General features: G+C 58.0%; 55 protein-coding genes and 1 riboswitch (2 of these 56 running past the window's edge). Of the genes, 34 read left to right on the top strand and 21 right to left on the bottom strand.

Annotated elements, in window-relative coordinates; all coding sequences use genetic code 11:
• From ACQZ6F_RS08640 to ACQZ6F_RS08605, 8 genes are all read left to right on the top strand, one after another.
• Positions 1-2204, top strand: the 3' end of a protein-coding gene (locus ACQZ6F_RS08640; protein ID WP_449092104.1) for a phage tail protein. The gene continues 3682 nt to the left of window position 1, outside the view; only the last 2204 of its 5886 coding nucleotides appear in the window; its start codon lies beyond the left edge, outside the window; the stop codon is at positions 2202-2204.
• A 2-nt stretch (positions 2205-2206) separates the two neighbouring features.
• Positions 2207-2650 (top strand): hypothetical protein, encoded by a 444-nt coding sequence (locus tag ACQZ6F_RS08635; protein WP_449092105.1) that lies wholly within the window; start codon positions 2207-2209, stop codon positions 2648-2650.
• On the top strand, positions 2640-3059 hold the full coding sequence (locus ACQZ6F_RS08630; protein WP_449092106.1) for a hypothetical protein: 420 nt from the start codon (positions 2640-2642) through the stop codon (positions 3057-3059). The genes ACQZ6F_RS08635 and ACQZ6F_RS08630 overlap by 11 nt, the downstream gene beginning before the upstream one ends.
• Positions 3060-3075: 16 nt before the next feature.
• Positions 3076-3732, top strand: a complete 657-nt coding sequence (locus ACQZ6F_RS08625; protein ID WP_449092107.1) for a DUF4376 domain-containing protein — start codon at positions 3076-3078, stop codon at positions 3730-3732.
• Positions 3733-4025: 293 nt separating this feature from the next.
• Positions 4026-4658, top strand: coding sequence for a hypothetical protein (locus ACQZ6F_RS08620; RefSeq protein WP_449092108.1), 633 nt, complete (start codon positions 4026-4028; stop codon positions 4656-4658).
• Between the two features lie 209 nt (positions 4659-4867).
• Positions 4868-5119 carry a hypothetical protein gene (locus ACQZ6F_RS08615; RefSeq protein WP_449092109.1) on the top strand — a complete coding sequence of 84 codons (252 nt, stop codon included), beginning with the start codon at positions 4868-4870 and terminating at the stop codon, positions 5117-5119.
• A gap of 75 nt (positions 5120-5194) precedes the next feature.
• Positions 5195-5524, top strand: a complete 330-nt coding sequence (locus ACQZ6F_RS08610) for a hypothetical protein (protein WP_449092110.1) — start codon at positions 5195-5197, stop codon at positions 5522-5524.
• Positions 5525-5673: 149 nt separating this feature from the next.
• Complete coding sequence (locus ACQZ6F_RS08605) at positions 5674-6552, top strand: sugar phosphate isomerase/epimerase family protein (protein WP_449092111.1); 879 nt, start codon at positions 5674-5676, stop codon at positions 6550-6552.
• A 62-nt stretch (positions 6553-6614) separates the two neighbouring features.
• On the opposite strand, the gene ACQZ6F_RS08600 is transcribed toward ACQZ6F_RS08605, so the two are convergent.
• The 3 genes from ACQZ6F_RS08600 to ACQZ6F_RS08590 all read right to left on the bottom strand — a co-directional run bounded on the left by ACQZ6F_RS08600 (position 6615) and on the right by ACQZ6F_RS08590 (position 8530).
• Positions 6615-6821 (bottom strand): hypothetical protein, encoded by a 207-nt coding sequence (locus ACQZ6F_RS08600; RefSeq protein ID WP_449092112.1) that lies wholly within the window; start codon positions 6819-6821, stop codon positions 6615-6617.
• Between the two features lie 311 nt (positions 6822-7132).
• Positions 7133-7429 (bottom strand): hypothetical protein, encoded by a 297-nt coding sequence (locus ACQZ6F_RS08595; RefSeq protein ID WP_068398236.1) that lies wholly within the window; start codon positions 7427-7429, stop codon positions 7133-7135.
• 135 nt (positions 7430-7564) lie between these two features.
• Entirely contained in the window at positions 7565-8530 is a 966-nt protein-coding gene (locus ACQZ6F_RS08590; protein ID WP_449092113.1) for a polysaccharide lyase, read from the bottom strand.
• Between the two features lie 332 nt (positions 8531-8862).
• Between ACQZ6F_RS08590 and ACQZ6F_RS08585 the strand changes: the two genes are divergently transcribed.
• Complete coding sequence (locus ACQZ6F_RS08585; protein ID WP_267550100.1) at positions 8863-10023, top strand: GumK N-terminal domain-containing glycosyltransferase; 1161 nt, start codon at positions 8863-8865, stop codon at positions 10021-10023.
• Between the two features lie 5 nt (positions 10024-10028).
• Here the strand turns inward: ACQZ6F_RS08585 and ACQZ6F_RS08580 are convergent, their stop codons facing one another.
• On the bottom strand, positions 10029-11537 hold the full coding sequence (locus ACQZ6F_RS08580; protein WP_449092114.1) for an oligosaccharide flippase family protein: 1509 nt from the start codon (positions 11535-11537) through the stop codon (positions 10029-10031).
• Positions 11538-11629: 92 nt separating this feature from the next.
• On the opposite strand from ACQZ6F_RS08580, the gene ACQZ6F_RS08575 reads away from it, so the two are divergent.
• Together ACQZ6F_RS08575 and ACQZ6F_RS08570 are read left to right on the top strand one after the other, a co-directional pair.
• Positions 11630-12568, top strand: a complete 939-nt coding sequence (locus ACQZ6F_RS08575; RefSeq protein WP_449092115.1) for an ATP-grasp fold amidoligase family protein — start codon at positions 11630-11632, stop codon at positions 12566-12568.
• A gap of 59 nt (positions 12569-12627) precedes the next feature.
• A complete protein-coding gene (locus tag ACQZ6F_RS08570; RefSeq protein WP_449092116.1) occupies positions 12628-13116 on the top strand; it encodes a heme-degrading domain-containing protein in 489 nt (162 codons plus the stop codon).
• A gap of 49 nt (positions 13117-13165) precedes the next feature.
• Here ACQZ6F_RS08570 and ACQZ6F_RS08565 read toward each other — a convergent pair whose 3' ends face one another.
• On the bottom strand, positions 13166-14422 hold the full coding sequence (locus ACQZ6F_RS08565; RefSeq protein ID WP_449092117.1) for an AGE family epimerase/isomerase: 1257 nt from the start codon (positions 14420-14422) through the stop codon (positions 13166-13168).
• 263 nt (positions 14423-14685) lie between these two features.
• On the opposite strand from ACQZ6F_RS08565, the gene metH reads away from it, so the two are divergent.
• Positions 14686-18462 (top strand): methionine synthase, encoded by a 3777-nt coding sequence (gene metH, locus ACQZ6F_RS08560; protein ID WP_449092118.1) that lies wholly within the window; start codon positions 14686-14688, stop codon positions 18460-18462.
• Positions 18463-18597: 135 nt separating this feature from the next.
• Here metH and ACQZ6F_RS08555 read toward each other — a convergent pair whose 3' ends face one another.
• Both ACQZ6F_RS08555 and ACQZ6F_RS08550 read right to left on the bottom strand, forming a co-directional pair.
• A complete protein-coding gene (locus ACQZ6F_RS08555; RefSeq protein ID WP_077469148.1) occupies positions 18598-19362 on the bottom strand; it encodes a GntR family transcriptional regulator in 765 nt (254 codons plus the stop codon).
• Entirely contained in the window at positions 19359-20243 is an 885-nt protein-coding gene (locus ACQZ6F_RS08550) for a BadF/BadG/BcrA/BcrD ATPase family protein (protein ID WP_449092119.1), read from the bottom strand. The genes ACQZ6F_RS08555 and ACQZ6F_RS08550 overlap by 4 nt, the downstream gene beginning before the upstream one ends.
• 547 nt (positions 20244-20790) lie before the next feature.
• Here ACQZ6F_RS08550 and ACQZ6F_RS08545 point away from each other — a divergent pair.
• From ACQZ6F_RS08545 to ACQZ6F_RS08525, 5 genes are all read left to right on the top strand, one after another.
• Positions 20791-22050 (top strand): ABC transporter substrate-binding protein, encoded by a 1260-nt coding sequence (locus tag ACQZ6F_RS08545; protein ID WP_449092120.1) that lies wholly within the window; start codon positions 20791-20793, stop codon positions 22048-22050.
• Between the two features lie 201 nt (positions 22051-22251).
• Positions 22252-23205 (top strand): carbohydrate ABC transporter permease, encoded by a 954-nt coding sequence (locus ACQZ6F_RS08540; protein WP_077469142.1) that lies wholly within the window; start codon positions 22252-22254, stop codon positions 23203-23205.
• A gap of 12 nt (positions 23206-23217) precedes the next feature.
• Positions 23218-24057 (top strand): carbohydrate ABC transporter permease, encoded by an 840-nt coding sequence (locus ACQZ6F_RS08535; RefSeq protein ID WP_449092121.1) that lies wholly within the window; start codon positions 23218-23220, stop codon positions 24055-24057.
• Positions 24054-25118 carry a Gfo/Idh/MocA family protein gene (locus tag ACQZ6F_RS08530; RefSeq protein WP_068398261.1) on the top strand — a complete coding sequence of 355 codons (1065 nt, stop codon included), beginning with the start codon at positions 24054-24056 and terminating at the stop codon, positions 25116-25118. Before ACQZ6F_RS08535 ends, ACQZ6F_RS08530 begins: the two co-directional genes overlap by 4 nt.
• A gap of 12 nt (positions 25119-25130) precedes the next feature.
• Positions 25131-26135, top strand: a complete 1005-nt coding sequence (locus ACQZ6F_RS08525) for an ABC transporter ATP-binding protein (protein ID WP_068398264.1) — start codon at positions 25131-25133, stop codon at positions 26133-26135.
• A 66-nt stretch (positions 26136-26201) separates the two neighbouring features.
• On the opposite strand, the gene ACQZ6F_RS08520 is transcribed toward ACQZ6F_RS08525, so the two are convergent.
• The gene (locus tag ACQZ6F_RS08520) at positions 26202-26807 is read right to left on the bottom strand and encodes a TetR/AcrR family transcriptional regulator (RefSeq protein WP_449092122.1); all 606 of its coding nucleotides are present in this window, start codon (positions 26805-26807) and stop codon (positions 26202-26204) included.
• Positions 26808-26927: 120 nt separating this feature from the next.
• Between ACQZ6F_RS08520 and ACQZ6F_RS08515 the strand changes: the two genes are divergently transcribed.
• The 4 genes from ACQZ6F_RS08515 to phnF all read left to right on the top strand — a co-directional run bounded on the left by ACQZ6F_RS08515 (position 26928) and on the right by phnF (position 29379).
• Positions 26928-27353, top strand: a complete 426-nt coding sequence (locus ACQZ6F_RS08515) for a tautomerase family protein (RefSeq protein WP_077469135.1) — start codon at positions 26928-26930, stop codon at positions 27351-27353.
• Positions 27354-27453: 100 nt separating this feature from the next.
• Entirely contained in the window at positions 27454-27849 is a 396-nt protein-coding gene (locus tag ACQZ6F_RS08510; RefSeq protein WP_077469133.1) for a VOC family protein, read from the top strand.
• A gap of 113 nt (positions 27850-27962) precedes the next feature.
• On the top strand, positions 27963-28649 hold the full coding sequence (locus ACQZ6F_RS08505; RefSeq protein ID WP_449092123.1) for a class I SAM-dependent methyltransferase: 687 nt from the start codon (positions 27963-27965) through the stop codon (positions 28647-28649).
• Position 28650: 1 nt separating this feature from the next.
• Positions 28651-29379 (top strand): phosphonate metabolism transcriptional regulator PhnF, encoded by a 729-nt coding sequence (gene phnF / locus ACQZ6F_RS08500; protein WP_449092124.1) that lies wholly within the window; start codon positions 28651-28653, stop codon positions 29377-29379.
• A gap of 5 nt (positions 29380-29384) precedes the next feature.
• Here phnF and ACQZ6F_RS08495 read toward each other — a convergent pair whose 3' ends face one another.
• The 7 genes from ACQZ6F_RS08495 to ACQZ6F_RS08465 form a co-directional block, all read right to left on the bottom strand.
• Positions 29385-29735, bottom strand: coding sequence for a VOC family protein (locus tag ACQZ6F_RS08495; RefSeq protein ID WP_449092125.1), 351 nt, complete (start codon positions 29733-29735; stop codon positions 29385-29387).
• A 57-nt stretch (positions 29736-29792) separates the two neighbouring features.
• A complete protein-coding gene (locus tag ACQZ6F_RS08490) occupies positions 29793-30269 on the bottom strand; it encodes a 6,7-dimethyl-8-ribityllumazine synthase (RefSeq protein WP_449092126.1) in 477 nt (158 codons plus the stop codon).
• 89 nt (positions 30270-30358) lie between these two features.
• Positions 30359-30503, bottom strand: a riboswitch (FMN riboswitch).
• A 106-nt stretch (positions 30504-30609) separates the two neighbouring features.
• The gene (locus ACQZ6F_RS08485; protein WP_077469123.1) at positions 30610-31671 is read right to left on the bottom strand and encodes an ABC transporter ATP-binding protein; all 1062 of its coding nucleotides are present in this window, start codon (positions 31669-31671) and stop codon (positions 30610-30612) included.
• 11 nt (positions 31672-31682) lie between these two features.
• The gene (locus ACQZ6F_RS08480) at positions 31683-32471 is read right to left on the bottom strand and encodes an ABC transporter permease (protein ID WP_068398287.1); all 789 of its coding nucleotides are present in this window, start codon (positions 32469-32471) and stop codon (positions 31683-31685) included.
• Positions 32468-33358, bottom strand: a complete 891-nt coding sequence (locus ACQZ6F_RS08475; protein ID WP_449092127.1) for an ABC transporter permease — start codon at positions 33356-33358, stop codon at positions 32468-32470. The genes ACQZ6F_RS08480 and ACQZ6F_RS08475 overlap by 4 nt, the downstream gene beginning before the upstream one ends.
• Before the next feature lie 73 nt (positions 33359-33431).
• The gene (locus ACQZ6F_RS08470) at positions 33432-34535 is read right to left on the bottom strand and encodes an ABC transporter substrate-binding protein (RefSeq protein WP_077469119.1); all 1104 of its coding nucleotides are present in this window, start codon (positions 34533-34535) and stop codon (positions 33432-33434) included.
• A 187-nt stretch (positions 34536-34722) separates the two neighbouring features.
• Entirely contained in the window at positions 34723-35595 is an 873-nt protein-coding gene (locus tag ACQZ6F_RS08465) for a MurR/RpiR family transcriptional regulator (RefSeq protein WP_449092128.1), read from the bottom strand.
• Positions 35596-35775: 180 nt separating this feature from the next.
• Between ACQZ6F_RS08465 and ACQZ6F_RS08460 the strand changes: the two genes are divergently transcribed.
• From ACQZ6F_RS08460 to ACQZ6F_RS08440, 5 genes are all read left to right on the top strand, one after another.
• Positions 35776-36543 carry an N-formylglutamate amidohydrolase gene (locus ACQZ6F_RS08460; protein WP_449092129.1) on the top strand — a complete coding sequence of 256 codons (768 nt, stop codon included), beginning with the start codon at positions 35776-35778 and terminating at the stop codon, positions 36541-36543.
• 125 nt (positions 36544-36668) lie between these two features.
• Positions 36669-38240 carry an amino acid permease gene (locus ACQZ6F_RS08455; RefSeq protein ID WP_077469113.1) on the top strand — a complete coding sequence of 524 codons (1572 nt, stop codon included), beginning with the start codon at positions 36669-36671 and terminating at the stop codon, positions 38238-38240.
• Between the two features lie 126 nt (positions 38241-38366).
• Positions 38367-39737 (top strand): glutamine synthetase family protein, encoded by a 1371-nt coding sequence (locus ACQZ6F_RS08450; RefSeq protein ID WP_174071678.1) that lies wholly within the window; start codon positions 38367-38369, stop codon positions 39735-39737.
• A gap of 162 nt (positions 39738-39899) precedes the next feature.
• Positions 39900-41285: an aldehyde dehydrogenase family protein gene (locus ACQZ6F_RS08445; RefSeq protein ID WP_136687100.1), complete on the top strand. Its 1386-nt coding sequence runs from the start codon at positions 39900-39902 to the stop codon at positions 41283-41285.
• On the top strand, positions 41282-42430 hold the full coding sequence (locus tag ACQZ6F_RS08440) for an iron-containing alcohol dehydrogenase (RefSeq protein ID WP_449092130.1): 1149 nt from the start codon (positions 41282-41284) through the stop codon (positions 42428-42430). Before ACQZ6F_RS08445 ends, ACQZ6F_RS08440 begins: the two co-directional genes overlap by 4 nt.
• Positions 42431-42536: 106 nt before the next feature.
• Here the strand turns inward: ACQZ6F_RS08440 and ACQZ6F_RS08435 are convergent, their stop codons facing one another.
• Complete coding sequence (locus ACQZ6F_RS08435) at positions 42537-43973, bottom strand: L,D-transpeptidase (RefSeq protein ID WP_449092402.1); 1437 nt, start codon at positions 43971-43973, stop codon at positions 42537-42539.
• Positions 43974-44225: 252 nt separating this feature from the next.
• On the opposite strand from ACQZ6F_RS08435, the gene ACQZ6F_RS08430 reads away from it, so the two are divergent.
• The 3 genes from ACQZ6F_RS08430 to ACQZ6F_RS08420 all read left to right on the top strand — a co-directional run bounded on the left by ACQZ6F_RS08430 (position 44226) and on the right by ACQZ6F_RS08420 (position 45911).
• Positions 44226-45065, top strand: a complete 840-nt coding sequence (locus ACQZ6F_RS08430; protein WP_449092131.1) for a DUF4432 family protein — start codon at positions 44226-44228, stop codon at positions 45063-45065.
• A gap of 73 nt (positions 45066-45138) precedes the next feature.
• Positions 45139-45477, top strand: coding sequence for a TIGR01244 family sulfur transferase (locus ACQZ6F_RS08425; RefSeq protein ID WP_449092132.1), 339 nt, complete (start codon positions 45139-45141; stop codon positions 45475-45477).
• An 89-nt stretch (positions 45478-45566) separates the two neighbouring features.
• Positions 45567-45911: a RidA family protein gene (locus ACQZ6F_RS08420; protein WP_449092133.1), complete on the top strand. Its 345-nt coding sequence runs from the start codon at positions 45567-45569 to the stop codon at positions 45909-45911.
• Positions 45912-45952: 41 nt separating this feature from the next.
• Here ACQZ6F_RS08420 and ACQZ6F_RS08415 read toward each other — a convergent pair whose 3' ends face one another.
• Genes ACQZ6F_RS08415 through ACQZ6F_RS08400 form a run of 4 tightly spaced genes read right to left on the bottom strand, consistent with a single transcriptional unit; the run spans position 45953 to position 50740 of the window.
• Complete coding sequence (locus tag ACQZ6F_RS08415; RefSeq protein WP_449092134.1) at positions 45953-47611, bottom strand: thiamine pyrophosphate-binding protein; 1659 nt, start codon at positions 47609-47611, stop codon at positions 45953-45955.
• Entirely contained in the window at positions 47608-48810 is a 1203-nt protein-coding gene (gene caiB, locus ACQZ6F_RS08410) for a succinate--glutarate CoA-transferase (RefSeq protein ID WP_077469097.1), read from the bottom strand. The genes ACQZ6F_RS08415 and caiB overlap by 4 nt, the downstream gene beginning before the upstream one ends.
• 18 nt (positions 48811-48828) lie before the next feature.
• Positions 48829-49788 (bottom strand): DMT family transporter, encoded by a 960-nt coding sequence (locus ACQZ6F_RS08405; protein ID WP_449092135.1) that lies wholly within the window; start codon positions 49786-49788, stop codon positions 48829-48831.
• 19 nt (positions 49789-49807) lie between these two features.
• Positions 49808-50740 carry an alpha/beta hydrolase gene (locus ACQZ6F_RS08400; RefSeq protein ID WP_449092136.1) on the bottom strand — a complete coding sequence of 311 codons (933 nt, stop codon included), beginning with the start codon at positions 50738-50740 and terminating at the stop codon, positions 49808-49810.
• Positions 50741-50904: 164 nt separating this feature from the next.
• Between ACQZ6F_RS08400 and ACQZ6F_RS08395 the strand changes: the two genes are divergently transcribed.
• The 5 genes from ACQZ6F_RS08395 (at position 50905) to ACQZ6F_RS08375 (ending at position 55868) form a co-directional block, all read left to right on the top strand.
• Entirely contained in the window at positions 50905-51651 is a 747-nt protein-coding gene (locus ACQZ6F_RS08395) for a ribonuclease T2 family protein (RefSeq protein WP_077469091.1), read from the top strand.
• A 126-nt stretch (positions 51652-51777) separates the two neighbouring features.
• Positions 51778-53427, top strand: a complete 1650-nt coding sequence (ettA, locus tag ACQZ6F_RS08390) for an energy-dependent translational throttle protein EttA (RefSeq protein ID WP_068398331.1) — start codon at positions 51778-51780, stop codon at positions 53425-53427.
• A gap of 190 nt (positions 53428-53617) precedes the next feature.
• Positions 53618-54643, top strand: a complete 1026-nt coding sequence (locus ACQZ6F_RS08385; protein WP_077469089.1) for an ArsR/SmtB family transcription factor — start codon at positions 53618-53620, stop codon at positions 54641-54643.
• Position 54644: 1 nt separating this feature from the next.
• Positions 54645-55547, top strand: a complete 903-nt coding sequence (metF, locus tag ACQZ6F_RS08380; RefSeq protein ID WP_449092137.1) for a methylenetetrahydrofolate reductase [NAD(P)H] — start codon at positions 54645-54647, stop codon at positions 55545-55547.
• 21 nt (positions 55548-55568) lie between these two features.
• A complete protein-coding gene (locus ACQZ6F_RS08375) occupies positions 55569-55868 on the top strand; it encodes a hypothetical protein (protein WP_449092138.1) in 300 nt (99 codons plus the stop codon).
• Positions 55869-56091: 223 nt separating this feature from the next.
• Here ACQZ6F_RS08375 and ACQZ6F_RS08370 read toward each other — a convergent pair whose 3' ends face one another.
• Positions 56092-56712, bottom strand: partial view of a lytic murein transglycosylase gene (locus tag ACQZ6F_RS08370; RefSeq protein WP_449092139.1) — the 3' portion only. Its footprint extends 624 nt past the window's final position; only the last 621 of its 1245 coding nucleotides appear in the window; the start codon falls outside the window, past its right edge; the stop codon is at positions 56092-56094.

Below are 56712 nucleotides of genomic sequence, written 5' to 3'. Positions count from 1 at the left end.
GATCAGATAAGATCACGTTTCTGACCGCGATCGGCGTTGTAGTCCCGACGACAACACCAACGACCTATACAGAGTATAACACCAGCGTCACCGTCCCCGTGGGGGCTGTGTGGGCATGGGTCGACCTCGTTCCTACCAGCACGCTTACGGGTGCCGGTAGTTACCAGATCGGGTTCGTTTCCTGCCAGCGTAAAAGCGGCGGCAACCTCATTGTTGATGGCGCAGTCACGGCCGGCAAGATCGCTGCCAACGCCATCACGGTCGGCACGATCGCGGCCGGCGCTGTGTCGGCGGCGCAAATCGCAGCGGGCGCAATTACGGCTGATAAGCTGGCGGCTGGATCTATCTCGACGCAAACTCTCGCGATCGGTAATGGCGGCAACTATCTTTCTAACTCAGATCTGTCTGCCGGCCTCACGGGATGGGGGCCTGAATGGTCGAATTTTGCCTCCAAGTTCGCCCTCTCGCTGCGCACGGACAACTATGCTCCCATTCCGGGCGCTATCGAAATTCGACAGCTCAACGGTGATCAGGGCTTTGAATATGGCGTGACCTCTTACAAAGCCGATGGGACTGGTCAGCAGTTCGCTGTCAGGCCAAATGGATGGTACGAGCTGTCAGTTTACTATCTCGGCCATCGCTGCAACGGGGTCCAACCTTACCTCGGGGTGTATGACTCCAACGGCGGTCTTCTCGCCTATCCCAGTTGGGGAGTTTTCCCTGCGGCCCAGAACATTGATCCGCAGCGAAACCTCGCGAACTACCAGCGCTTCTGGGGCAAGATCCAGATGCCAGCGAACGCAGCCAGAGCCATTGTCTTCTTCCGAATGAAGGGGACGGTTGCCGGTCAAAACGACAGTTTTCTGTGGCTGACCCGCATGTACTTTGGTGAGGCAAATCCCAATCAAACCGAGCCTAGTCCATGGAGCGATGGCGGCGTCACGATGATGGCTGGTGGCAATATCGTCACGAATGCTGTGACAGCCGACAAGATCGCCGCTAACGCCGTGACAGCAGGCAAGATCGCTGCGAACGCCGTAACGGCCGGCACGATCGCCGCGGGCACTGTCACTGCGACGACGATTGCGGGTGGCACGATCACCGGCGACAAGCTTGCCGCCAACACGATCGGCGCGGGGCAGATCGCCGCGAATGCGATCACGGCTAAGCAGCTGGTCCTGACCGATTTCTCCAACATGGCCGATAACGGCTGGCAGACCGGCACGCTGGATGGCTGGACGCTCGGTTATAATCAGGCGTTTTATGTCGACAACAACGCTGGTGACGCTTCTGGCTGGCTCTATCAGTCCATCGGTCGCGAACAGGCCGCGTCCAACTGGATCACCTGCACGCCCGGTGAAATTTATGCGTTCGATGTCTGGGTTTTCAACACCGACTCTTCGGTAGCGGCTATTATGGGCAGGTTGCTCACGCCGGCCGGGAACTACGCTTACCCGGTAGCGGCATTCACCGATCTCAAAAACCAATGGGTGCGCCTGCAGGGCAGGATAACAGTCCCTTCCGGCTACAATCGCATCTGCATGGACCTGTTCACAGATCGAACGGGAGGCACGGGAACGTCAACTTATTGGTCGAAGCCGGTCATGCGTCGTGCCGTCTCCGCCGAGCTGATCGTGGATGGCGCTATCACGGCCAACAAGATCGCCGTCAACAGTCTTGATGCGATCACCGCCAATCTCGGCGCCGTCAACATCAGCCGGGCCGTTATCGGCGACTTGCAAGTCGGCACGTCAAACATTCAAGCCGGTGCCTGCACCGATAGCGGTATCGGTCGCGTCGCTGCTGTCCAGAATGTCGGTGGTGGCCCTGGACCGGTCAACATGGTGTCATGCGGCGTGACCGTGGCGGGTGATGGCCGTGTCGTGGTCGACTGCATGGCAATCGCCCGGATCAACATGAGTGGCGGGGGACAGGGTAGCCAGGCGGTCGGCCTCAATATCATCCGTGATGGTCTCGGGATATTCTCACAGGTCTACTACTTGCCCATCGTTCGAACGATTGTCAGCGGCGGCGGCAATGGCGGCACGTCGAGCGAAAGTTACACGGCGGGGTGGGTCGGCATTTCCGGATTCTATGATGCTCCCGGCGCTGGCTGGCATGTCTACACCTTGCAGCTCAACAATCCCGGCAACACAGTCGGATGGGCCGAGTGCAACATCGCGGCTTCATCCTACAAGAGGTAACCATGCCAGACGAAGAGCAGCCTTCTTATGCCGAGGCCACCATTAGATTTATCATCGTTGAGCCGGATGGGCGCATCCGGCAGTCCGGAGCTGTCCAGCGCCAGCACCTTGAGAGCTTCACGGCGATTTTTCCAGACTGCCGGGCGATGGAGATTCCGGCCAACCAATATCGGCTCGACATCGATGCTACCTCTTTCGTTCTCGAGGGCGTCATCACGCCGAAAGCCAATGCGATCGAAGTCACCGACCTCACCATCCGCGCGGATGGAGTGGACAGGGTGAGCTTTTCTGTCCCGGCCGGCACCTCGGTCCTTCATGCCGGAGAGATCGTCCCGATCGAGGACGGCGTCTTCGAATTTACCACCGACGTCCTCGGCGACTATCGGTTTCCCTTCATTGCCCCTGCGGCCTTCCACCATTTCGAGGTGACCATTCATGCTGTTTAATGTTCCCGCCGATCTCTCCTTTGAGCGCATCGAAGCGCAGACCGATATCGATCGGCAATTGAGGCTTGCGCGTATGATGTTCATCACGGTCATCCCCGGTCAGGACGCGGTCTACGCGGTCAAGCTTCGCGAAGCCGAGTTGATCGCCGCCGATCCGCAACAGGGCGTAGGTGTGTCCGAAGGCGAGACGCCCAATCTCACGGTCGAGGCGGACGAGCATGGCGTTAGCCGCTTCGAAAAGGCCGTCGAGATCCTGACGCGTGATCAGCATTGGAAGGTTGGCTCACAGATGATCGAGGCTCTTCGCCGATCGGCCAAAATTGCTCTAGCAGCCGCCAAGACCGCTCCTGAAATCCGCGCCGCCGCCGAGATCGATTGGCGAGCCGTGCGCATCTTTGCCAATGCCTAACCTAGAAAGGACTGCCATGTACCGCATAGACAGCATGTATGAACCGATGTTAGAGGCGCTGCTTGCCGCGCGCTCGGAGAACAAGGCCGATCGCTGGATGGCGAGTGTCGCCTTCTGGCTCGGCCGTCAGCAGATCTACAATGTGCCGGATTTCTGGCTGGCGCTTGCCGCGAAGATTACGGCCGGACTGGACGTTGCCGACAGGGAAGCGATCCTCGATCAGCTGAACAACAAGGAAGCTGCCCTGATCGCTTCGGCCGGCGATTGGCCGGAAACGCCGTCGAGCCTTCTGGCGGTCGTCGCCGGCTGGTCTCCGGAGCCGGTTCCTGTGGACCTCTATGCCTATGCAGCGACCAAACGTTACGCTGTCGAAACGGGTGGAGTCGTTATCGACGGCATGCGCATTATGACCGATCGCGCCAGCCAGTCGTTGATCACTGGAGCCTATAACTATGTGCAGGCAAACCCGGACGTGCTCGTGAAGTTCAAGACGGCTGCCGGTTTTGTCGAGCTGACAGCTGCGCAGATGACGGCGATCGCCAATATGGTCGGTGCCCATGTGCAGGCGAGCTTTGCGGCCGAGGGCGAAGTCAACAAGCAGATCATTGCCGGCACGATCACCACGACCCCGGAAATCGATGCCTATGCCTGGCCCTCTAAGGCTATGGCCTAGTGGTTTTTCTAACGAGTCCTTCAATAAACAATCCGAGATTTCGGCTCACGCACAATTTTCCCGTTTCGGGCGCAGCGTAGCGTTTCAACAATGAAATGCTTCTGTCCCTCAAGTATCGATGACGGCCGGATATTGGCAGACATTCATATGCCTAGTGCGATCAGTTCATTGGGTGCGAGCTGCATGCGCATTGTCAGCTGTTGTCTCCACAAGCTGAAACTTTGACACAAGGTCTCCCGGCCTGGTCAAGAATGCTGGGGTAAAGGTCAGATCTCTCTTCAAAGGAAAATTATATGGAGCACGCGAAGATCTTTGCGGCGGTGCGTTTGTCACTGTTCGGCGGGAGACTTTCGGCAGATCAAGTCAATGGCATCAAGGCGATTCTCTCTGCGTGGAAGGCACAGCCGTTCGATAGTCGTTGGTTGGCCTACATGCTTGCGACCGTTTATCACGAGACTGGCGGTACGATGTGCGCTGTCTCGGAAAATCTGAACTACTCGGTGGCTGGACTGCAGGCGACATTCCCCAAATACTTCACTGCTGCGCAGGCTGCTGTTTGTGCTCGTCAGCCGCCAAGAATAGCAAATCGCGCCTATGCAAATCGGATGGGCAATCGAGACGAGGCCAGTGGTGACGGATGGCGTTACCGTGGTCGCGGTTTGGTGCAGATAACCGGACGGGACAATTACGCGAAATACGGCATTGTTGACAATCCGGATATGGCAATTGATCCGGTCAAGGCCATCGAAATCCTTTTCGACGGCATGATCAATGGCCGTTTTACGGGCAAAAAGCTTGCCGACTATTTTAGCACTACGGTGACCGACTGGATCGGCGCGCGAAAAATTATCAATGGCACGGATCGTGCAGCAGACATTGCCGGTTACGCCAAAAAATTTGCCGCGGCCGTTGAGGCGGCTCGGTAATTTCTTGCGGTGTGATTGAGCAGACTCTCTCGAGGTATCAAACCACCACTAGCGTCTGAATCCTGAGTGTCTTCACGCGATCTCTCCCTCATTACCCCTTCAATCGACATAGGCAGGCGTAAATCGTCGCCACCGCTTTGAGCCGGCAGCATACCTGTCAACGCCGGCTGACTGCGGGCGCTTTGCGACCCTTCCAAAAAGGAAAAAAGATGTTCAACACGAATATGTTACACAATGTTCTAAATGTTCTGATCACCTTGTCGGCGTTGTTGGTCGCCATTCTATTGGCAACCGGCTGCACTCAGCTGACTGACGGCATATTGGAATGTTCGCAATCCTTCATCGGTCCCGGTTACACCGCCGCTACGGTCGCGGGCCTGAGTGCGTTGAAGATTGCTGTCAATATTATGCGGGACGGCGTTGCCGGATTGATCAAGCCTCAGCCGCCCGTTGGCAAATAGGGCCGATTTCTGCTGGATGCTTCGACCGAACAAGCATCCAATTTTCAGTCCACAAAAATTTGACCGAGAGAAGCAATGACGATTCACGAATTTCTGGATGCATTGGGCATCAAAGCCGGGGTCGTCATCGCCGGCCTTTCAGGCGGCATCCTGCGGGGCCTTTCCAGACGTCACTACACGACACGCGAAATTGTCGCCTCGCCGATCTGTGGGGCTCTGGCGGCGACTTATCTGACAGAGCCGGCACTTTTTTATCTGCGAGCCATTAATTGGCCTTTGCCTCAGGAAGCTGTCGCCGCCATGAACGCTACAGCTTTTGTGGTGGGCGTGTGCGCCATGTGGATTGCCGATCTGGTTTTTGATGCCATTTCTCGATGGGTAAAAGGTGGCCGAGGAGTGTCCTGACACCTTATTCACTCTTGGCGGGTCTTAGTATGAAGTCGGGCAGATTATGAGGGCAAATCTTCGATCTTGAGATTTCGCTTTTATTGGTTGCATTCGATTGGGCTTTTCCGTCCATATACAGGCATGCGGTATAGGGAGGAAAAGCCGAGATGACCCCAGTGGTTAAGTTCGCCGATCGTTTTGCTGTTTCGAGCTGGTCGTTGCATCGGGCGCTAGGCAGCACTTATCCCTATACGCCGGCAAACAACGCGCAGCCGAACCGTCAACCGACTTATGGGGAGGGAAGCCTCGAATTGATCGATCTGCCGCGGCAATGCGCTGAACATGGCGTGTTTCGGCTGGAGATTTGCTCTTTCCATTTGCCGAGCCGCTCTCCCGACTATATCGGCGAATTTCGCAGAGCCGCACAAGAGGCTGGCGTGAAAATCCAAACGCTGCTGGTCGAAGATGGGGACCTTAGCGATCCGGATACCGCGCAGCGCGATGCTGAATGGATGGCGGGCTGGATCGATACAGCTGCGGCTCTTGGAGCCCAGAACATGCGTGTCATTGCCGGGAAAGCTCAGCCGACCGATATGGCCCTGACCCGGGTAGAAACTTATCTGCGCAAGCTCGCCGAACCTACCTCGGCGGCAGGTGCCCGTCTGGTTATAGAAAATTGGTTCGATCTGCTTCCTCGGCCTGCGGAAGTCAATCGTGTTCTCGATGCGCTGGACGGCAAAGTCGGGCTCAACGGTGATTTCGGAAATTGGGAGCGTGACGGCAAATACGAAGACTTGGCAATGATCATGGCGCGAGCTGAGCTCTGCCATGCGAAAGGACGCTATTCCGCTTCCGGTCTTGATGTGGACGACTATGTGCGCTGCGTCGAGCTGTCTGAGGCCGCGGGTTATCGCGGTCCTTTCACGCTCATCTATGATTCACGATATCATGAAGATGAGTGGTCCGGGATTCTCGAGGAGCGGGCGTGCATAGCGAGCGTTCTTGAGAGCAAGGAGAAGACCAGGCCAACCGCAGGAACCGCTTGACGAGCCTTTAGCGCTCCATCGCAATCTTCCACGGACAATATCGGGATTTCCCTGACTAAACGCTAGTGAAATTCATGACTATGCAGGGCGCCAAGAAGCTGATCCTGTGTTTGGTAGCCCGCATTGTAAAGATTTATGGCCACGTTGGCTGCGGACAGGCCCTCCTGGCTCTGCAATCTGATGCTGCGTTCGGCGCACCAAGCGAAAAGGGCGCTTGCGAGAACATCGACGTCGTCAGGATAAAGAGGGGCGGTGACCATCATAGACATTCGCTACACCATTCTTGGTTGGGGCTTGGCTCGAGCCGGGGCGGGTATAGCAAACACTGCGTTTATTCTTGAAATTTGCAATCGCCTTCATTGCTGGACGTTAACGCCAGCCTGAGATGACACAGATCCCGTGTCTCTTAATGCGACATGGTTTCTTTATGGCACATTGCTACTAGCCGCGATGCGTAGTGGCTGGGGGGGTGGAGGCGCAAATTTTTCTCTTGAATCATGCGGCGCCACAAACAGAAGAACGCCCAGCGTAAGTGCTAGCGCAACCATGAGAGACAATACAAATCTTGGCCCAGAAGGCATCATTGATGGGTTGGATGCGAAGCCTTCACAGCAGCTTCGATCAGCTCCTCCGCGTAGGAAAGTGCGGATGCGGTATCTTCGCCGTCCAGCTTCAACTCCGTACATTTGCGATGCATAGCTTTGCGGATTTGCACCAACAGCACTGCGTCGATATCGACCTCGCCTTCATCGAAGACATGGGTCAAGGCGGATTGCGCAACGATTTCAAGGACAGCGACACGGCCCTCTATTTCGCCGAGAGAGGGAATTGCGTTTCTCTTTACGTGATGCTTGCAGTCGCGATGGGTAGTAAGCATTTTCGGTGGCCTCCTTCACGAAAAGAGATAACCAACAAGAAGCGAAAAGGTTCAGCCGATTTCATAAAAAACTGCAGTTTTCCGCGGCGCCCTTTTACCATCGCTATTGGCAAATAACCTGCCGTCGTATGCCGATTATTTCATTGGGCAAAGGTTGGGGTCCCCCAATACATCCGCACAGCGGGGTGATCGGCGAAAATCATCATAATATAAAGTCCAGACCGTTGTGTCGGCGGCGCGATAGGGTCCAAATTTGAAGTATTGATTCTTGCCGAGCCCATGGTCGTTATGTCCAATGTGGCCGGATACCGTTACAATCCATTTATTATTTGCGAATATCTCGATATGGCCAGAGCCATCCGGGCCAGGTTTACTGTAGATGGCGAAGTCAATCCAGCCAGAGCTTGGTTCTGGTAGTTTATTTCCTCGATCTATTACAGTAATGGCACTCGTGCAGTCCGTAAATTCTTCGCCGTCACCCGCGCTCCAATTGTTGTCGGTGGCGACCAGCGCGCGCATCTGATTGGTTTCGGGACGAAACCAGACGGGCGTCTCGCTGTCGTTGCAGGCCTTGCTATTATTTTTGTCCTTGTTGGCGGCCGGAGCAACATAATTGGTTTCGACGGTGGCAAAGAGCTTGCCGTTGTTAAGCCGTAACGCCAGGAACGGGCTGAAATCACCTTTGGCTTTCGGCCCGATTTCCCGCTTCCATTGGGCAATAAGATAACGATGGTCTCCCGAAGGGATTGGGTCGGCAAATTTCACGGCAAAGCCGTACCAAACCCCTTGATTGTAGGGCACGCGATACTTGGTCCGTTCCCATATTTCCGCTCTCTCGCTACAGTTCGCTTGGCCTGATGCGCAAAGTGATTTGACGCTGAGTTTCAGTGCTCCGGTGCCCGAGCGTTTCACTTCTGACTGGAATTCGACCGTTCCAGCCTTCTGCTCGGAATTCTCACGATAATAAAGATGGCCAGAGGGTGCGAAGTCCTTGCCATCGAAGCTATCGCGCAGCACCAATTGGGCTGGGTCATCGGCCAAAGCTGGTGTCGCGGCGCATGTGCAAGCCAGGATGGCGGGCAGCGCGTATTTTGCCTTCATGCTGGGATATTCCTTTGGCGGGCTATTCGCAGAGCGTTATCAATGACCTGTTCGCTTCTCGCAGGCAAGCGCGGCTGTCATATTGCCTCTTTATGCATTCGTCTTAATCCTGGTCGCTTTTACGTCATCTCAAAATATTTATTCAACGAGCTATCATACCTGATAGCTCAGCTTTAACCGCCTGTTAGACGCTTTGAGGTTCATATCCCTGCGGAATGGGCTTTGGCTGCGGCTACCAGCGCCCCGGACATGATTGTTCGCCGCCGCAGCCCTATCGATGTTTCGATGTCGGTCATGAAAAACCGGCTAAGGGTCGCTGTTGGGGACTACCTTTGGCAAATGGAAACGCAGAGCTGGTCGGCAACAGGGCCGAGCCACGACGAAATATCGTTATTCTGACGTCGCATGTATTTCTGCGTGGCTATCGCAAGGCGTCAATCCACTTCATCGCATCCCGCTGGGCAGAGCAGGGCCATGACGTCCATTTTTTGACCATAGGCCACAGCTGGCTCACTCTGCTCAAGGATCGACCACGCTTTCGTGCCCTGTCGCAAGGCCAGGGGAACCGATTTCAGCCAATCAGCGCTAATTTGAACGCGGGTGCCTATCTTCCGCCGTTGCATGCGTTCAGCTCAAACAATCGTTTCCTGAATGCGGCGAATGCGGCACTGTTCTCGCTCTATGGCGGCTACCTCCCGAGCTTTGCCCGCCGTGCCATAGTTAATGCAGATCTGGTGTTGATTGAAAGCGGCTCCGCACTCGCATTCTTTCGTCACATCAAGAGACTCAATTCGAAGGCGCGCACGCTGTATTTTTGTCGTGATTTGCTGAAGAGCATCGGCGCGGCGCCCGCGCTCCAAAATATTCAAGCGACTGAGATTGGGCGCTTCGATGCTGTCTGCGTTCCTTCGGAACGGCTGGGAGCTTTGCTTCCGCCAGGGGGGAACGTGAAAGTCATTCCACAAGGCGTTGACGCTGCTCTGTTTGATCGAGAGCAACCCTCGCCATATCAGCCCGGCAGCCGCAATGCGGTCTCCATTGGGAATATGCTTTTTGATCAGGCCTCGATCGCGGCAATGGCTGCCGCAGCCGCGGACGTGAATTTCCATGTATTCGGTGCGACGTGGAGCGGTTGGGCGGCACCAAACATCATTATCTACGGCGAGAGAGACTTTGAAAGCATCATACCCTATCTACAGCATGCCGATTTCGGCATCGCCGCATATCGTCTGAAGGCTGATGAAGTTTATCTCGCGGAATCGAGTCTGAAGCTGGCGCAGTATAGTTATTGCGGCCTCCCAATTCTGCTGCCTAATCTTGTACCTTTTGCCCGGGCCAACGGCATTTCTTATCGTCTCGATGGCGAGGATGCTTGGCGGGAGAAGATCGATGCTGCGCTGACGATGCAGCGTTCGCCGACGTTTCGAGATGGAATAATGACTTGGGATGAAGTCGCTCGACAGACGTTGGCGGTGGCCTTTGATGCGCCGTGACTGGCTCAGCCTGGTGCCAGGAAATTGAACAATCTGGTGGCGAAAAGGCGCGACACACCATTCAATTTTCCACCAACTGTATCCATCAGGATCTGTACGTCCTCAGGGCTTACCAAGCGCAGGAAGCGGATTGCTAGGATATAGGCGATTGCTCCGGCGGGAACGGCGGTGGCGATCGCGGCTATCCCATCGAGATAGTAGATGCCGACGCTCGCAGCCGCTGCGCAAAGAAATGCAGCAAGCATCGTTTTCGCCAACGCCGTCATGGGAACCGCGACCTGGACATATCTCCAGGCGGTCCAGCCGAGTAGGGTGAAGGTCAGCGTCACAATCGTCGCGCGCGCAAGAGCGGCGCCCTCCAGGCCCACCCGCGGGACAAGAACCGCCAGCAACAATATCGTCAATATACCGCTGATGATCTGCACCCGCAGCAAAAGGCCGCTCCGGCCTGCCGCACCGATTACGCCCCAGGCAATAACAGACAGGCCCGCAAGCCAGACAAAGGCGAGCAGGGTGGCTGCAGCGGGTACTGCAGGCCCGAAGGCGTCGCCAAATATGAGAGGCAGGAGATCGGGCGTGATGGCGGCGCCGCCAAAGCTGATGGGCAGCATGATCAAGGCGACGATGCGAATAACGCGTCCATATGCAGCATTAAGCATGTGGCGATCGTTTTTTGCATGGACTTCTGTGAAGTTGACGATCAGCGCGGGTGAAATCTGGAGCATGACCTGTTCGATCAAGCCAGCAAGGCCGAGGGCCGCCGCGAAGTATCCGATGCTGGTCGGGGATAGAAAGACGCCGAGAAACAGGAACTCGATACGCGAGAGAACCAGAATTTCGATAAGATCGCTCAACCATATATAGCGGCCATAATGCCGCATTTCCGGGGTCAAGGCCTGATGTAAAGGCTTGATGTTGCGATCGATATAGCCACGCAATTTCAACGCCTGAGGCAGATAGCGGGCGATATATCCGATCAGGGCGCCGGTGGGGCCAAGCAACCAGGCTCCGACGAAAACAAGTGGTATTTGCAAGGCGCCGCCGAGAACAGTCGTACGAGCCGTCTGTCCGAACTGGTTTCTCCCACGTGCGATTGCCGTGGAAAAGACGTGAAATGCATAGCTTAGGAACAAAGACCCCGTGACGATCCAGAACCAGGCATGCCGCGCATCGCGTTGAACGTAGGTAATAGCGGCAAAGGCCAATATGGCTGCCGTTATCATCCCAACCGAAATCATGAAGCTGCGCAGTGCCGTGCGTACCAGTGCCTTCCATAGCTCGCCGTTACCCGAAAGGCCGCCTGTATTGCGCAGCAAGATCTGCGGCAACCCCATATCCGCCAATGCTGCGGCAGAAGTCGCGATCCATATCGCATAGGCGACTTTGCCCGAACCTGCTGGGCCGAGCAGGCGGGCGGCGATGACGCTGCTTGCGAAACCGGCCAACAACGAGATCGACGTCGCTGCCAGGCTGATCAGCGAACTTCTCAGAAGATTCGATGCAGATGCACTCATGGGAACCATCTTGGAGCCTGCCACATAACCTTGTGTTAAAGGGCGGCTGATAATTTTCACTTGCGCTCTAGTTGAGATTCAAGATGGCTGCCATGACAGATAGAAGCGGTGACCGGGATGGATTTCTCATTCCCGGATATCTGCAGAAGGGATTGCGCGAGCGGGCGCACAATCTTCTATGGCGAGTCATGTCGCCGCTGCCGGATAGGCCCTACTGCGCGCTGAAATACCGTGCGATCCGAGGAAGATTCCCCAATCTGACATCGCCCCAGACCCTTACCGAGAAGATCCAAGCCAGGAAGCTTTACGACCGCAATCCGCTCTTTCCGCGTTTCGTCGATAAGGCTGAGGCCAAAGTGCTGATCGCCGAAAGATTAGGGAGCCAGTATGTTATCCCGACGCTTTGGGTGGGCACGGATCTGGCCACAGTCGATTGGTCTACTATTTCTTTGCCGGCGGTTGTGAAGCCTACGCATGCGAGCGGGGTGGGGCGGTTTCTTTACGGAGAGGCCGATGTCGATCAGCTCCTTGAACACAATCCTTCAGCCAATTGGCTGGCAATCGACCACGCTTCCTACAATAGGGAGTGGGCTTACAGTGAAATCCAACCTCGGATTTTGATTGAAAGCATGCTGCTCGTCGATGGTCGTGTGCCCTGGGACTATCGGCTATTCACATTCAACGGCAAGGTTTCCCATATTGAGATCGACATACGCGAGAATGGTCGGGGCTATTCCTGCAATTATACGCCCGATTGGCAAAAGCTTCCGTTCTATGATCGGGACTATCTTGGCCTCTATCTCGGCGATGTCGCACGGCCACCGCAGCTCGACGAGATGATCCGCATTGCTGAAGCTGTGGCCCATGATATCGATTTCGTTCGCGTCGATCTCTATGCGTCGGCGGAGTGGGTTCGCGTCGGTGAATTGACCTTTTACCCGGGTGGAGGTTTCGAAGCGCTTGAGCCGGAAGATTACGATCTATCGATCGGCCAGAAGTGGCAGCTCGGTTTCGAAATACCAAAGAGATAGGTGGACAAATCACTCTCTCCGCGTTTGATAGGCCGATCCAATTTTAGGAAAGGTTTTCCATGACGATCGACCAGGACCTCACTCGCATCGCGCTACAAGAGGAGACGCTGCGCTTCGACGCCTTCGACCTCTCCACCGCCTGGGTGCTCGGCAAATTGCTGCGTGATCTTGCCAGTGAGCGCAATCTGGGTGTCGCCATCGACATTACGCTGCACTCCATGCCGGTTTTCTACATTGCCTTGCCCGGATCCACGCCCGATAATTCCAATTGGATACGCCGCAAGCGCAATATGGTTCTGCGCTATTTCCGCAGCAGCTATGCCAGCACCTTGCGGCTTGAGCAGCAGGGGAAGACCATTGAGCAAAACGGGCTTTCCAGCTCCGATTACGCCGCATCCGGCGGCAGCTTCCCCATTTTGGTCAACGGCACCAGCTGCATCGGCGCCGTGACGGTTTCTGGCCTCCCTCAGCGTGAAGACCACAATCTTGTTGTCGAGGCGCTGGCGCTGATGCTCGGCCACGAACTTCACAACCTTAGCCTCTCGTAAGACAGGTCGCAGGCGGCGCCAAGCTTGAGGCGAGGCGCCGCCTGTAGTCTCAGATGTCGCCTCCCGCCTCTGCGATGACCTTGGTCAAGCTGCCGGTTGCCGGGAACAGGGGAATCAAGCAGGCCTGAAGCGCGTGGTAGATGTCACCCTTCCCGGGGAATAGCGTGTGAGCCGGAACGAGATCTTCCGTCAGTTCTTCATGCCATCCGCCATTGGTGCGATCGATGAAGGCCTGGCCGATCACACTCCAAATCTTGCGATAGCTTTCTTCGTGGAAGTCGCTGGGAACGTGCTCATTGAGATAGTGAGCGGCACCCGCACCCTCGCAGGCCGGCCACCAGAGCTTGTTGCGCTTGGCGGCAACATCGTCCCAATCGAGAGTGTAGAAAAAGCCGCCTTTTTCATTGTCCCAGCCCAGAACCATGGATTGCGAGAAGAGGCCCTTTGCGGCCTCTGGCATCCAGTCATGGCGTTTTCCGCCCAGTGACCAAAGCTGCAGGATGAGGCGAGCCCACTCCAGCCAATGGCCCGGCGTCGTGCCCGATGGGCGGAACATCTCATTGCCGCGATAATTCTTGTCGAGTACCCAGTCGGTATTGAAGTGCTCTGCGACCCGCCAGCCGACCGAGCCCGCCGAGCGGCGAATGACCAGATCGGCGATGCTTTCAGCCTTTTCGAGATAGGACTTGTCCCCTGTCGCCTCGAAGGCGGCCATCAGAGCTTCCGTCAGGTGCATATTGGAATTCTGGCCGCGATAGGTACCTCCATCGATCGGCGACCAATCCTGGTTGAATTCCTCGGCAATTGCGCCGTGTTTTTCCTCCCAGAACTTCGTATTCAGAATTTCAGTCACGTCGGCAAGCATGCCGTCAGCCAGAGGGTGGCCGATCGTCTTGGCGGAGGAGGCGGCAAGCAGCACGAATGCGTGACCATAGCCCTGCTTGCTGGAATCGACCGGACCATCATTGTTGAGCGACCAGACGTAGCCGCCATGCGTCGTATCGCGATGGTGGTTCCACAGATAGTTCATTCCGTGGTCGACAATCTCATTGGCGCCAGGGCGGCCGAGCAGCGATCCGATGGAGAAGCAATGCACCATACGGGCGGTCGAATGGATTCCGCGCACCGGATTGGTTGCATCGAGCGGCTTTCCGGCATCGTTCATATCGAAAAAACCGCCCTTGGGATTGACGGCGCGATACTGGAAGAAATCAAAAAGGGCGCTCGCTTGATCCAGCAGCCAGCGCCGATGATAGGTGCGCGTGTTCCAGTTTCCGAGCGTTGCCGGTTCAACCTGTATGTTCATGCCGTCCTCCTGGGATTCTTTTCCAAAAGCCGTATAGCGCCGCCCGAAAGCGCTGTCATGGCGTAATGGATGAAACTGTGTCGCTGTCCCTGCGTTGTCCATGGGCAACTGGCAATTCGTCCCATTTGCATTTTCCCGAAAGGCTACAAACTATAGAAGCGGCGTGCTTGCGCTGTGTCTAACAAGAGCATAGATATGTTGACATAAAGATATCTTTATGTGATCTGATTGCGGAGTCGCAATCAGGCCAGAGGAATTCGCTTATGTTAGACAATCTTTTTGGTTCCGAGACGACGAAGCGCGATGGCAACGAAATATTCGCAGCCCTGCGAAAAGCAGCGAGCGAGCGGATTCTCGTGCTGGATGGCGCCATGGGTACGCAGATCCAGGGCCTCGGCTTCGACGAGGATCAGTTTCGCGGTCACCGCTTTATCGGCTGCGCCTGTCATCAGAAGGGTAACAACGACCTTCTTATCCTGACCCAGCCGGATGCGATCGAAGAGATCCATTATCGTTATGCCAAGGCTGGCGCCGATATTCTGGAAACCAACACCTTCTCGTCGACAAGCATCGCGCAGGCCGACTACGCGATGGAAGGTGCGGTCTATGATCTCAATAAAGAAGGTGCCGAGATCGTGCGTCGCGCCGCGATTCGTGCCGAGCGAGAAGACGGCAAGCGCCGCTTCGTTGCCGGCGCCATTGGTCCGACCAACCGCACAGCTTCGATCTCCCCTGACGTCAACAATCCCGGTTATCGCGCCGTCAGCTTTGACGATCTGCGGTTGGCCTATGGCGAGCAGATCGATGGCCTGATCGATGGCGGCGCCGATATCATCCTGATCGAGACGATTTTCGATACGCTCAACGCCAAGGCGGCTATCTTTGCCTGTGAGGAGCGCTTCGAGGCCAAGGGCATCCATCTGCCCGTCATGATTTCCGGCACGATCACGGATCTTTCCGGTCGTACATTGTCAGGACAGACGCCGTCGGCGTTCTGGAATTCCGTGCGCCATGCCAGCCCCTTTACCGTCGGCCTCAATTGCGCCCTCGGCGCCAATGCGATGCGGCCGCACCTGCAGGAACTTTCGGCCGCTGCTGACACATTTATTTGTGCCTATCCGAATGCCGGTCTGCCGAACGAATTCGGTCAGTATGACGAAACGCCCGAGATGATGGCTGCGCAAGTCGAGGAGTTCGCCCGCGAAGGTCTCGTCAATATCGTCGGTGGCTGCTGCGGCTCGACGCCAGAGCACATTGCCGCGATCGCCGAGGCGGTATCGAAATATCCGCCGCGCCAGCTTGCCGAACACCGTCCCTTCATGTCGCTTTCGGGTCTCGAACCGTTCGAGCTCACCAAGGATATCCCTTTCGTCAACGTCGGTGAGCGCACCAACGTCACCGGCTCGGCTAAATTCCGCAAGCTGATCACCAATGCCGATTATACGGCTGCGCTCGCTGTTGCTCGCGACCAGGTCGAGAACGGTGCGCAAGTCATCGACATCAACATGGATGAAGGTCTGATCGATTCCGAAAGGGCGATGGTCGAGTTTTTGAACTTGATCGCTGCTGAACCGGACATCGCCCGCGTTCCCGTCATGATCGACAGCTCGAAATTCTCGATCATTGAGGCTGGCCTGAAATGTGTGCAGGGTAAGCCGATCGTCAATTCGATCTCGCTCAAGGAAGGCGAGGAGAATTTTCTCAAGCAAGCTCGCCTGATGCGCATGTACGGCGCCGCCGTCGTGGTGATGGCCTTCGATGAGCAGGGCCAGGCAGACAGCTATGAGCGCAAGGTCGAGATCTGCTCGCGTGCCTACAAGCTCTTGACGGAAACGGCGGGGCTGCAGCCCGAAGATATCATCTTCGATCCGAATATCTTCGCCGTTGCGACTGGCATCGAGGAACACAACAATTACGGCGTCGACTTCATCGAGGCGACGCGGACGATCCGCAAGACCATGCCGTTGGTTCATATCTCCGGTGGTGTCTCGAACCTGTCCTTTTCGTTCCGAGGCAACGAGCCGGTTCGCGAAGCGATGCATGCCGTGTTCCTCTACCACGCCATTCAGGCGGGTATGGACATGGGTATCGTCAATGCTGGTCAGCTCGCCGTTTACGACAATATCGACCCCGAACTGCGGGAGGCCTGTGAGGACGTGGTCTTGAACCGCCGGCCGGATGGCACCGAGCGGTTGCTCGATATTGCCGAACGCTTCCGCGGTACCGGTAGCAAGGAGGCCAAGACCCAGGATCTTTCCTGGCGCGAATGGCCGGTCGCCAAGCGGCTGGAGCACGCGCTCGTCAACGGCATCACCGAATACATCGAGGCGGATACCGAAGAGGCGCGTCTAACGGTCGAACGACCCTTGCATGTTATCGAAGGACCGCTGATGGCCGGCATGAATGTCGTCGGCGATCTGTTCGGCTCGGGTAAGATGTTTCTGCCGCAGGTCGTCAAGTCCGCACGCGTCATGAAGCAGGCCGTCGCGGTACTGCTGCCCCACATGGAGGCGGAAAAGCTCGCCAATGGCGACAGCAGCGGACGTCAAGCTGCAGGCAAGGTGCTGATGGCGACCGTCAAGGGCGATGTGCACGATATCGGCAAGAACATCGTCGGCGTCGTGCTTGCCTGCAACAACTACGAGATCATCGATCTCGGCGTCATGGTGCCGGCGACGAAGATTCTCGAAACGGCAATTGCCGAGAAGGTGGATATTATCGGTCTCTCCGGCCTGATCACGCCTTCGCTGGATGAAATGGTGCATGTCGCTTCGGAAATGGAGCGGCAGGGCTTTGATATTCCATTGCTGATCGGCGGGGCGACGACCAGTCGCGTGCATACGGCCGTGAAGATCCATCCGCGTTACGAGAAGGGGCAGACGGTCTATGTGACCGACGCCAGCCGTGCTGTCGGCGTCGTCTCGGCCTTGCTCTCGCCCGAGGCGAAGCAAGGCTATGTCGATACGATCAGGGCAGAATATGCCAAGGTCGCGGCGGCTCACGCTCGCAGTGAGGCGGAGAAGGTGCGCCTGCCGATCGCACGCGCCCGCGAAAATGCCCATAAGGTCGACTGGAAGGGCTACGAGCCGGTCAAGCCGCAGTTCTTTGGCACGAAGATATTCGAGAATTACGATCTGACGGAGCTTGCCAAATATATCGACTGGACGCCGTTCTTCCAGACCTGGGAATTGAAGGGGCGCTTCCCGGCAATCCTTGAAGACGAGAAACAGGGTGAGGCGGCTCGGCAGCTGTATAGCGATGCTCAGGCGATGCTGGAAAAGATCATCGCAGAAAACTGGTTCCGTCCCCGCGCCGTTATCGGCTTCTGGCCGGCCGGTGCCGTTGGCGACGATATCAGGCTGTTTACGGATGAGGGCCGCTCGCAGGAGCTTGCGACGTTCTATACGCTGCGCCAGCAACTGTCGAAGCGGGATGGCCGCCCCAATGTCGCTCTGTCGGACTTCGTTGCACCGATCTCGAGCGGTGTAGGCGATTATGTCGGCGGCTTCGTGGTCACGGCCGGTATCGAGGAAGTGGCCATTGCCGAACGCTTCGAACGCGCCAATGACGATTATTCATCTATCCTGGTGAAGGCGCTTGCCGATCGCTTTGCAGAAGCCTTCGCCGAGCGGATGCACGAGCGGGTGCGGCGTGAATTCTGGGGCTATGCCACGGAGGAAAACTTTTCCACCGAAGAGCTTGTTTCCGAAGCCTATGCCGGTATCCGTCCGGCGCCTGGCTATCCGGCCCAGCCGGATCACACGGAAAAGGAAACGCTTTTCCGGCTGCTGGATGCCAAAGAGGCTGCAGGCGTCAGACTCACTGAAAGCTATGCGATGTGGCCCGGATCGTCCGTCTCGGGCATCTACATTGCCCATCCCGACTCCTACTATTTCGGCGTGGCCAAGGTCGAGCGCGATCAGGTCGAAGACTATGCGAGCCGCAAGACCATGCCGGTCGAGGAAGTTGAGCGTTGGCTGGGTCCGGTGCTGAACTATGTGCCGGCCAAGGTCGAGGCAGTGGTCGACGACGCGGCGTAATAGCGAGTCGATTCAAGGTTTTGGAGCGTTTCGCTGAGAGACGGATTCCTTATGCCGATATCGTCGCAGTTTGATTCATTCTGCGGCGATATCCATCTGATAATTAATGTAAGTTTCCCGCTTTGCTGGATGATGTTACGTCGCGCCGATCGTCAGTTCCGCGACGAAGTCATAGGCGTCCCCTCGATAGAGGGATCTGGTGAATTCCACGGCCCGGCCCGAGCCGAGATAGGAAATGCGCTCGATCGAAAGACCGGCAGCTCCGACGGGAACGCCAAGCAGACCCGCATCCGATTCCTTCATATTGGTGGCCGATATGCGCTGTACCGCCCGCACCGGGCGGACTTGCCGCTTTTCCAGTTCCGCATAAAGCGATGTCGTCACGATCGACGGATCCGGCAAAAACTCACCCGAGACGCTGGCATGTTCGATAGCCAACGGTTGGTCGTCGGCAATGCGCAGGCGACTCAGCCGCGACACCTTGGTGTCGGCGGCAAGGCCCAGGATCATCATCTCGTCGGGCGAGGGTGTATGGATGCCCTTGTGCAGCCATTCCGAACGCGCGGTCATCCCGCGTCGGGCCATATCTTCGGTGAATGAGGTGAGCTGTGATAGCCGCTGTTCGACTTTCGAGACCGGCTTTGTGACGAAGGTGCCCGACCCGTGACGCCGCACGAGAATTCCCTCGGCGACGAGATCATCAATTGCCTTGCGCACGGTGACGCGGCTGACGGCGGCGAATTCGGCGATATCGCGCTCGGGCGGCAGAGCGTCGCCGTGCTTCAACCTTCCGACCTTTACGGCGTCCTCGAGCGTACGTCGCAGTTTGACATAGAGCGGTCCCGTGCCGCCGCCCGACAGGCGTTCCGGCGAGAAGATGGCGCTCAGATCCTCGGTCATCCTCTATTTTCCTCCCCATCCCGCAGCAGTTTTGCCGCCAGTTCCACCGCTCCGCGTAGCACATCACCCCTGGGTTCGGCGAGAAGCGTCTTGTGGCGTGCGTCGAGCCAGGGACGATAGGCCTGGGCCGTGCCGCCGAGAAGGCAGATCGAAGGGCATTCGGGCCAAAGCAGCGTATCCAGGCTTTCGGTTATCGCTCTGGCTGCCGTCTTGACGATCTCGACGGCGACTGCGTCATTCGCGCCGGCATGTTCGAACACCATCGGCGCATAGCGAGCAAAGTCTTTTGGCTTCGATGCGTGAGCAAATTCGACGATCTGCTCGGGGTCGCCGCCATATTCGGCCATGACCGCATCTGTCAGTGGTGATCCCGCAATCACTCGATCATGTGCCAGAAGTGCGCGTTCGAGCAGGTCGCGGCCGAGGCGGGCACCGCTTGCCTGATCCCCGACGACGAAGCCCCAGCCACCAATCCCCCAGATTCTATCTTTGTGACGAGCGTTGTAGACCGAGCCGGTGCCAAAGGCGCCGATGATTCCGTCAGCATCCCCAAGTGCGCCTTGAAGCGCGATAGTCGCATCGGTGACCACGCGCGAATTCGCGAAGGGAAGAGCACTTTCCACCCTTTTACCATAATTGCCGACATTGGCGCCGGCCGTGCCGATCAAAGCGGGTAGTTCTTGAGCCAGTTCCGGATCCAGCCCTGCGCTTGCCAATGCCTGGCGGGCAGATGCGACGATATTGATCAGGGAGTTTTCCAGGTCGGATAGAATGTTTGCAGCGCCGGCTTTGCCAGTGCCAAGAATTCGCCCCGCTCCATCAATTACCGCTGCGCGGCAGTTCGTTCCGCCTCCGTCGATGCCTATTGCAAACTGCCCCATCATGCCTCCGGATGCCGTCTATTCCCCGCTTTTTTATACAATACCAAAAAAATACCATTTACCAATAGGCAATGCGCTCATTTTTGCGCGCTGATATCACTTTGAAATTTATGGATAAAATTTTTTTGCCCACTCTTTTTACGGTTGAGTGTTAAAATCGGCTGGACAATTGGTATTTTTTTGGACTTAATTCGGTTCAAGGGAACAATGCGAAAAGACATCGGCAGAACCGGCAGAATAACAACAGCCGGTAGGTGGTAAAAAAGACGTGCACCTCGTCGTTGTCCGAAGCCATTTGGATCAGGAGGATCCGCGTTTCGGCGTTTGTCGTGAATTTCCCGCGTAGTTCTTGCAGCGTTTCCGCTCTTTGGGGGCGGGAGGCAATTGATCGGGCCAATCGGGCAAAGTGCCTTTGAAGCCTTATGCATGAGGGATCGGCAGAACTGGCGATCCCTATGGAGCGCTGGCAGTTTTATTGGACAGGCCAGCGGATTTTCGGATCGAGAACAGCGCCTTGGCATACAGGCGCGGAAAACAGGAGAGGGAAATGAAAACCAACGTTCTGAAAGGCTTGCTGCTTGCATCCAGCCTGCTGACTTCAGTCGGCTTTGCGCACGCAGCTGATGTAACGCTGACCGTCGAGAGCTGGCGTAACGATGACCTGCAGATCTGGCAGGACAAGATCATCCCGGCTTTCGAAGCCAAGAACCCGGGCATCAAGATCGTTTTCTCGCCGACGGCTCCGACCGAATATAACGCATCGCTGAATGCCAAGCTCGATGCCGGTTCCGCAGGCGACATCATCACTTGCCGCCCGTTCGACGCCTCGCTCGACCTCTTCAACAAGAAGCATCTTGCCGACCTCACCAGCCTGCCGGGCATCGAGAATTTCTCGGCAGTCGCCAAGGCTGCATGGTCCACCGACGACGGCAAGTCCACCTTCTGCGTGCCGATGGCTTCGGTCATCCACGGCTTCATCTACAACAAGGATGCCTTTGACAAGCTTGGCCTGAAGGTCCCCGCGACGCGCGATGACTTCTTTGCCGTTCTTGACAAGATCAAGGCTGATGGAACCTACATTCCGATGGCCATGGGCACCAAGGATCTGTGGGAAGCCGCAACCATGGGCTATCAGAACATCGGCCCGAACTACTGGAAGGGTGAGGAAGGCCGCGAGGCTCTTATTTCCGGCAAGGAAAAGCTGACGGACGCTGCCTGGGTCGATCCTTACAAGGAGCTCGCCAAGTGGAAGCCTTATCTCGGCGATGGTTTCGAAGCGCAGGGTTATGCTGACAGCCAGAACCTCTTCACGCTCGGCAAGGCCGCCATCTACCCGGCCGGTTCCTGGGAAATCGCTCTGTTCAACACCCAGGCGCAGTTCAAGATGGGTGCCTTCCCGCCGCCGGTCGCAAAGGCTGGCGACACCGGCTACATTTCGGATCATCCGGATATCGGCGTCGGCCTGAATGCGAAGAGCGCACATCAGGAAGAAGCCAAGAAGTTCCTGAGCTGGGTCGCTTCCGACGAATTCGCCACCATCTATGCCAATTCGCTGCCGGGCTTCTTCAGCCTGAATTCGCATCCGGTGAAGATGAGCGATGCGCTCGCACAGGAGTTCGTGTCCTGGCGTGGCGATCACAAGTCGACCGTTCGCTCCACGTATCAGATCCTGTCGCGCGGCACGCCGAACCTGGAAAACGAAACCTGGACCGAATCCGCCAACGTGATCAACGGCACGGATACGCCGGAGCAGGCTGGCGCAAAGCTGCAGAAGGGTCTCGACAGCTGGTACAAGCCGGCCAAGTGATCATTGTGTCATGCGGGCGAGGGGCCATCGGGCTCCTCGCCCTTTTTTCTTGTGATGGATAATCGGATTGGCGATCATATCGCCATTGCATTGCGACACACCCGACGTCGTTTCGATCCGGCCCCAGACCGGGGCAACGGGTGGATTTGAACCTTAGAGCTGCCGTCTCGTCATGCAGCCAACAAGAACAGGCAGAAAGCCATGAGCGACGCTGACACGTCCTATATTGCCGAGGTCAAGCCGATCAGGCGTTCCACGCGCTGGCATATCCTCGTTTTCCTTTTCCCGGCTGTCGTCGTCTATACGGCGGTCATGATCCTGCCTCTGATCGAGACGCTGCGGCTGTCGCTCTACAACGTCGTCGACAATCAACCCGCCTTCGTCGGCCTGAACAACTTCAGGGTATTGTTCGGCGACGAACGCTGGTCGCATGATTTCTGGAATGCGCTGCGCAACAACCTGATCTTCTTCGCCATCCATATGTGCGTGCAGAATCCGATCGGTGTCGCGCTGGCTGCGCTGCTGTCTCTGCCAAGGTTGCGGTTTGTCGCCTTCTACCGCACCGCCATTTTCCTGCCGACGCTGCTTTCCTTTGTCGTCGTCGGCTTCATCTGGAAGCTGATCCTGTCTCCGCTGTGGGGCGTTGCACCCGAGCTGCTAAGCATGATCGGCCTGAAGTCGTTCTTTGCGCCTTGGCTCGGCCGGCCAAGTACGGCGCTGATTACCGTCGCGCTGATCTCGGTCTGGCAATATGTCGGCATCCCGATGATGCTGATCTACGCTGCCCTGCTCAATATTCCAGAAGAGGTCATCGAAGCTGCCGAATGCGACGGCATTACCGGCTGGAGCCAGTTCTGGAAGATCAAGCTGCCGCTGGTGCTGCCGGCGATCGGTATCATTTCGATCCTGACTTTCGTCGGCAATTTCAACGCATTCGATCTGGTCTATACCGTGCAGGGGGCGTTGGCGGGGCCTGATGGCTCCACCGATATTCTCGGCACGCTTCTCTATCGCGTCTTCTTCGGCTTCCAGCTGCAGCTCGGGGATCGCTCGATGGGTGCGACCATCGCGACGGTGATGTTCCTGATCATCCTGGCCGGCGTTTCGTTCTATCTTTTCATCGTCCAGCGGCGCATCCGTCGCTACCAGTTCTGAGGAGAGGCGACCATGTCCAAGGCACGCACTTCCCTTGTCCGTACCGGCTTCGTGCATCTGGCGTTGATCGCCTACACGCTTGTTGCGCTCTTTCCGGTGTTCCTGACAGTCATCAACTCCTTCAAGGATCGCGCATCGATCTTCCGTGCGCCCTTGAGCCTGCCGACGCCATCCTCATTCAGCATGATCGGCTATGACACGGTTCTGAAGCAGGGGGACTTCCTGACCTATTTCCAGAACAGCTTCGTGGTGACGATCGTCTCGATCATCCTCACCCTGCTGTTCGGCGCGATGGCAGCCTTTGCGCTGTCGGAGTATCGCTTCCGGGGCAATACGATGATGGGTCTTTATCTGGCGATCGGCATCATGATCCCGATCCGCCTTGGTACCGTTGCCATCCTGCAGGGAATGGTTGCCGCCGGCCTCGTCAATACGCTGACGGCGCTGATCCTCGTCTACACGGCACAGGGCCTGCCCCTGGCGATCTTCATCCTCTCGGAATTCATGCGAACCGTTTCCGACGACTTGAAGAATGCCGGTCGTATCGACGGTCTTAGCGAATATTCCATCTTCTTCCGTCTGGTCCTGCCACTGGTTCGCCCGGCAATGGCGACGGTCGCGGTCTTCACCATGATCCCGATCTGGAATGACCTCTGGTTCCCGCTGATCCTGGCACCGAGCGAAGCGACAAAGACCGTGACGCTTGGATCGCAGATCTTCATCGGACAGTTCGTCACGAACTGGAACGCCGTGCTGGCGGCTCTGACGCTCGCTATCCTGCCGATCCTCGTCCTCTACGTTATATTTTCGCGCCAACTTATTCGTGGCATTACGTCTGGAGCAGTCAAGTGAGCGTATCCGAAAAGCCGATCCGCGTTCTCGTCGCCGGCCTTGGCAATATGGGCCGCAGCCATGCGCTCGCCTATCACCACAATCCCGGCTTCGAGATTGTCGGTCTCGTCAACCGCTCCAGGCGGGAGCTGCCTGAGGAATTGCAGGGATATACGATCCATACGGATTTCGAGACGGCGTTGAAGGAGCTGAAGCCGGACCTCTGCTCCATCAACACCTATTCCGACAGCCATGCCGATTTCGCCGTCATGGCCTTCGAAGCCGGCTGCCACGTCTTTGTCGAGAAGCCGTTGGCCACGACGGTCGAAGATGCCGAACGGGTCGTCGCGGCTGCCAAGAAGGCCGGCAAGAAGCTGACGATCGGCTATATCCTGCGCCACCACCCATCATGGATGCGGCTGATTGCCGAGGCCCGTAACCTTGGTGGCCCCTTTGTCTTCCGCATGAACCTCAATCAGCAATCGAGCGGCCCGACCTGGGAGACGCACAAGGCGTTGATGCAAAACACGTCGCCGATCGTCGATTGCGGCGTGCATTATGTCGACGTCATGTGCCAGATCACCGACGCCAAGCCTGTCGAGGTGCGTGGCATGGGCCTGCGGCTGTCGCAGGAGATCAAGCCGGACATGTATAATTACGGCCATCTACAGGTGATTTTCGAGGACGGCTCCGTCGGTTGGTACGAGGCTGCTTGGGGACCGATGATTTCGGAGACGGCCTTCTTCGTGAAGGACGTGATGTCGCCGAACGGCTCGGTCTCGATCGTCATGGATCAGAACGCCAAGTCCGATGATATCGACATGCACACGAAGACATCCGTCATTCGGCTGCACAATGCCGAGACCGGACCAGGCGGTCAATTCATCCGGCCGGATCGCGATCTGCATATGGATGGTGAACCTGGCCACCAGGAGCTCTGCGATTTCGAGCAGGCCTTCATGCTGAAGGCCATCCGCGAGGATATCGACCTCAATCGCCATATGGCCGATGCCGTCCAATCGCTACGTATCTGCCTTGCGGCAGACGAGAGCGTGCGCACCGGCAAGCCTGTTTATTTGTAAGGATAAGAGACTGTGGGATCGCTTCAACTGAAATCTATCCGCAAGGCCTATGGCAAGCATGATGTGCTGAAGGGTATCGACCTCGAAGTGCAGGATGGCGAGTTCGTCATCTTCGTCGGCCCTTCGGGTTGCGGCAAGTCGACCCTCTTGCGCAGCATTGCCGGTCTTGAAGACGTGACGTCGGGGACTGTGCTGATCAACGGCGAGGACGTGACCGTAACCCCGCCGGCAAAGCGTGGTATCTCCATGGTCTTTCAGTCCTACGCGCTCTATCCGCACCTGACCGTGAAGGACAATATGGGCCTCGGCCTGAAGCAGGCCGGTACTGCGAAAGACGAGATCGAAAGCCGCGTCGGCAAAGCGTCCGGCATGCTGTCGCTCGAGCCTTATCTGGCGCGTCGCCCGGCCGAGCTTTCCGGCGGCCAGCGCCAGCGCGTCGCCATCGGCCGCGCCATCGTGCGCGAACCGGAGCTCTTTCTCTTTGACGAACCGCTGTCGAACCTCGATGCGGCCTTGCGCGTGCAGACGCGTCTGGAAATCGCGCGGCTGCACCGTAGCCTCAAGGCGACGATGATCTATGTCACCCATGATCAGGTCGAGGCGATGACGCTTGCCGACAAGATCGTCGTGCTCAATGCCGGCGCGATCGAGCAGATCGGCTCGCCGATGGAGCTTTACAACCGTCCAGCCAATGTCTTCGTTGCCGGTTTCATCGGTTCGCCACAGATGAATTTCGTTGCGGCGGAGAAGCTCGGGGATAGCGGAGCCAAGACCGTTGGTATCCGTCCCGAACATATTACATTGTCGCGCGAGCAGGGTACCTGGTCGGCCAAGGTCATTCACGTCGAACACCTCGGCGCCGACACGATCATCTATCTCGAATCCGATGTCACCGGGCTTTTGACCGTACGCCTCTTCGGCGAGCATCAGTACGAGCCGGACGAAATGGTTTATGCGACGCCGGACACCAGCCACATGCATCGCTTCGATGCGGACGACAAGGCGATCCGGGCATAAACTGGTCCCGTTGAGACGAAGCCATGGGCTTCGTCTCAACCGCCCGCGGTCGTGTGAACTATATCGTTATTCTCCATGTGAGCGTGAGGGATTGCCTGCCGCCAAAGCGGCTCGCTCGATGACCTCGGCAATGTGGACCGAAAGGACCGGGTCGGAGACGGCGCGAGCAAGCGTCAGGCCACCGCTCAGCGTTGCCAGGAGAACGATGGCGCGATCCTCGGCCGCTATTTCGGTTGAACTCCTGCTTTCCGGCAGACCGGCGGCGACGTCTGCAATGAGTTTTCTGAGCTCCACTGTATAGACGCGGCGCGTTTCCTCGTCGGCGCGCATCACATCGGGTGAAAGGCTGGGCAGCGTGCAGCTGTCACCGAGATCGCAGGTCCGCTTGTAGCCGAGATAGAAGCTGGCGAGCGCCTTTAGCCAGTCTTTCGGCTGGTTTTGCCTGAGTGCCAAGATTGCTTGGCGCAGCTCTTCCAATCCCTCCACGACGGCGGTGCGAAACGCTTCGCTCTTGGACTTGAAGTGTCCATAGAAGGCGCCATTGGTAACGCCGGCAGCTTTTGTCAGCGCATCGATACCCGCGCCGCCATAGCCTTCCTTTCGAAATACCTGCCCTGCGGCCGCGACGACCCGCGTCCGGGTTTCTTCCTTATGTTCGGCGCTATAGCGCATTGCTGTCTCCATTGAGAGTGATTACTCTTTATAGCTTGCATAGAGAGTGATCGGTGTGTATCGTTAAAGAGTGATCGGTATATATCAAATGCCATCACAGGTCCAACAAGGAGATATTCCATGCCCATTACCCTTACCGTACCCGAAGGCCTGCTTTCGTCCGAAGCACAGGCGCGAGCTTTTGCCGGATTGACAGATGCGGTCCTCGATGTCGCCGGCTTGACCGGCAATGCCTTCATGACGGCCAATGTCATCGGCACGATCAATGTGCTTCCAGCCGAGCATGTTCTGGCCGCGGGGAGGCCGGTTGCGGCGGCCTTCATCGAACTCAAGCTGCCCGAGATCGCGTTGGCAACGGCCGAGGCCAAACGCGCCTTTATCGAGAAGGCAACCGAAGTCGTCGAGCGAGTTGCCGAAGGACGGATCAAGCGCGAGCACATCTGGTCCAACATAGTCTATGCGCCGGAGGGGGCTTGGGGCATTGCAGGGCATAGCTACAGCAATGCCGATCTGGTTGGCGCCATTCAAGATGCTGCCGCTGCCTAGGCAACATTGGGTGATTACTGCCTGAATGGCAGAGTTTTCTAAAGTGTCGGGCCGACGCGTGCGAACTCGCTGCGGTCCGACTGCAAGAGGGAAGCAAGACATGCAACTCGCCAATTATTTGTTCTTCACCACGCATTGTGAGGAGGCGCTTGCCTTTTATACCTCCTGTGGCCTTGGCCGGATCACGCTCCTGATCCGACACGGTGCCGATGGGATGCCGCTCGCTGACGATTCGATGCGAGGCATGGTGATGCATGCGCGCTTCGAAGGGCCTGGCGTGTTGTTTTTCGCGTCCGACAATCACGATGCCGAACCGATGCGCGGGTCCGCCCATATGCTTGTCATGGATACGCGTGAGAGCACCGACAGGATTTTTGCCGGATTGGCCGAGGGCGGTCGAGTAACGACGCCGCTCGCTGTCCAGCCGTGGGGCAGCTATTACGGCAAGCTGACAGATCGCTTCGGCGTCCAATGGATGGTGGATTGCGCCCAATGACCGGCTGGTCGATGTGGGAGGGCAATAAATAGTCCGGTCGTCCGGACGAATTCATATGATTGTCATGAGACCGCGCTATCACGAGGTCAGTTCACTCCAACGGCGAGCAGATCATGGCAAACGCAGCATCCATCTATGCAACTTGGCATACAGAGCCGCAGGGCGATATCTCGATGGCGGAATCGCATAGTCCTTACTGGCGGCATTTCATCGAGACGGTGCCGGAGCGGGATTTCTCGTCGAAATCCGTCCTCGATTTCGGCTGCAATCGTGGCGGCTTTTTAAGATTGCTGCACGCCATGCGACCGTTCCGCCGTGGTGTCGGCATTGATATTGCCTCGGAATCTGTCGCAGCCGCCGTCGCTGCCGTCGGCAATATGCCGCTGCAGTTTCATGTCACGACCGACCTTTCGCCCTTTATCGACAGCTTCGATGTCGCCTTCAGCTATGAGGTCGTCTATCTGCTGCCGGAGCTTCGGCAGCATGCCGAGCAGATGTTTCAGGTGATGCGCAACGGCGGCGTCTATTATGCGGTCACGGGATGCCACAACGAAATGCCGCTCTGGCTGAAATGGCGCGAGCTGATCGGTGGCAACAGCAATGCGCCGGTACAGGATCGCTCGCCACAAGATTACATTGAGGCTTTCGCGGCGGCCGGCTTCGATGTTTCCGTGAGGCGTTTCGGCTATGATGGCTTCGTGCGCGCGACGAAAGACCGGAAATACTATCCGAGCATTCTCGATGCGCTGAGCTATCCCGCCGAATACAAGCTGCTGTTTCGCCTCGAAAAGCGTGTCTGAGATGGAAACGATTGACCGAAAGGGCGGCAGCGCCCTCTGGCATCAGATCGGCGAAATCCTGGCGGCTGATATTGCCGCCGGGACTCTGGCTCCGGGAGCGAGATTGCCGACCGAACCCGAGCTGATGGAGCGCTTCGGCGTCAGCCGTTTCACCGTCCGCCAGGCCCTTGGGCATCTGGAGCAGCGTGGGTTGGTTCGCGCCGAGCAGGGGCGGGGAACCTTCGTTCATAAGGGCGTGCTCGATTATACGCTCTCGAAGCGCACCCGTTTCCATAAGAACCTCATCGAGCAAGGCTTCGAGCCTGGTGGCGAGTTACTGGCCCATGAAATCCTGCCAGCGACAGAACGTGTTGCGCCATACCTGAAGCTGGTGGTCGGTGCGCTCGTCATCCATCGGCGCGGCGTCATGACGGCGGATGGTATTCCCGTGGAACTCGGTGACACCTATTATCCCGCGGAGCGTTTTCCGGATTTCGACAAAGCGCGATTGCAGCATTCGACGATCACGGCGGCGCTCGCGAGCTATGGTATTACCGATTATGAGCGATTGTCGACCGAGATCGAGGCGCGCATGCCGACGGCCGAGGAAGCGCGGCTGCTGAGGCAACCGAAATCGGTGCCGTTGCTCATCACCCGCAAGGTGGATGTTGATATGGATGGTGTCCCCATCGCGTTTTCGGAGTCGATGTGGTCTGCAGATCGCGTGATATTCAATGCCGAGCTGCGATAACCTGCCTAGCGATGTGAGAGGATGTTGACGATCTTGCCGAACGGGTCGCGGACATAGAAGCGTCGAACGCCCCACGGCTCGTCCGTAAGGTCATAGAGGATGCCGAAGCCCATCGTCGTGGCACGCTGGTAAAGCGCGTCGACATCGTCAACCTCGATCGAGAGATCGGGGACGATCGTGCCCGAACCGCCTTCGCTCGCAACGCTGATCTGCGGAACCGTTGCCGATTCGGACGCAAAGGTCACGATCCAGCCGTGATCCATGACGATGTCGAGGCCAAGTAGCTCATTGTAGAAGAGGCGAGCGCTGGCAGGATCGGCGGCGGGCAGGTTGGGGATGATGCGCAGAACGGTCACTGAATTTGTCCCTTGAGAAATGGAGGCGGGCTCATGCCGCGCCTCCACTATGCTAGCTCAGACCGTGACCGATGGCAGCAGCTTGGCGCGCTCGTTGAGCAAATGCCGGCAGGCGCTCGCCACTTCGCGGCCCTTGATGATGAAATGCTCCTTGAAGAATTGGATGTGGGCTTCCGATTCCTGGAAGTGATGTGGCGTCAGAACGGCCGAGAGGACCGGCACGCCGGTGTCGAGCTGTACGCGCATCATGGCATCGAGAACGGTATTGGCAACGAATTCGTGGCGATAGATGCCGCCGTCGACCACGAAAGCGGTGGCGATGATCGCGGAATAACGGCCGTTGCGGGCGAGCGTCTGTGCATGCAGCGGAATTTCCAGTGCGCCCGGTACATCGAAGATGTCGAGGGGCGAGGCTCCTTCCGTCGTCTGCCATTCGGCAACGAAGGAATCCACGGAGCGATCGACGATATCGGCGTGCCAGCGAGCCCGAATAATCGCAATGCGGCTCGGCTGGGTGGAGATAGAAATGGTCATGAATTGTGCCTTTCAAGGGTTGGTATCAAATATCCCTTGGGCGAACACGCATGCACGCAACACTCCTCTCGTCGAGAAGGATGCGACCTGCTTGCCCTCTTCCATCCGGACTATACCGTCGGCTCCGGCCTCTCACCGGATCTGCTGACCCTCCCGCAACCGGAAAGCGCTCGCGGGCTCGGGGAAGACCCCCATACCGCCGGTGGGGAATTGCACCCCGCCCTGAGAACGTGTGGACTATAAATCCATTTCAGCAGGGAAATCAAAGAAAAACGCCGGGCTTTTGACCCGGCGTTGGCGAATAGTTTTCCAAAATTGCCCTGCCGTACAGGGCATATTCTCAGTCCTGAATGACCAGCAGATCGGATGAGGCGAAGCGCAGCGTGACCTTTTCTCCGACGCTTGGGGGCAGCATGCCGGGGCTGTTGAACATATCGAAGGAAATCGTATTTCCTGCGACGTTCATGCGCGTACGGATGACCGAACCCAGGAAGTGAGCCGAGGAAACTTCACCCGTCAGCGCGGTATCGCCCTTGGCAGATTCCGCCAGCGAGCCTGCTTCCGGGCGCAAGGCGAGGGATACGGTGTCGCCCGGCTTGTAGGCCGTGACCGACTGCTTCAGCGTCACGCCTTGGTCGCCAATGAGGATGCGATTGCTATCGGGATCGACGACCTTGCCTTCGATCAGGTTCAGCGTGCCGACGAACGACGCCACGAAGCGGGTGGCCGGGGTATTGTAGATTTCGAAGGGCGTGCCGATCTGGTCGGCGCGGCCGGCATTCATGACGACGATACGGTCGGAGATCGATAGCGCTTCTTCCTGGTCGTGCGTCACGAAGACGGTGGTGATGCCGAGCTGCTGTTGAATGGCGCGGATTTCTTCGCGCAGCGATACGCGGATCTTCGCATCCAGTGCCGAGAGCGGCTCGTCGAGCAGGAGAACCTGCGGCTTGACGGCGATGGCGCGGGCAAGTGCCACGCGCTGCTGTTGGCCGCCGGACATCTGATACGGAAAGCGACCGGCCAGATGATCGAGCTTGATGAGAGCAAGCATTTCCTTGACGCGCTTGTCGATCTCGGGCTTGGCCATGCCGGCGACCTTGAGACCGAAGGCGACGTTGTCATGCACCGTCATGTTCGGAAACAGCGCATAGGCCTGGAACACCATGCCGATATTGCGCTGGTTGGGCTTCAGCGCCCGCTGATCCTTGCCATTGATCGTGAGCGAGCCAGCCGTCGGCGTTTCGAAGCCGGCTATCATGCGCAGCACGGTCGTCTTGCCGCAGCCCGAAGGCCCGAGGAAGGAGATGAATTCCCCCTTCTCGATTTGCATATTGAAATCATGGACGACGTGAATGTCGCCGAAGGACTTCTTGATGTGGGTCAGTTCGAGAAAAGCCATAGTGGGGAACCTTACGCCTTAATCGGAGCGGATTTTGAGAAACGGGAGACCAGCTGGAGGAGGGCCATGCTAAGCCAGGTCACAGCAAGCGCGATGATCGCCAAGGCCGACGGCTCATAGGCCTTGTTCGCGCCGACGAGCTGCATGTAGGGCCCAAACGCTGGACGATTGAGCAGTGATGCCATGGTGAATTCACCCATGACGATCGCGAGGGTGATGAAAGCCCCGGAAAGCACACCGCTCATGACATTTGGAAAGATGCATTTGAACATGATCGTTGTCCATTTTGCACCAAGGCTTTCGGCTGCCTCTGTCAGCGTGCCGATATCGATGGTGCGCATCGCCGTATCTACTGAACGATACATATAGGGCAGGGATAATACAATGTAGGAACAGACAAGCAGAATGTTCGTCGTGGCGTTATAGCCGGTCAGCGGCAGGATCGACGACGAATTGTAGAGGCGGAGATAGCCGAAGACGATGACGATGGCCGGAATGACCAGCGGCATCAGCGTAATGAATTCGACGATTGGACGAAGCTGAGGCAGTCGCAGCCGCACCCAATAGGCCGTCGGCACGACAAGAAGCATGCCGAAGATGATGGTCAGAAGCGCCATCAGCATGGAGAAACCGAAGGCGACCAAAAAGCCGAAGTCCGAAAAGACCGAGGCATAGGCGTCGAAGCTGTAGGCGTTGCGCCGCATGCGCAGCGAAAATTCCAGGGTACCGATGAGCGGTACGATGAAGTAGATGAGCCCGATGGCGACCGCGATCCAGGCAAAGAATTTTTGCAGCTTCATTTTTGCCACCGTTCAGCGCGCATGCGCATCAAGATATAGATGACGTTCGAAATACCGGTGATGACGATCATGCCCAGTGCCAGCGCATAGCCGAGATTGGCGTTGTGCAGCACGTCGCCGCGGATTTGCGCGTAGAGCACGATCGGAACGATATTCAATGAGCTGCCGGTGAGCGCGATTGCCGTCGCGATGGCGCCAAAGGAATTGGCGAATAGCAGCAGCGTTGTGCCAAGCAGGCTGGGCCACAGGATCGGCAATGCGACCATGAACCAATATTGCTTGTTGGTCGCCCCGAGAATGGAGGCAGCTTCGCGCCATTCCTTCTTCATGCCATCGAGTGCCGGCGTGATGATCAGCACCATCAGCGGGATCTGGAAGTACATGTAGGTGATGGTAAGGCCGATGAAGCTCAGAAGATTGAAGCCGCTCGAATAAAGATTGAAACCGAAATGAGCGAGCAATACGGTAACAAGACCCTGACGGCCTAACGTTGCGATGAACGAGAAGGCCAGCGGCACGCCGGCGAAATTAGACGCGACGCCCGAGAAGGTCAGGAAAGCATGGCGGAGCCATGTGGGGAGGCCGCCAAGCACGAGCGCCCAGGCGAGATAGAAGCCTATGATCGCACCGCCGAGGGCTGACACGACCGAAATCTTGATACTGATCCAGTAGGCGCTCATGATCGTCGGCGTGAACAGATCGCCGATATTCTTGAACGTAAAGCTTCCGTCGGGCGTCAGAAAAGCGCCGGCGACGAGGTAGACTGTCGGGAAAATCAGAAACAGCAGCGCGAAGATCAGGAAGGGCGCAATGCCCAGCCAGTCAACAACCACGCGCTTGCTGATCAGGGGAGGAGAACTGATCGTTGATGTCGTGACGATGCTCATGATTGGCCCAATCCGCGGCGTCAAAAAAACGGAAAACCTCCCCGCCTAAGCGGGGAGGTCGTGTCAGGTTTGATTACTGTACGTTCGAACCGACGACAGAATCCCACTTGGTGGTGATGGCGGCCTTGCCGGCATCCTGCTCATCGAGCGTCGGGAAGACAGCCTTTTCGTAGGCAGCAGCCGGCGGCAGCTTGTCGAGAAGTTCCTGCGGAACCTTCTTGTTCTTCGCCAGGTCGTTGAAGCGGATCGGGTGGCAATAGCCCTTCAGCCAGCCAATCTGACCTTCGTCGGAGTACAGGAATTCCATCCAGAGCTTGGCAGCATTCGGATGCGGAGCGTAGGCCGAGATCGCCTGGACGTAGACGCCTGCGATAACGCCCGAAGCCGGAACAGTGACGTCTACCGGCGGGTTGCCGTTCAGGCTGTCACGCCAGGAAAGGCCGTTGTAGTCCCAGGCGACGACGATCGGCGTTGCGCCCTGAGCGAGCGATGCAGACTTGCCGATAACCGGAACGAAATTGCCAGCCTTGTTGAGCTTGGCGAAGTAGTCGAGACCAGCAGCGCCGACCTTGGTGGCATCCTTCTCGCCAGCAGCGAGACCAGCGGCGTAAACAGCCTGGACAGCCTGGTTCGAGGTGCGCGGATCGCCAGCGAGCGAAACGGTGTTGGCGTATTCCGGCTTCTGCAGGTCAGCCCAATCCTTCGGCGGGTTCTTTACGACGTCCTTGTTGGAGACGAAGGAGAGAACGCCGTAATAATCGCCATACCAGTAGCCTTCGGCATCCTTGGCGCTGTCCGGAATGGAGTCCCAGGTCGAAACCTTATACGGCTGCAGCAGGCCTTCCTTCTTGGCGGTCGGGCCGAAGGAGAGACCGACGTCGATGACGTCAGGAGCCTGCGGGCCGGTGTTGCCCTTGTTGGCGCGGATGGCTTCAACTTCATCGCCCGAACCGGCGTCTGGGTTCAGTTCGTTGACTTCGATGCCGTACTTCGCCTTGAACGCAGCGATGAGGTCGCCATAACCGCACCAGTTGTGGGGCAGGGCGATCGTGGTCAGCGTGCCTTCCTTCTTGGCGGCAGCGATAAGATCGGCGCTCGGTTCTGCGGCCGCAATAGCCGTCGAAGCGACGAGCATCGCAGTGGAGACTGCCAGAAGACGATGAATTTTAGAGATCACTGCATTTCCTCCTTTAGGGTTTTCAGTGCTGGCGTTGCTGTTAATGACGTTGCATGAAGGTTGTGTGACGGCTTCAAAGCATTGCGTTTACAGTAAACACGCATGATTTTGCTTCTAATCGCCAAGTGTGACAGCTGCTGCATTTCTCACCGCGTCACCCCCATGTATTTTCGTGGCTTCGTTCCCTCTAGTTCAGCTTGCGGAACAGCTGCGTTTGCTCGAAAAGACCTTCGAGCGTTTTCATGCGCTCGCTCGTCTCGTCCCAGGTGAGACTTTGCACGGCTTCGATCAGGGCTTCGACGATGAAGAGCGTGACGACCGATGAATCCCAGGCCGACGGCGCCTCGATTTGCACGCGGAAAGTGTGCTTGGCGTGCTTGGCGGCCGGCGTTGCCCATTGATCGGTGAAGACGATGATCTCCGCGCCGCGACGGCGGGCAGCGGCGGCCAGATTGACCATTTCCTGCTCGTAGCGCCTGATATCGAAGATGATGAGCAGATCGCCCGGATTCATATTCAACACATATTGCGGCCAGGTGCTGGAATTGGAGGAGAGCAGCGTCGTATTGGGGCGGATGACCTGCATGTGGGTGAAGAAATACTCGGCAAGCGCGCCGGTGATGCGGCCGCCGACGAAATAGAGCCCGCGTTTGCGTTCGGACAGCAGGGCTGCAACGCCGTCGAACGTCGCGGCGTCGATATCGGAAAGCGTCTGGCGGAGATTATTGGTAATGGCATCGGCGAAGCGATTGAGAATATGGGTGCCTGGCGCATTCGATGCCCAGCGATCATGCTTTGTCAGTGGGTTGGAGATCGTCGCCTCGACCTCCTGATGAAGATGGGATTGGAAGTCCGGGTAGCCCTTGTATCCGAGTTTCTGAACCATGCGCGCCACGGTCGGCGTGGATACGCGGGCATTCTCCGCGACTGTCGTGATGCTGCCCAAACCCGAAACGGGATAGTTGTCGAGCAGGCTCTTAGCCAGCTGCTTTTCGGCACGCGTCAGCGTGTCAAAGCGCGCGTTGATCACGTCAGAAACTGTCTTCGACGCATTGTTCACTCGATTTTTGCTCCCCGGGACGGTCTTATGCCAGTCTCCTGCGAGGATATAACAACGCTGTCACATTTCGAGTCAATGTCACAAATGAAGAAATAATTTCAGTTTCGGGTTGACACCGACCAAAACCTGAAGAATTCTTTTCTTATAAACATTTTATTAATCGGCGATGGGGCGTCCCGGATGCTTGCACAGCAAGGCATTTTGACGAAGGCGGACGGTGATTGTGTTGCGGTCGAAAGGCCGCACGGAAGCAGTGCGATTTTTATCATTTGCGAACATGCTTCCCGCGCCTTGCCCGAGCGGTTCGGAGACCTGGGGCTCTCCGCCGAGGCGCTTTCCAGCCACATCGCCTGGGATCCGGGCGCACTCGCGGTTGCAAAGAAGATTTCGTCAGGCCTCGATGCGACCCTGGTCTATCAGCGCTTCTCGCGGCTGATCTATGACTGCAATCGCCCGCCGGAAAGCGCCGGCGCCATGCCGGAGACGAGCGAGATCTATACGATTCCCGGCAATCAAAGCCTGGACGAGGCGGGTCGACAGGCGCGTACGGAGGGCCTTTATATCCCGTTTCATGACCGTATCCGGTCACTGCTGAAAGAAAGGGCGGCGCGCGGACAAAAAACCGTGATCGTGACAATCCACAGCTTCACGCCGATCTATAACGGCAAGCCGCGTGCTGTGGAGCTTGGCATTCTGCATGACGAGGACCATTGGCTGGCCGATCGCATGCTGGACGCAGCGGCTGAAGCGCCGCTTTATCAGACTGAACGTAACCAACCTTACGGGCCTGAAGATGGTGTCACCCATACGCTGAAGCTGCATGGGATCGCCAATGGTTTGCATAACGTAATGATAGAGGTCCGCAACGACCTCATCCAAGACGACGTCGGCCAAGGGGTCGTGGCCGATTATCTGACTGGGCTTCTCCAGAGCAGTCTGGAAGCCTGAGCATAAAAAGAAAAAGACCCCGGGGAGCAGTTCAACTGCGATCAAGGCGGCGTGCCGAAAGGCGGGCCGCTCAGTGCACATGGTTCTCCGCAATCCCGCGGACGACAGGGCTTTAGGGGAGTGACATGCCGGAATATACAGACTTAGACAAGAAGCAGGATGTGCATATCCTGCACTCCATGGGCTACGCCCAGGAGCTGGAACGGCGCATGAGTTCGTTTTCGAATTTCGCCATTTCCTTCTCCATCATCTGCATTCTATCGGGTGGTATCAATTCGCTCGCGCAGGCGACATCGGGCGCCGGCGGTGCCGCTATCGGCATCGGCTGGCCGCTCGGCTGCCTGATTTCCGGCGTTTTCGCTCTCTCCATGGCGCAGATTTCGTCGGCCTATCCGACTGCTGGCGGCCTTTATCACTGGGGTTCGATCCTCGGTAACCGCTTCACCGGCTGGCTGACGGCATGGCTCAATCTGCTCGGCCTGATCACCGTTCTCGGTGCGATCAACGTTGGGACCTGGGGCTTCTTCAGCGGCTCCATCGCCAGCTGGTTCGGCATTGCCGTCGACACGAATACATCGGCGGGTTTTGCCAACCAGATCATCTTCGTTGCCGTCATCACCGGCCTGCAAGCCCTGATCAACCATTTCGGCATCAAGCTGACGGCAAAGCTGACGGATATGTCCGGCTACCTGATCTTCGCTGCCGCGATCGCGTTGACCATCGTTTGCCTCATCGGCGTCAAGAGCTGGGATATCAGCCGCATCTGGACGTTCACCAACTACTCCGGCACGCCGGAAGGTGATTCATCGGTCTGGCCGAAGATGGAGAATATCTGGTACGTCTTCGCCCTTGGCCTGTTGCTGCCGATCTACACGATCACCGGTTACGATGCCTCGGCGCATACCTCCGAAGAAACCGTCAAGGCATCCAGCTCGGTGCCGCGCGGCATGGTTTCCTCGGTCTGGTGGTCCTCTTTCTTCGGCTATATCATGTTGCTCGCCTTCCTGCTGGCGATCCCGGACATGAACGAAGCCTCGAAGCAGGGCTGGAACGTCTTCTTCTGGACGATCAACAGCATCACCAATCCTGTCGTCGCCAATATACTCTACGTGGCGATCTTCATCTCGCAGCTCCTGTGCGGTCTTGCGACCGTGACATCGGCTTCGCGCATGATCTATGCCTTCTCGCGCGATGGCGGCCTGCCGTTTTCGAAGGCGCTTGCCAGCGTCAGCCCGAAGTTTAGGACGCCTTCCGTCGCGATCTGGACGGCTGCGGTTCTTGCCGTGCTGTTCGTCTGGGGTGCGTCGCTCGTCACGATCGCCGGCTCCTCGGCCTATACCATCGTCGTGTCGTGCACGGTCATCTTCCTTTTCCTCTCCTTCACCGTGCCGATCGTACTCGGCATCAAGGCGATCGGAACTGCGAAATGGCCGAAAATGGGGCCATGGAACATGGGTATCGGCCTCTACAAGGTGGTCTCGGTTCTCGTGATCCTTGCCATGGCGATCATCTTCATCATTGGTGTGCAGCCACCGAATGAATGGGCGCTTTACATTACGATTGGCTTCCTGGTGCTGACCGCGATCGTTTGGTTCGCCTTTGAAAAGCGCCGTTTCCAGGGGCCGCCGATTGGCGACATGATTGCCAAGCGTCAGGCCGATATCGCTGCTGCCGAACGGGCCGTCGGCGAGACGTAATCCTCACATATCATCGATCCGGCGGGGGCCGCTGTTGCGGCCCCATCCAACTTGACGAGCGGCTTGGGGTAATATGTCCAGCAGCGCTCCGGCCGATCACTCTTCTATCTTTCAGGCGGATTAATCATGACCACTAGCTATACGTTCGACGACCTCAAGAAGGATGTGGCCGAAGGGCGCATCGACACGGTTCTGGCATGCCAGGTGGATATGCAGGGCCGCTTGATGGGGAAGCGCTTCCAGGCGGAATTCTTCGTCGAAAGCGCCTGGAAGGAAACGCATAGCTGCAACTATCTGCAGGCGACCGACATCGAGATGGAAACCGTCTCCGGCTACAAGTCGACCAGCTGGGAAAAGGGCTATGGCGACTATACGATGAAGCCCGATCTTGCGACGCTTCGTCGAATTCCATGGTTGGAAGGCACGGCGTTGGTGCTGTGCGACGTGCTTGATCATCACACGCATGAAGAAGTGGCGCATTCGCCGCGCGCGATCCTGAAAAAGCAGATCAAGCGCCTTGAGGCGATGGGCATGAAGGCCTACATGGCCTCGGAGCTTGAATTCTTCCTGTTCGACCAGAGCTATGACAGTGCTCGCGAATCCGGCTACCGCAACCTCAATCTCGTCAGCGGCTACAACGAGGACTATCACATCTTCCAGACCACCAAGGAAGAGGATGTGATGCGGGCGATCCGCAAGGGGCTGCAGGGCGCCGAAATCCCGGTCGAGAACTCCAAGGGCGAGGCCTCGGCCGGCCAGGAGGAAATCAACGTGCGCTATGCCGACGCCCTGACCATGGCCGACCGCCATACGATCATCAAGAATGGCTGCAAGGAAATTGCCTGGTCGAAGGGCAAGGCCATCACCTTCCTGGCAAAGTGGAACTACAGCGCCGCCGGCAGCTCGTCGCATATCCATCAGTCGCTCTGGAGCGCCGATGGCAAGACGCCGCTGTTCTTCGACAAGGAGCAGGAACACGGCATGACGCCGCTGATGAAGCACTATGTCGCCGGTCTTTTGAACCATGCCAGCGAAATCACCTATTTCCTGGCGCCCTACATCAATTCCTACAAGCGCTTCGTTGCCGGCACTTTTGCGCCCACCAAGGCGATCTGGAGCACGGATAATCGCACGGCCGGTTATCGCCTGTGCGGCGCCGAGACCAAGGGCATCCGCATCGAATGCCGCGTCGGCGGCTCCGACCTTAACCCTTATCTGGCGTTCGCCGCTTTGATCGCTGCCGGTCTTGATGGCATCGAAAACAAGCTCGAACTGGAAGCGCCGTTTGTCGGGGATGCCTATGGCGCGCGCGAAGTTCGCGAGATACCGCGCACGCTGCGCGGTGCGACCGAGGCCCTTGCCAATTCGAAGATGCTGCGTGCTGCTTTCGGCGACGATGTCATCGATCACTACACCCGCGCTGCCGAATGGGAGCAGGAAGAGTACGATCGTCGCATCACCGATTGGGAAGTGGCGCGCGGATTCGAAAGGGCGTAAGGCTGCTTGCGATCTGCCTTCTGCCCGATTTTCATTCTATGGTCGGGTAGGGGCATGAGGATGCTCCGCACGTCTGTCTTTTGCCTCTAAGCAATGGTGCAGGCGACGGGCTGTGAAGCATCGGATAATCAAATTGTTGGCGATGAAAACAGGAATTCGATCATGACCATGATCACATGCGTCTCCCCGGTGAACGGAGAGGTTTATGCTGAACGTCCGGCCTTGTCGCTGGATGCGGCCAAAGAAGTGGTGGCCCGCGCCCGCAAGGCGCAAAAGGATTGGGCTCGCCGCCCGCTCGAAGATCGTGTCCAGCTCGTGCTGAAGGGCACCGCCCGTCTCAATGAGATGGCCGATGTCGTCGTGCCGGAGCTTACCTGGCAGATGGGCCGGCCGATCAAGTATGGCGGCGAATATCGCGGCTTCAACGAGCGCTCTAACTATGTTGCCTCTATCGCCGCCGATGCGCTTGCGCCGCTGGTTGTCGAAGACAGCGCGAATTTCGCGCGGCGCATCGAGCGTGAAGCACATGGCGTCGTCTTTGTCATTGCGCCCTGGAACTACCCCTATATGACGGCGATCAACACGATCGCGCCGGCGCTGATGGCCGGTAATACCGTAATCCTCAAGCATGCGAGCCAGACGCTGCTGGTCGGCGAGCGGCTGGTACAAGCGTTCGTCGAGGCAGGCGTTCCCGCCGATGTCTTCCAGAATGTCTTCCTCGATCATGAAACGACTTCGGCGCTGATTGCCGCCGGCAGCTTCAATTTCGTCAATTTCACCGGCTCTGTCGAAGGCGGGCGCTCCATTGAGCGCGCTGCTGCCGGCACCTTCACCAGCCTCGGGCTTGAGCTTGGCGGCAAGGATCCGGGCTATGTCATGGAAGACGCCGATCTCGACGCTGCCGTCGATACGCTGATGGATGGCGCCACCTTCAATTCCGGCCAGTGCTGCTGCGGCATCGAGCGCATCTATGTGCACGAGTCGCTGTACGACAGCTTCGTCGAGAAGTCGGTTGCCTGGGTTTCGAACTACAAGCTTGGCAACCCGCTCGATCCGGAAACGTCGCTCGGGCCGATGGCGCATAAGCGCTTTGCCAAGGTCGTGCGCGAGCAGATCGCCGATGCGGTTGCGAAGGGCGCCAAGGCGCTGGTCGATCCCAAGCTGTTCCCAGCCGATGATGGCGGCGCCTATCTCGCACCGCAGATCCTCGTCAATGTCGATCATTCGATGGCCTTCATGCGCGAGGAGACCTTTGGTCCGGCCGTCGGCATCATGAAGGTGAAGAGCGATGCGGAAGCGTTGGAGCTGATGAATGACAGCCCCTATGGCCTGACGGCCTCGCTCTGGACCAAGGATGTCGAACGCGCCTCGCGCATCGGCCGCGAGATCGAAACCGGCACCGTCTTCATGAACCGTGCCGACTATCTTGATCCGGCGCTTTGCTGGACCGGTGTCAAGGAAACCGGTCGCGGCGGCTCGCTGTCGATCATCGGCTTCCACAATCTGACCCGTCCGAAATCCTATCACCTGAAGAAAGTAACAGCATGAGCAATATCTCAGCCAATTGGAGCTATCCGAACGCCTTCAAGCTCGGCCGCGGCCGGATCAAGGAACTGGCGGACGCCTGCAAGAGCCTGGGCATGAAGAAGCCGCTCCTGGTCACGGACCGGGGGCTTGCCTCGATGGCGATCACCAAGACCGCGCTCGACATTCTGGAAGATGCCGGCCTCGGCCGCGCCATTTTCGCCGACGTCGATCCGAACCCGAATGAGAAAAACCTCGAAGCCGGCGTCAAGGCTTTCAAGGATGGCGGCCATGATGGCGTTGTCGCTTTTGGCGGCGGCTCCGGTCTCGATCTCGGCAAGTGCGTCGCCTTCATGGTCGGCCAGACCCGGCCGGTATGGGATTTCGAAGATATCGGCGACTGGTGGACCCGCGCCAGCGTCGAGGGCATTGCCCCGATCGTTGCCGTGCCGACCACCGCGGGCACCGGCTCTGAAGTCGGTCGCGCCAGCGTCATCACCAATTCCGCCACGCATGTGAAGAAGATTATCTTCCATCCGAAGTTCCTTCCGGGCGTCGTCATCGCCGATCCGGAACTGACCGTGGGCATGCCGAAGGTCATCACGGCCGGTACCGGCATGGATGCGTTTGCCCATTGCCTGGAAGCCTATTCCTCGCCTTTCTATCATCCGATGTCGGCCGGTATCGCGCTGGAAGGCATGCGTTTGGTCAAGGAATTCCTGCCACGCGCCTATCGCGAAGGAACCGATCTTGAAGCCCGCGCCAATATGATGAGCGCTGCCGCCATGGGTGCTGTCGCCTTCCAGAAGGGTCTTGGCGCTATTCACGCACTGTCGCACCCGATCGGCGCTGTCTACAACACCCATCACGGCATGACCAATGCCGTCGTCATGCCGGCCGTCCTGCGCTTCAACCGTAAGGCTATCGAGGACAAGATTGCCCGCGCCGCGGCCTATCTCGGCATTTCGGGCGGTTTCGACGGCTTCTACGATTACGTGTTGCAGTTGCGTGCTGAACTGGGCGTTCCCGAAAGCCTCTCGGACATGGGTATTGCGCCCGACCGGATCGATGAACTCTCGGCCATGGCAATTGAAGATCCAAGCGCCGGCGGCAATCCGGTGCCGTTGACGCTGGAAAACACCAAGGCATTGTTCCGCGATTGCTTCTGAAAAAGCCATTGATGTGCTGCGCTTGAATTGCGGCGCATCAGTTAGCGAAATAAAAAAGCCGCCGGATGGGCTCATCCAGCGGCTTTTTCGTAAATGTCATCTGCAATCAGTCAACGAATTCGACGACGACGCCTGGCTTGACCATCTTGGCGAGTTCGGTCGCGTCCCAATTGGTGAGACGAACGCAGCCGTGGCTCTGCGACTTACCGATCTTCGAGGGTTCTGGCGTGCCGTGGATACCGTAGGTCGGCTTCGACAGGGCCATCCAGACGGTGCCGACCGGGCCGTTCGGACCAGGTGGAATGTTGAGGACCTTGTCGTTGGCGCCCTGCTGGAAGTTGATCTTCGGGTTGTATGTATAGCCGGGATTGAAGGCGACACGTTCGACCGTTACCGTGCCGGAGGGCGAGGGCGTGTCGGTCGAGCCGATACTTGCCGGATAGGCCGCAATCAGTGTGCCGTTGGCATCATAGGCGAAAACCTGCTTGCGGCCCTTGTCTGCGAGAATCTTCGCGACCGTACCGGTTCTGGCAGGGCCGGTGTTGACGACCTTGATCGTATTACCCGGGACGGTGAAGTCGACACCGGGGTTGAGTTCCTTCAGATAGCCTTCATCCATATGGAAGCGTTCGGCCAGCATTTCCGTCGTCGACGTATAACCAAGCGATGGCATCTGCGACTTTGCCGCATAATCCTCGGGGATCGAGGCGACATAGGGGCCGGCCGCATCGGCGGCTGTGATCGTGTAGTTGATGATCGGCATTCCCCCGGACATCCGCAACTGTTCGAGGATGGCGTCGGTGTTTTTCGGATCGAGCGTCTGCCCGGTCATCTGCTGATAGGCATAAACAGCCTTGGTGACGTTCGCGCCCATGCGGCCATCGATTGCGCCGGGCGAAATGCCCTGGCGAGAAAGGAAGACCTCCAGCGCGGTGATCTCCATCTTCGATTTGCCCTTGAGGTTTATCACCGGTTCGGCTGGCGGCTTGCGGACGATGTCAGGTGTTTCCTGCTGCGGATCTATCGATGCGTAGTCATTGCCGCCCGGATTCGCCTGCTGGCCTTTGGCGCCCGGAAGCGGCTGGTTGTCGAGCGGCTGGCGTTGGATGTCGCCATCGCGCGGAATGCCGCCCGTCACAACATTGCGGTCCTGTTGGTCATAGCCGTTGTCGGCGTATCCGTCGCCATTGCCATAGCCGTCATTGCGATACTGACGATAGTCCTGATAACCGCCGCCATTGTTGGAAAGCTGCGTATCGCCGTAGCGGTTGCCGCCGCCGTATCCGTTGTCGCCATTGGCATCGCGGCCCGGTGCGCGCGGATAATAGGTGCTTGCCCGCATCTCCGTGGCGACCACATTGCCGTAGCTGTCGATGAGAACGCGCCGGCCGCGTCCGTCGCGGGCCATGGCATATCCACCGCCAGAGGGGTATTGATCGATAATACGGCCATCGGGAGTGACGAGAACCGTATCGCGGCCTCCGCTGCGATAATACTGTGCCTGCGCGTCGCCGAGCGCGAGCGCGGACACGGTGGCAGCCATTGCCAGGGTAAAACTCAATTTCACGAACCGGTTCACGTCTGTCGAATCCTTGGATGGTAGTTCGGCTGACTCACACATGGCAAATTTGACGCCAGTATGGAAATTTAGATTATCATGCTGAATAAAATATAAAAAATTCCGTGATCAAGGCTTCAAGTTAACATTCGGTAAGCCAAATCACCGTTTATTTGCGCCGCTCGCCATTATGGAACAACGCCAGAGCGTAGCGCCGACCAGGGAGGGTTTTGGGTAATGATCGATTTTTCCGCGGCCAAAGGGCCGAAATTGACGCTGGACGAGGGCTCCGTGCTGGATATCGGCGCCTGCATCGTCGAGGGCAACAATCTGGCGCCCGGACGCGCCGTTCCCGACGACGGCGATCCGCGGATCAGCCATTCCGTAGAAGGTTTCCTCTTCACCTGCGGGCCGGATCACATCCGTCATCCCGAACCGATGTCGGGAGCATATGAGGGCAAACGCTATCCGCTGCATGGTTCCCTAGCGTCTCATCCCGCCAAAATTCTCTGGACCAGATTCGAGAATGGCAATGCGGAATGCCGAGCGGATATCGACATCGTCACCGCAGAGGGACGAACGGCTCGGCTGGAACGCCTCTGGCAGATCGATGGTTCCACGGGTGAGGTCTCTCTTGCCGATCGCGTCGTCAATACGAGTTCAGAGGCGATGCCGGTCTTCCTGATGTATCACATGAATGTCGGCGGCAAATGGTTTGACGACGGCACCCGACTGTCGGGCCAAATGCTGGAGAATGGCGGTTTCCCCTGGACCTTCGGCGATGAGCTGGGTGGCATTTTCTGCGTGCCGGCTCTGGAGAAGAGCAAGGACTGGGCGGAGGTTTGCCTCGGTCCGATCGCAGCCACTGGCGGCAAGACATTGAGGGTGCGTTTCAGCACCGATACGTTGCCGTTCCTGCAGGTCTGGCGCAATCAACGCGCACCGGCTGATGTTCTGGGCATCGAGCCCGTTTCGCATCGCTGGGTCTCGCGCGCGGAGCTGGAGGAAGCAGGCGAATTCAATGTTCTCCAGCCCGGCGAAGCCCGCAATTTCATGCTCAACTTTGCCTTCGTTTGAGGCTGGCCAGCGGTTGACGCTCGCCCTGTCGCGGCGTAGATCAAAGCCCTCGGTTTTAGAGAGGACATGAACCATGGATATCCGCCCGATCGACGATGAATACTCGGTATCTGGCCAGATCACCGTAGAGGATCTCGACCAGATCAAGGCCCTGGGTTTCAAGTCTCTCGTCTGCCATCGCCCGGATGGCGAGAGCCTGGATCAGACGCCGTTTGGCGCCATCGAGGCCCGTGCCAAGGAACTCGGTCTCGAGATCACCCATGTGCCGGTTGGCCCCATGGGCGTCACCGAAGAGGCCGTGCAGGGCATGGTCGATGCGCTGGACGAATTCCCGCGGCCGATGCTTGGCTATTGCCGCTCCGGCGCGCGCTCGACGGCGATCTATCAAAAGACGCATCATATCCGCGGCTGAGCGGGCGTATTTCCAATCTTGAGATTGAAGGGTAGGCCACAGCCATGCTCTTCGCTCATTTTGCCTCAGAACAACATCAGGAGAAAACCATGAGCATCAAGCGTATCGACGTTGGCGCCCGCATGAGCGGCGCTGTCATTCACGGCAACACCGTCTATCTCGCAGGCCAGGTTGGCGAAGGCGAAAGCGTCACCGATCAGTGCAAGTCGGCACTGGCTGAAGTTGATCGCCTGCTCGCAGCCGCCGGCTCCAACAAGTCGAAGATCCTGCAGACGCTCATCTACCTCTCGGACATTTCCTATTTCGCCGAAATGAACGCTGCCTGGGAGGCCTGGGTCGATCCGGCCAATACACCGGCTCGTGCGACCAGCGAAGCCAAGCTCGCCGCACCGAAGTACAAGGTCGAGTTCATCGTGATCGCTGCCGTCGACTAAGTTGATCCAGCCTATTGTTTGGAAGGCCGGTGGGCTCGCGCTCACCGGCCTTTCGTTTGCGCGATTTCCGTCAGGGTGCGCGAGGGCGTGATCGCTTCCGGATCGAGCGCGATCTCGATGATCGCCGGCTTGCCGCTGGCGCGGGCTCGCTCGAAGGCCGGGCCGAATTCTTCCGTCGCCTTCGCGGTTTCGCCGTGGCCGCCATAGGCTCGGGCGAGGGCGGCAAAGTCCGGGTTCCGGAGCGCCGTGGCGCTGACGCGGCCGGGATATTCCCGCTCCTGATGCATGCGGATGGTGCCATACATGCCGTTGTTGATAACAAGCGCGATCAGCGGCAGATCATATTGGACGGCGGTCGCAAACTCCTGACCGTGCATCATGAAACAGCCATCGCCGGCAAAGCAGATCACCTCGCGCTGCGGAAACAGCTGCTTGGCGGCAACCGCTGCCGGCAGGCCGTAGCCCATCGAGCCGGAAGCGGGGGCCGCCTGGGTGTTGAAGCGGCGGAAACGGTGAAAGCGATGCAACCAGGTCGCGTAGTTGCCGGCGCCGTTGGTGAAGATCGCATCATCAGGTGTGTTGGCCTCGATCCAGTCCATGATGCGGCCCATGTGAACCGAGCCGGGGCTTTTCTCCGGCGTTGTCGACCATGCTAGGTAGACGGCGTGCATGCGTTCGGTGCGCTCGCCCCAGCGTGGTTCGCTCGGAGTATCCAGATCGGCGAGAGCTGCGACGAAATCGGCAGGGCTGGCGCAGATCGCCAGGTCTGGACGGTAGACCCGACCGAGCTCGGACGGATCGGGATATACATGGACGAGTTGCTGGCGCGGGTAGGGGATATCGACCAGCGTATAGCCGGAGGAGGGCATTTCGGAGAGACGACCGCCCAGAAGGATGAGCAGATCCGCCTCCTTGATTTCCTTGGCGAGCGCCGGATTGATACCGATCCCGACATCGCCGGCATAGTTCGGATGCAGATGATCGAACAGCATCTGGCGACGGAAGGAACAGCCGACCGGCAGCTTGAAACGCTCGGCGAACTGCCGGATGCCGACAACCGCTTCCTCATCCCAGCGCGTGCCGCCAAGAATAACCATCGGGCGTTCAGCTCTAAGGAGGCGTTGATTGAAGTCGGCGAGCTGGCTGCGGCCGGGATGCGCGGCGACAGGCACATACGGCCTTGCGTCTGGCGCTTCGACTTCATCGCGCAGCATGTCCTCGGGCAAGGTCAGCACGACCGGGCCGGGGCGACCCGACGTCGCCAAAGCGAAGGCGCGGGTGACGAATTCCGGAATACGGGCGGCATCGTCGATCTCTCCGACCCATTTCGCATATTCGGTAAGGGCGCGGCGGAACTCCACTTCCTGAAACGCTTCGCGCTCACGGGCATCGCGCTGCACCTGGCCGATGAAGAGGATCATCGGGATCGAATCCTGCCGGGCGATGTGGAGGCCGGCGGAGGCATTGGTGGCTCCGGGGCCGCGGGTGACCATGCAGATGCCCGGCTCTCCCGTCAGGCGCCCCCAGGCATCCGCCATCATCGCCGCACCACCCTCCTGACGGCAGACGAGGACCTTGATGTCGCTGTCATGCAGCGCGTCGAGCACGGCAAGAAAGCTCTCGCCGGGTACGCAGGATATGCGCTTGACGTCATTGGCCTTCAAAGCTTCGACGATGAGTTGGCCGCCTGTTCGCTTCATATCTTCGCCTTCCCCTCCAGTTCGGCCAATTCGGCCAGAACCTCCTCCTGATGTTCGCCAAGACGCGGGCTTGGCCGTGAATAGGCCAACGGCGTCTCGGAAAGCACGATCGGCGTACGCACGCTTGGGATCATGGTGCCGGCCGCATCCTCGAGATCGATGCGCAGGCCGCGCGCTTTGATCTGCGGATCGGCGAACATATCCTCGATCGTATTGATCGCGCCGGCCGGAACGGCATTATCCTCACAGATCTTCAGCAGATCCGATTTGTTCCAGGTCAGCGTCCTTGCCGATATGAATGCGCGAACGTCGTTGCGATGGGCGACGCGAGCCTTGTTAGTTGCGTAGCGCTCGTCGTCGGCCTGGCTATCGAGGCCGAGGATTGCGCAGAGGCGGCGGAACTGCCCGTCATTGCCCACAGCCAGAATGAGGTAGCCATCGGCGGTGGGAACGACTTCGTAGGGCGAGATGTTGGGATGGGCATTGCCTAGGCGGACAGGTGGCTTTCCCGAGATCAGATAGTTCATGTTCTGATTGGCAAGAACGGCCGATTGCACGTCAAGCAGGGCCATGTCGACGAGCTGGCCTTCACCGGTCTTTAGTGCGTGTATCAGTGCCGCCTCGATCGCCGAGACGGCATAGATGCCGGTGAAGATGTCGGCAATCGCAACGCCTGCCTTGACTGGCTGCCCCTCCGGCTCGCCGGTGATCGACATGAAACCGGACATGCCCTGGACGATATAGTCATAGCCTGCCAGGCCGGCATAGGGGCCGGTCTGTCCGAAGCCGGTGATCGAGCAGTAGACGATCCTCGGATTGATCTTTTTCAGGCTTTCATAGTCGAGGCCGTATTTGATCAGGCCGCCGAGCTTGAAGTTTTCGATGACGACGTCGGCTGTCTTGACTAGCCGGCGTACCAGCTCCTGTCCTTCCTCAGTCCTAAGATCGGCTGTGATGGAGCGCTTGCCGCGATTGGCAGAATGATAATAGGCGGCGGATAGGTTTTCGCCATCCTTGCCCTCAACGAAGGGAGGGCCCCATTGGCGGGTGTCGTCGCCTCCGTCCGGATTTTCCACCTTAATGACGTCAGCGCCGAGATCGGCCAGCATCTGGCCCGCCCAGGGGCCTGCAAGGACGCGGGCAAGCTCGATGACACGAATACCGGAAAGCGGAGGTTTCTTGGTTTTCTGGTCCGTCATGTCGATCCGCTCTCTCGCTTAGGGCGTGAATGCTGTTTCAGATGTATCGGATACGGGCTTGGAAGCAAAGCGCTGCTCGCGCCAGAGGATATAGAGCCCGGAGCCCATAATGATGAGGATGCCGAGCCATTTGATCGCATCCGGAAAGTTATGGAACACCACCCAGCCGAAGATCGTCGCCGAGATGATTTCGAAATATTGCAGGGGCGCGAGCTTCGAAGCCTGGACAGCGCGATAGGCATAGACCGTAAGAATGCCCGAGGCCGCTGCCGTGACGCCAACGCCGAGCAAATAGAGCATCGCCGTCAGATCCGGAATAACCGGATGAAGGATTGCGGATCCCGTCGCCTTGCCGATGCCAAGCAGGATCAGGCTGAGGCCGGTGCCCCATATGCCTGTTTGGAACTGCATGGGCCACGCGTCTTCGCGGTGGGACACGACGCGCGTGATCATCACGTAAACTGCAACGCAGAGCGCGGTGACGACGGGCAAAAGGGCAACGAAGCCCACCTCCTGAAAGCTTGGCTGGATGATGAGCATGGCGCCAAGGAAGCCGACGGCACAGGCTGTGTAACGGCGCCAGCCGATGGTTTCCTTGAGGAAGATGCTGCTCAAAATGGTCAGCATCATCGGCTCGACGAAAAAGATGGCGATGGCATCGGCCACTTCCATGACCTGCAGCGCAGTCACGAACGAGACCATGGACAGCGTCAAAAGCGCAGCGCGGAGCGCGTGCACGCCGCTTTGGCGCCATGACCATACGCCCCACTGTCCGCGCACGGCCATCATCGGCAGGGCAAAGAGCGACTGAAAGATGAAGCGTGCGGCGGTGACTTCGGCCGGCGGAATGGTGGTTGCCGCGAGTTTGGAGAAGATGTCCATGATCGGCGATAGGACGACGGAGAGGAACATCATCAACAGGCCGAACGTCAGCTCCGATTGCGGCAATCGAAGCGAGGAGCCGCTGTTGGCATTCATTGGAGAGTTCCTTTGAGAATCAGTTCCTTGCCACGACCTCTTTGCACCAGTTAGCAAAGTCGGCAATGGCTTGGTCGGCACCGATTTCGTTCAGCGTCTCGTGCCGCATGTCCGGGTGGATCTTGGTTGTAATATGAGAGAAGCCGGCGTTTTTCAAATGATTTGACAGCCAGGAAATTGCTTTTCCGTTGTCTGTCGCCGGGTCCTTGCCGCCGCCGATGAGATGGATCGGCATGTCGTGCCGCAGCTGGTCGAGATAGGCCTTTTGCGGGGCGCGAAAGCTGAGTTCGAATATATCAAGCCAGAGCGAAACGGATGCATCGAAGCCGCAGAGTGGATCGGCGATGTACTTGTCCACCTGTTCGGGGATGCGCGACAGCCAATCGAACTCGGTGCGGCGGTTCGGGATGGATTTGCCCCAGGCGCCGAAGGTCAGTTTTGGCAGTGGCCCGCTTGGAACGTCTGACCCCTTGAACATGCGTTCGGTCTTCAAGATGAGCTGGGCGGCGCGGCCGGCAAGGCCCGGATGGAAATTCGAATTCCAGACCGTAACGGCATCGAATTTATCCGGATAGGTGACAGCTGTATTGAGGCTGATCAATCCACCCATGGAATGACCGAACAGGATGATTGGCCGGCCCGGATAAGTGGTTGCGGCGAGCTCTCTCATGGCAAGCACATCTGCCATAACCTGATCGACGCCATCTCGCTGGGCGAAACGGCCGATAGGCGCATCGACGGCAACCGTTTCGCCATGGCCGCGGTGATCGGGGGCATAGACATGGAAGCCCTGGGTGGCCATGGCATCAGCGAAAGCTTCATAGCGGCGCGAATGTTCGGCGAGGCCATGGGATATCAGGAGGATTCCGCGCGCCTCGCCCTTTGCTGGCGAATGATGATAGGCAATCGTCGCGCCCGTCGGGCTTTGCAGGCGTTGCGTTTCGGCGAACATGCATGGTTCCTCCCCAATCGGACGAGAGGTTATCATCCTGGTGATTGCAATGGACAGTCATCGAAGCCCACAGAAATAAATCTTTCGAGCCCTGTGATTCAGGGTTGCATGCGCAAAAGCAAACTGCTTATTTGTTCCTATAATGTTCTAGTTGGAGGCGTGGAATGAAGCATTTGCTTCGGATATTTGCGGTTGTGCTCCTTTCGGTCGGGACAGTCGCGAGTGCAGTGGCGCAGGAGCACAGCCGGGGGCGGACACGCTTCATCCTGGCGGCAAGCTGGGAGCCGGCATTTTGTGCGACGAACCAGAAGAAGGCGGAATGCCGGAACCAGTCGTCGAGCAATCACGATGCCACGAATTTCTCCCTGCATGGCCTCTGGCCGATGCGGCAGGAATATTGCGACGTTTCGGATGATCTGAAGCAGGCGGATCGCAGCAGCGATTGGAAGGATCTGCCGGCAGTGCAGCTGTCGCAGGACGTCAAGGCGAAGCTCGACAAGGTGATGCCGGGTACGCAATCGGGCCTCGAGCGTCACGAATGGATCAAGCACGGCACCTGCACGAAGCTTAGTGCCGACGATTACTTCTCGACCGCGGCGGGTCTGATCAACGAGCTCAACGCATCCGCCGTGCGTGAACTTTTCGCTCAGAATATCGGCAAGGAACTGGATGCGGAAAGCATCAAGGCCGCTTTCGACCAGAGCTTCGGCGAGGGTGCCAATGCGCGCATCAAGATGAGCTGCCGTCGCGTCGGCAATGTCAGAATGATCTCGGAACTGACGATCGGTCTCTCCGAAGACGCTCTCGATCAGCAACAGGGCAATGAGCCTCGGCTCGCAAAACTGATCCAGGGTGCCGGCAGTACGGCGTTCGGCTGCGATCGCGGCGTGGTGGATGCAGCCGGTTTCTGACTTATTCCGGCCTTTGTGACGCGGATAAATGCCCTCGGATAAGGTTTCGCCGTTGCCCGAGGGCGGGGTTTCGCCTACATAGCGGCACAATTCGCAATGTTATCCGCCCGTGGAGTAACCCAAGCTATGGCACGTCAGTTCATTTATCATATGGCCGGTCTGAATAAGGCCTATGGCGCCAAGAAAATCCTGGAGAATATTCATCTCTCCTTCTACCCCGACGCCAAGATCGGTATTCTCGGCCCGAACGGTGCGGGTAAGTCGACTGTACTGCGCATCATGGCCGGTCTCGACAAGGAATATACCGGCGAAGCCTGGTTGGCCGAAGGCGCTACCATCGGATATCTGGCACAGGAGCCGCACCTCGATCCTACGAAGACGGCGCTCGAAAACGTCATGGAAGGCGTCGCGGCCAAGACCGACGTTCTCAACCGCTATAACGAACTGATGATGAACTATTCCGATGAGACGGCGGAAGAGGGCGCCAAGCTCCAGGATATCATCGACAGCCAGAACCTCTGGGATCTCGAAAGCCAGGTTGAAATGGCGATGGATGCGCTGCGTTGCCCGCCCGGCGATGCCGATGTCACCAAGCTTTCGGGCGGCGAGCGTCGCCGTCTTGCCTTGTGCAAGCTGCTGCTGTCGCAGCCCGACGTGCTACTGCTCGACGAACCGACCAACCACCTCGACGCCGAAACCATCGCCTGGCTGGAAAAGCACCTGCGTGCCTATCCGGGCGCCGTGCTGATGATTACCCACGATCGCTACTTCCTGGATAACGTCACCGGCTGGATCCTCGAACTCGACCGCGGTCGCGGCATTCCTTACGAGGGCAACTACTCCTCGTACCTGCTGGCCAAGGCAAAGCGCATGCAGCAGGAAGGCCGCGAAGAAGCCGGTCGCCAGAAGGCGATCGCGCGCGAACAGGAATGGATCGCGTCCAGCCCGAAGGCCCGCCAGTCGAAGTCCAAGGCCCGTATCCGCGCCTATGACGAGCTGGTCGATGCCGCCGAGAACCAGCGTCCCGGCGATGCGCAGATCATCATTCCGGTAGGCGAGCGTCTCGGCCAGGTGGTCATCGAAATGGAAGGCATCACCAAGGGTTATGGCGACCGCGTGTTGATCGAAGACCTGTCGCTGAAGCTGCCGCCCGGCGGCATCGTCGGCGTGATCGGTGCGAACGGCGCCGGCAAGACGACGCTCTTCCGCATGATCACCGGCCAGGAAAAGCCGGATAGCGGTTCTATCCGGATCGGCGACACCGTTCACCTCGGTTATGTCGACCAGAGCCGCGATGCACTCGACGGCAACAAGACCGTCTGGGAGGAGATCTCCGGCGGTGCCGAAGTCATCAAGCTCGGCAAGTATGAAATGAATTCGCGTGCCTATTGCGCAACCTTCAACTTCAAGGGCGGCGATCAGCAACAGAAGGTCGGCAACCTCTCGGGCGGCCAGCGCAACCGCGTGCATCTTGCCAAGATGCTGAAGGCCGGCGGCAACGTGCTGCTCCTCGACGAACCCACAAACGACCTTGATACGGAAACGCTGGGCGCACTTGAGATCGCTCTCGAAAACTTCGCCGGCTGCGCTGTTATCATCAGCCACGATCGCATGTTCCTCGACCGTCTGGCGACGCATATCCTCGCTTTTGAAGGCGACAGCCATGTCGAATGGTTCGAAGGTAACTTCGAGGATTACGAACAGGACAAGATGCGCCGCCTCGGCGTCGACAGCATCAATCCGAGCCGCGTCACCTACAAGAGACTGACGCGATAAGCTCTTGTTTCCGCTCTTCGAAAACCCCGGCTTGTCCGGGGTTTTTGTTTGTCTGGCGGTGAAATCCGATGTTCCGTTCTCGGCAGAAATTAACAGATTTCCGACGTCGAACGAGCTTGGTTGCCGATTGGCTCTTGCAGAATGCGCTCAAATCACATAAAGATATCTTTATATCTTGATTGGGTGTCGAATGACGGATCTGGTGAAGCTCGGCTTAGACGATGTTGTGGACGTACTGAAGGCGGTCGGCGAGCCGACGCGGCTGCGTCTGATGGCGCTGCTCGTCGCCAGCGATCTCACAGTCACCGATCTTACCGAAATTCTCGGCCAGTCGCAGCCCCGCATCTCCAGGCATCTGAAGCTGCTCGGAGAGGCCGGCCTGATCGATCGTTATCAGGAAGGCGCCTGGGCCTATTTCCGCTTGAAGCAGGAAGGCAAGGCCGTCACGCTGGCGCGCACTCTTCTGCGCCACACCGCTGAAAAGGATGCGGTTCTGTTGCGTGACGGAGAGCGTCTTTCTGCCGTCAAGCGCGTCCGTGCCGAGCGTGCGCAGGCCTATTTCAGCCGCAATGCCGCCGAGTGGGACGAGCTGCGCCGCCTGCATGCCGCCGACGAAGATGTCGACAAGGTGCTGATTGATCTGATTGGCCCGCAGCCGATCGACTCGTTTCTCGACCTCGGCACAGGCACCGGGCGCATGCTGCAGCTTTTGGCAGGTCATTATCGGCGCGCCGTCGGTATCGATGCCAGCCGTGATATGCTTGCCGTGGCGCGTGCCAACCTCGATCGCTCCAACATCACGGCTGCTTCTGTACGCCATGGCGACATTTTCAACCTGCCGCTCGAGCAGCAGGATTTCGATCTGATCACCATTCACCAGGTGCTGCACTTCCTTGATCAGCCCGAGATCGCGGTTGCGGAGGCGGCGCGAATGCTGCGGCCCGGCGGCCGGCTTGTGATCATCGACCTTGCGCCGCACGGGCTTGAATATCTGCGTGACGAACATGCGCATCTGCGTCTCGGCTTCTCGCATCAGACCATATCCGATTGGCTGAAATTGGCGGGGCTCGATGTCGAGCAGGTGCAGGATCTTCATTCGGGGAGGGAGAGCGGCCAGATGCTGACCGTCACGATCTGGCTGGCGCGCGACCCGCGGCTGTTGATCGCCTCCGACCAGGGCCACCAGTCGTCCCCCATTCTTGCCGGGAGAGTTTGACATGTCTTCGAAATCCGAAAACAGCCAGAGCGGCATCCGCATTTCCTTCGAGTTCTTTCCGCCGAAGTCGGAAGAGGCCGAGCAGCAGCTGTGGAATACGGTTGCGGACCTTAGCGATTGGGAGCCCGAATTCGTTTCGGTGACCTACGGGGCAGGCGGGTCTACCAAGGCGCCGACCCTTTCGGCCGTGCGCAAGATGATCCACGAGACGCCGTTCACGACCGCGTCACATCTGACCTGCGTCGGCGCGACCCGTGAGGACACGCATCGGGTCATCGACGAGTTTCTCGCTACCGGCGTTCGCCGTTTCGTTGCCTTGCGCGGCGATCCGCCCGGTGGTGTCGGCTCCGCCTATCAACCGCATCCGGGCGGCTATGCCAACGCGGCCGATCTGGTGGCGGCGCTGCGCGAGCGCGGCGATTTCGATATCTCCGTCTCCGCCTATCCGGAAAAGCATCCCGAGAGCCGCGATACCGCGGCCGACATCGATATGCTGAAGCGCAAGGCTGACAACGGCGCTGATCGTGCCCTGACACAATTCTTCTTCGATAATGACGCCTTCGAGCGTTATCATGATCGCGTTCGTGCTGCCGGCATCGTCATTCCGGTCGTTCCCGGCATCATGCCGATCCAGAACCTGACGCAGCTGAAGCGCTTCGCTGGCGCTTGCGGCACCAGCATTCCGGTGGCGCTCGATCAGCGTTTTGAGGGTCTCGACGAAAATACCGATGAGCGCGCCAGCGTTGCCGCCGATGTGGCCGCAGAGCAGATCCAGGATCTGATGCGCCGGGGCATTCACGAATTTCATCTCTATACGATGAACCGCTCACCGCTCGTCTCCGCTGTCCTGGAGCGCCTGGGGCTTCAGCGCAGGGTGGATGCCCGCGCCGGTGCCGCGGCCTGAAATAGCGATCGAAACGAATGCATGAAAAAGCGCATGCCCGTCTCGGGCATGCGCTTTTCTAATGGAATAGATGTTTTGTTAGCTTTCGGAGTTGGGTCGCCTGTGGGTTTCGCCCCGTCGTCAGATGAAGAGCATCGTTACGACGAAAACGAAGGCCGCACCGACCACCAGGACGTTGATGGATCGCGTCAATCCCATGTCTTCCTCCTTAGTCAGCCGGTAAATTTTATGTCGAAAATGTGTCGCTTGAAAAGTAAATTCGATGCTGCGGCGCGATATGCCGTTTGCATTTTGAATCACTATGCCGTCGCAAATGCTTGATTTTTAGCGCAAAAATGGCACCGTCTCCTGCTCGGTTCGGTTGTGAATAAGTGTTAACACATCATCCGATTTCGGCCGCAGATCACAAATTTTCGCTGTAGGGCCGCACCTCGACGGGCAATCAGCCTCCCCATGCCCGGAGCCGTTCGCCGAAGACGAGTGATGAGATGACAAACAAAAAAGGCGGCTTGTGGCCGCCTTTTCGATCAAGATACAGGTAGGCTCAGAGAGCGTTGAGCAGTGCCGAGGTCGCCCAGCCGTCTGCGGGCATGCCGAGGCGGAACTGTTCCTTCTGGATGGCGATGCGGGTGCCGGAGCCGAGAATGCCGTCGATCTTGCCGACATCGTAGCCACGCGCCACGAGCTTGGTCTGAAGCGCCTTCATGTCGACGTCGTTCAGACCTGGCTCAGGCGTACCCTTGTTGTAGGGAGGAGCGCCGGCAAAACGGGTGGCGAAATAGGCAGCCGATGTCGTGTAGATGAACGACTGGTTCCATCCGAGATAGGTGTTGTAGTTCGGATAGGTCAGGAAAGCCGGGCCTTTGCGGCCCTGCGGCAGAATGAGAGCGGCCGGCAGCGACTCGAACTTCGTATTGCCATCACGTGGTTTGACGCCCAGCTTGAACCAGTCGCCCGCCGTCAGCGTACCGCCGATGCCGGATTTTTCCCATGGGAGATTGTCCGGGACAGCAACCTCCTGCAGCCAGGGTTGGTCGCGTATGAAGCCGAGATGCTGGAGGAACCGTGCCGTGGTCAGGATGACGTCGGGGGCGCTTGTCTTCAGATTGACGTGGCCGTCGCCATCACCATCCGTGCCGTAGGCAATGATGTCGGGCGGCAGCAT

The organism is Rhizobium sp. A22-96 (genome assembly GCF_053521805.1).
The sequence above is the reverse complement of the archived record's forward strand: the minus strand, read 5'-3'. Positions and strand labels throughout refer to the sequence as shown.

Bases quoted from the DNA above. Each gene is read 5' to 3' on its own strand.
- ACQZ6F_RS08635 (WP_449092105.1), top strand. From the start codon at position 2,207: ATGCCAGACGAAGAGCAGCCTTCTTATGCCGAGGCCACCATTAGATTT.
- ACQZ6F_RS08630 (WP_449092106.1), top strand. From the start codon at position 2,640: ATGCTGTTTAATGTTCCCGCCGATCTCTCCTTTGAGCGCATCGAAGCG.
- ACQZ6F_RS08625 (WP_449092107.1), top strand. From the start codon at position 3,076: ATGTACCGCATAGACAGCATGTATGAACCGATGTTAGAGGCGCTGCTT.
- ACQZ6F_RS08620 (WP_449092108.1), top strand. From the start codon at position 4,026: ATGGAGCACGCGAAGATCTTTGCGGCGGTGCGTTTGTCACTGTTCGGC.
- ACQZ6F_RS08615 (WP_449092109.1), top strand. From the start codon at position 4,868: ATGTTCAACACGAATATGTTACACAATGTTCTAAATGTTCTGATCACC.
- ACQZ6F_RS08610 (WP_449092110.1), top strand. From the start codon at position 5,195: ATGACGATTCACGAATTTCTGGATGCATTGGGCATCAAAGCCGGGGTC.
- ACQZ6F_RS08605 (WP_449092111.1), top strand. From the start codon at position 5,674: ATGACCCCAGTGGTTAAGTTCGCCGATCGTTTTGCTGTTTCGAGCTGG.
- ACQZ6F_RS08600 (WP_449092112.1), bottom strand. From the start codon at position 6,821: ATGTCTATGATGGTCACCGCCCCTCTTTATCCTGACGACGTCGATGTT.
- ACQZ6F_RS08595 (WP_068398236.1), bottom strand. From the start codon at position 7,429: ATGCTTACTACCCATCGCGACTGCAAGCATCACGTAAAGAGAAACGCA.
- ACQZ6F_RS08590 (WP_449092113.1), bottom strand. From the start codon at position 8,530: ATGAAGGCAAAATACGCGCTGCCCGCCATCCTGGCTTGCACATGCGCC.
- ACQZ6F_RS08580 (WP_449092114.1), bottom strand. From the start codon at position 11,537: ATGAGTGCATCTGCATCGAATCTTCTGAGAAGTTCGCTGATCAGCCTG.
- ACQZ6F_RS08575 (WP_449092115.1), top strand. From the start codon at position 11,630: ATGACAGATAGAAGCGGTGACCGGGATGGATTTCTCATTCCCGGATAT.
- ACQZ6F_RS08570 (WP_449092116.1), top strand. From the start codon at position 12,628: ATGACGATCGACCAGGACCTCACTCGCATCGCGCTACAAGAGGAGACG.
- ACQZ6F_RS08565 (WP_449092117.1), bottom strand. From the start codon at position 14,422: ATGAACATACAGGTTGAACCGGCAACGCTCGGAAACTGGAACACGCGC.
- metH (WP_449092118.1), top strand. From the start codon at position 14,686: ATGTTAGACAATCTTTTTGGTTCCGAGACGACGAAGCGCGATGGCAAC.
- ACQZ6F_RS08555 (WP_077469148.1), bottom strand. From the start codon at position 19,362: ATGACCGAGGATCTGAGCGCCATCTTCTCGCCGGAACGCCTGTCGGGC.
- ACQZ6F_RS08550 (WP_449092119.1), bottom strand. From the start codon at position 20,243: ATGGGGCAGTTTGCAATAGGCATCGACGGAGGCGGAACGAACTGCCGC.
- ACQZ6F_RS08545 (WP_449092120.1), top strand. From the start codon at position 20,791: ATGAAAACCAACGTTCTGAAAGGCTTGCTGCTTGCATCCAGCCTGCTG.
- ACQZ6F_RS08540 (WP_077469142.1), top strand. From the start codon at position 22,252: ATGAGCGACGCTGACACGTCCTATATTGCCGAGGTCAAGCCGATCAGG.
- ACQZ6F_RS08535 (WP_449092121.1), top strand. From the start codon at position 23,218: ATGTCCAAGGCACGCACTTCCCTTGTCCGTACCGGCTTCGTGCATCTG.
- ACQZ6F_RS08520 (WP_449092122.1), bottom strand. From the start codon at position 26,807: ATGCGCTATAGCGCCGAACATAAGGAAGAAACCCGGACGCGGGTCGTC.
- ACQZ6F_RS08515 (WP_077469135.1), top strand. From the start codon at position 26,928: ATGCCCATTACCCTTACCGTACCCGAAGGCCTGCTTTCGTCCGAAGCA.
- ACQZ6F_RS08510 (WP_077469133.1), top strand. From the start codon at position 27,454: ATGCAACTCGCCAATTATTTGTTCTTCACCACGCATTGTGAGGAGGCG.
- ACQZ6F_RS08505 (WP_449092123.1), top strand. From the start codon at position 27,963: ATGGCAAACGCAGCATCCATCTATGCAACTTGGCATACAGAGCCGCAG.
- phnF (WP_449092124.1), top strand. From the start codon at position 28,651: ATGGAAACGATTGACCGAAAGGGCGGCAGCGCCCTCTGGCATCAGATC.
- ACQZ6F_RS08490 (WP_449092126.1), bottom strand. From the start codon at position 30,269: ATGACCATTTCTATCTCCACCCAGCCGAGCCGCATTGCGATTATTCGG.
- ACQZ6F_RS08485 (WP_077469123.1), bottom strand. From the start codon at position 31,671: ATGGCTTTTCTCGAACTGACCCACATCAAGAAGTCCTTCGGCGACATT.
- ACQZ6F_RS08480 (WP_068398287.1), bottom strand. From the start codon at position 32,471: ATGAAGCTGCAAAAATTCTTTGCCTGGATCGCGGTCGCCATCGGGCTC.
- ACQZ6F_RS08475 (WP_449092127.1), bottom strand. From the start codon at position 33,358: ATGAGCATCGTCACGACATCAACGATCAGTTCTCCTCCCCTGATCAGC.
- ACQZ6F_RS08460 (WP_449092129.1), top strand. From the start codon at position 35,776: ATGCTTGCACAGCAAGGCATTTTGACGAAGGCGGACGGTGATTGTGTT.
- ACQZ6F_RS08455 (WP_077469113.1), top strand. From the start codon at position 36,669: ATGCCGGAATATACAGACTTAGACAAGAAGCAGGATGTGCATATCCTG.
- ACQZ6F_RS08450 (WP_174071678.1), top strand. From the start codon at position 38,367: ATGACCACTAGCTATACGTTCGACGACCTCAAGAAGGATGTGGCCGAA.
- ACQZ6F_RS08445 (WP_136687100.1), top strand. From the start codon at position 39,900: ATGACCATGATCACATGCGTCTCCCCGGTGAACGGAGAGGTTTATGCT.
- ACQZ6F_RS08440 (WP_449092130.1), top strand. From the start codon at position 41,282: ATGAGCAATATCTCAGCCAATTGGAGCTATCCGAACGCCTTCAAGCTC.
- ACQZ6F_RS08435 (WP_449092402.1), bottom strand. From the start codon at position 43,973: ATGGCTGCCACCGTGTCCGCGCTCGCGCTCGGCGACGCGCAGGCACAG.
- ACQZ6F_RS08430 (WP_449092131.1), top strand. From the start codon at position 44,226: ATGATCGATTTTTCCGCGGCCAAAGGGCCGAAATTGACGCTGGACGAG.
- ACQZ6F_RS08425 (WP_449092132.1), top strand. From the start codon at position 45,139: ATGGATATCCGCCCGATCGACGATGAATACTCGGTATCTGGCCAGATC.
- ACQZ6F_RS08420 (WP_449092133.1), top strand. From the start codon at position 45,567: ATGAGCATCAAGCGTATCGACGTTGGCGCCCGCATGAGCGGCGCTGTC.
- ACQZ6F_RS08415 (WP_449092134.1), bottom strand. From the start codon at position 47,611: ATGAAGCGAACAGGCGGCCAACTCATCGTCGAAGCTTTGAAGGCCAAT.
- caiB (WP_077469097.1), bottom strand. From the start codon at position 48,810: ATGACGGACCAGAAAACCAAGAAACCTCCGCTTTCCGGTATTCGTGTC.
- ACQZ6F_RS08405 (WP_449092135.1), bottom strand. From the start codon at position 49,788: ATGAATGCCAACAGCGGCTCCTCGCTTCGATTGCCGCAATCGGAGCTG.
- ACQZ6F_RS08400 (WP_449092136.1), bottom strand. From the start codon at position 50,740: ATGTTCGCCGAAACGCAACGCCTGCAAAGCCCGACGGGCGCGACGATT.
- ACQZ6F_RS08395 (WP_077469091.1), top strand. From the start codon at position 50,905: ATGAAGCATTTGCTTCGGATATTTGCGGTTGTGCTCCTTTCGGTCGGG.
- ettA (WP_068398331.1), top strand. From the start codon at position 51,778: ATGGCACGTCAGTTCATTTATCATATGGCCGGTCTGAATAAGGCCTAT.
- ACQZ6F_RS08385 (WP_077469089.1), top strand. From the start codon at position 53,618: ATGACGGATCTGGTGAAGCTCGGCTTAGACGATGTTGTGGACGTACTG.
- metF (WP_449092137.1), top strand. From the start codon at position 54,645: ATGTCTTCGAAATCCGAAAACAGCCAGAGCGGCATCCGCATTTCCTTC.
- ACQZ6F_RS08375 (WP_449092138.1), top strand. From the start codon at position 55,569: ATGAAAAAGCGCATGCCCGTCTCGGGCATGCGCTTTTCTAATGGAATA.